We start from the raw sequence: 56,186 nt of genomic DNA, 5'->3' as shown, positions 1-56,186 counted from the left end.
CATTGGTCTACGACCACCAACCTTGAGCGAGCGAAAGCACAGCGTCGCGCCGAATGGGAGGCGGCTGAGGCGGAGAAAGCACGACGCAAGGCGATGAAGGCCGCGAGTACGTAGAGGCAACCGACCATCGGCCGCGGTGTTGCGGCTCGACACCATTCCGGGGGCCGATCGTGCACCTCATCGCGTCGCGGATCGTCGATCAGTCGGACCTGTTGTGCCAGCTGGGGGGCAATTTGGCGGTAAGGAGGACAGCGCCTGGGCGAAGTGGATGCTGGGGCGGGCGGGTGAAGGGAAACGCCCAGAGCCCGGCTCCCGGCGCGCGAAGATGCCCAGACCGAGGACTTCCCCTGACCGAAAGCAGTCGCGATGAAATGCGAGGCGCGGTCAGCGCAAGTCCGGATCATCGAGAATGGCGATGACCGCATGAAGGATCCGAATCGCGCGCTCATGCCCGGCCTCGTGGGCGCTCGCAAGCGCCAGATCCAACGCCGGCGTCACAGCGGCGAAGTACCCCCCGCCAGCGTCAACGGCCGAGTGGGCCTCAGTCATCTGCGGCGCGCCACGGCTCACCTCGGACGAAGCAATATTGGTCGGTTGGATGCTGGTCATTTGCTGTATCCCGGCAACGATCATGTAGCGTTAGATTCCCCGACATGCGTGCTTCAACATCGTCAAATACCCGCACCAGTTGTATGTCGCGCTAACCGCTTGTTTCAGCGTGAATTGAGAAGCTGAGCCGGCAATCGCTTGACGCACAATTAACGCCTCCTCCGATCCTCTCACGATCGGAAACGCGCTTTTCGCATCGAATTGCGTCCCCCACCCCGCCGATTGGGTGTACTTGCCGCCGCCTAACACGCCCGTGATTCGGATTCTGCCGGGCCGACGACGTCCGCTCGGAGGAACTCGTGGGAAAAAGCGTTCTTGAAGCCGCGATCGAGGCGGCTATCAGGCAGCAACTATCGTTTGCCGACCAGCCGTTGGAAGCACTCCGGGCCATCGCGGCGGAGTTGCGCGTTGCGTTGGACGGCGCCGCCTTACTCGGCGACGCGTCTGCGCTGGCTTTGGCCAGACGCCAGTTCGAAGCTGCATTGCGGAAAATCTGGCAGGAGTCGGGAGGCGAGTCAGCCTTCTGCCCGTTGGGCGCGCCGCCCAAGCACTTTGGTCCGGACGCGATGGTGGGCTGACGGAACGCACCAACACAATGGAACAACCAATTATAGACGGTGCTCTTAATCGATTAGATGGATCATTTGCTGTAACTCCACTATTGCCTGGCAGGTCATAACCCCCGCCGGGACTGCCAGCGGTGGAGCTTCCCCCTCACCTCATGCCGCGTCTCCTCGCGCCGCCCGGAGCGCCTGAGATGACAATTGCATCCCGCTACATCGGCGGCATTCCCTAGATCCCGGCATGCAGACGGGGGCGCTCCCCGAACTGCGCATCGGTCGGCACGACGCCGGGTATTGTCGAGGTTGCCAAACCCTCGTCTAGGCTTACGCCAATGGACCGCGGCGGTCAGGCGGGGCGCCCGATCACCGTTGCCGGTACATCGGGAGGCGTGAGTGGCGCGGACAGGGGCTGCAACAACCTGCTCGCATCGCTGCTGCTGGAGCGGGCTCCCTGCCGCCGTCCGTCATTGGCGGCATGGCCGGCAACAGCTTCGGTCGGCGCGGCAATCCCGGCGATGCGATGTTCCCGACCGCCGCGGCGCCGCAGGTCGGCGGCGAGATGCCGTTCGGCGGGTAGCAGGGGACGGCTGATGCAGGACGCCGACCAGCAGCCGAAGCCAGCTGCGCCCCCTCGCGGCGGTCCTGCGGCCGCGGGCTGCCGGACCATCTGGCGCGCTCGGCGGCGCGGCGTAAGGCGGTCCTGTTCATTCCTGTGTGGGCACCCTGAACCGTTTGCCGCGATCAAGGCCGCCATCGCATCAGGGGGGCAGGTGATGACTGGGTCGGGCACGCTGCAATGACTGCTGATTCCGCCCACGCGCTTATCCGGTGTGAACGGTGGGCCGGCGAGACGGTTGTGTTCAGGCTGTAGGCACGGATCGTCTCGATATGTTCATGAACACCCATCGAGGTGCCGCTCTCTGGCAGGCCGCCGAACTGCCCCTGGCCGGCCTCACGCTGGTTGAGGCGGCCGTGGCAATGGGCGTCACTCCTCTTGTCTTCGGCCGGGTGCTGCGGTCGCGAGCGCGCCTAGATCGCGCCGCTGAGCACGCGGCGCTGGCCGTGCCGACGATGAGGAAAAGAGGCGGCTGGTAAGGTCGACGGCGCAGGCGCTGGGAGCCTTGCCCGTCCCACCTCTCCGGACCATCTCCAGTCTATGCGGTGGATGGTGCGCTACGTCGCTTACTGCTGGGCCGGTACGCTTGGGCTACTCGCCGTCGTGTGGGCTGTCGCCGGCTTTCAGTCACTCGGGGTCGAGGGCCATGCCCGTATTGCCCTTATCCTTGGCATCCTGTTCACCACAGGCGTGGCTTCGGTGCTGATGGCGCTGGTGTTCCACAGCTCTCGCAGCGGCAAGGACAAGGGATTCTAGAAACGGGTTCCGACGGCCCCGTGACTAGCAGGCGCGTCACGGTGGCCGATCCGCCTAACAGAAAGCCCGCCGAGCGCAAGTCGGCGGCCAAGGTGGACTGCCCGCGTCGGCCTTACCGGGCTGGGTAACCATGCGGCGTCGGGAGCATGCCAGAGCAGTGGAGGGCTGCCTGGGTGTTGGTCCCAGGCTTTGATGGTGCAGTCTTCTCCCTGGGACGGAGGGGACGCGCTATGGGCCAGGTCCTCCACGGCTGCGCACGCCCGACTGAGGCGGTCCGTCGCGCGATCCAGCATAGCGAAGAGAGCCTGAGGGCTCTGGCCCGGCGGCAGGGGGTCAACCCGAAGACGATCGCCAAATGGCGGGCGCGAGCCGATGTCGCCGATCGGCGGGCCGGGCCCGCCGAGGCCCGCTCCACCACCCTCTCGGCCGAGGAGGAGGAGGCGATCGTTGTCGCCTTCCGCGTCACACCCTGCTGCCGCTCAACGACTGCCTCTGCGCCCTGCAGCCCACCATCCCGCACCTGACGCGCTCGCCTCTGCATCGATGCCTCAAGCGCCATGGCATCTCGCGCCTGCCCGAAACCGACGGCGACAAGCCTGCTCGCAAGCGCTTCAAGGCCTATCCGATCGGCTACTTCCACATCGACATCGCCGAGGTCAGGACCGAGCAAGGCAAGCTCTATCTTTTCGTGGCCATCGACCGCACCTTGAAGTTCGCCTTTGCCCAATTGCACGAGCGTGCATCCACGCGGATCGCCGCCTACTTCCTGCGTGCCCTGCTGCTGGACGTGCCCTACCGCGCGCACACCATGCTCACCGACAACAGCCAGCACTTCACCACGTCCGGCAACATCGCCTCGGCCGCTCCGCTCATCCGTAAGGCGATGGACCGCGGCGAGATCTTCCGCGCCAATGCCTTCGAACTCGCCTGCGCCTAAAACCGCATCGAGCACCATTTCACCAAGCCCTATCACCCATGGACGAGACGGCTAAGTCGAGAGGATGAACAGGACGCTCAAGGAAGCCACCGTTCAGCGCTATCACTACGTCAGCGCCGACGCGCTCCGAAGCCACTCGCTCTGTTTCAAAGCCGTATCACGTGACCGCCTAGCCCATGTTACGCTGCAGCCTCGGCATGCCCGAGCAGGCCGCTTTTTCGTGCGAGCGTCAGCGCAGTTTGCAGTCGATCCCGGGTTGGAACAGGGCGAGCATCGGCTTGATCCAGCGTGGCCGCGACCCCCTCCTTACCGCAGACTTGCTCTGCACTTCCAAAGCCTGTGTCACGTTGCGGCGTTGGGCGTCGGTGCCCGACGACGAGCTTCCCATGTCAGCGCGACGCAAGCGGCAGGCCAGGTCTCATGGACACGGTTTGAATTCGCCTTATTCTCATAATGGCAGGAGGAAGAGGCGGCATTCGTGAACCATACGGCGGACAGGCCGGGAGCTATGGAAGCAGATCGCGCGATCAGTGCGCCGCAAGCTGCCACGGATTTCGGGACCGCCCTGCTTCTTGCCCGCCAGTCGATGACGCATTGGATCCACAAGGTGCATGCCGGCGCCGACGCCACGCTGGGCCTCGATGACACATCCTCCCAGCCTCGCCCCGAGGACGTGCTTCACCCGAACGATCGCATCCAGCTTCTCATCGATCGCAACGGACGGGTCATCCACGCCAACGATGCAGCCAAGCGGTGCCTGGATGACGAAGGACCGTGGTTGGATGCGGCGAGCGTCCGCGCCGTCTGGCCGCAGGCCGAGATCCTGCCCACGCCCCTCCGACTTCGCCTCGGCGATCGCCAGATCCTGCTCATCGCGAAGCCAAGTCCGATCCATGGCACGATCATGGTGGAGGAACCCGCCGCGGCCTGGTCCGCGACCGTCGTCCGCCAGGTTGCCGCCACCTTCTGCCTGACGCCGCGCGAAGCCGACATCCTGCGTGCTCTCGGCGATGGCGAGGACATCGCAGCCATCGCCATGCAGGCCGGGCGTTCCGAAGGCACGGTCCGCCAGCAGGTGAAGGCCATCCTCGGCAAGCTGCGCGTCGGCAGCCAGGCGCAGGCAGTTGCGCTGCTGCTGGCTTTCGCCGCCAGCCCCGACCTTTCCTCGGACATCCATCCTGGCGGCGGAATCACCGCGGAAACGACAACGGACAGCACCGGGCGCCGGATCGCTTTCCGCCGCTTCGGTACTGCAGGCGGTGCGCCGGTGCTGTTGCTGCATGGCGCGCTGTTCGGCGTGGGCGCCCTGCTGCAGGAACGCCAGGTGGCCGCGGCGCTCGGGCTCGACATCATCGCGCCGGAGCGCCCGGGCTATGGCGGCACGAAACCGCCCAGTCAGGGTGCCGACATCGCCGCAGCCATCGTCGCGGATGTCCGTTCCGTGCTGGCCGCGCTCGGCATCGGGCGCGTCGTGGTGCTGGCGCATGATGTGGGAACGGCCGCAGCCTTCCGCCTGGCCGCGGAGAGCCCGGATCTGGTGGCCGGCATTGTCGCCGCCCCCGCGACACCGCCCATGCGCGGCTGGTCGCAGACGGCGGACATGCCGCCGAGCCATCGCGTCCATGCCTGGGCCAGCCAGCATATGCCGAGGCTGATGGACCACTTCATCTCGCTCGGCATCCGCCATGTGCAGCGACACGGGCTTTCCAGCCTGCCGGGACTGGTCTTCGGGGGCTGCGCGCATGATCGGGACGCCTGGCTGCAGCCTTCCTGCCGCGCCTCGCTGCGGGACGGGCATGACCTGATCATGGCCGGGTCGGCGGCGGGATTCCGCGACGACATGCAGCTCACCAACCAGGATTGGTCGGCGCTTGCATGCCGTGTCGACTGCCCTGCCCATCTGCTACATGGCCTGCTCAGCCGGACCGTCTCGAAGCAGGCAGTGGGGGCGTTGGGTGCATCGCTGGCGCAAGGAAGGGTCGAAGTCGTGGCGGAGGCCGGCCACACCCTGCCGTTGACGCATGCGGTCCTGGTCCTGCGACGCGTCGCTGACATGGCCGAGCGCGCCGCGGGCTGAATGCGTCACAACTGCCGGTATCCCATATGGGATATTGAAGGGCGCGGCATCTTCCGACATCCGGATCGGCAACGACCGGGAAGAATGCTCATGAAGCACCTTGTTCTGTGCGGCCTGCTGGCGATGGCAGTCGCGACGGCCCTTCCGACTCATGCCGATGAGGTCGAGGACTCCATCCGCGAGGGGCTGGAAGCCTACGGAAGGCGAGACCTGGGCACGGCGCGCCAGGCGCTCGAACAGGCGGTGCAGCTTCTGGCGCAGAAGAACGCGGACCGGCTCGGCGCCATCCTGCCCGCGCCGCTCGCCGGCTGGACGGCGGAGGATGGCGAGGCCCAGACGAGCGCGGCCGGCATGGCCTTGCTCGGCGGCGGCATCCAGGCCAGCCGCACCTATCGGCGCGGCGATGCGTCCGTCGAGATCCAGGTGATCGGCGATTCGCCCCTCGTCGCCCAACTCATCCCGGTAATCAGCAGTCCGGCACTCGCCGCCAGCATGGGGCGGCTCGTGCGCGTGGGCTCGGCGCGGGCGATCCAGACCCAGGATGGCAAGCTGATGATGGTGGTGGCCAACCGCTTCCTGATCAGCGTCGAGGGTAGCGCCAGCGCCGAGGACAAGCAGCGCTACGCCGGCGCGATCGACCTGGCCGCGCTGGAGCGCTTGTAGTGCGCACGGCCGGGTTGCTGGCCTTCGTCCTGATTTTGGCAGCGGGCGCGGCTTGGGCGAACCCCGCCGAGGACGCGGCACGGCACTTCATTGGCGCGCGCGGCTTCGCGGTGAGGGAAGTGGCGCCGCTCCAAGCGCGGCGCGACGCTGCGCTCGCGCCATCCGCCGAGGTCTCGCCGGGTGGCGGGATCGGTCCGCTGGAGACGGCGCTGCTGCTGACGGACGCGCTGGAGCCCGCCCTGCCGCGCACGCGAACCTTGGTGAGCCTGGGTCAGGTGCAGGTGCCGGACGGGGCCTCCGAGCTCACGCTGAGCCTTGTGGAGGTGCGGCGCTTCAATCTCGGCCCGGCGCTGCATGCCTCGGCGGTGGCCGGCCACGGCGCTGCCAATGTCGCGCCGGCAGCCGAATTCGGCGTCGGGCCGCATCTGGCGTGGCGCTTCGTCTTTATGCCGATGATGGGCCAGGCAAGCGTGCTCGCCGATGCGGCGAGGCGCACGATTCCTCCCGACGAGGCGCGGACGGCGCGCTGCCTCGGCCTGCCCTGCCTCGATCCCGCCCAAGGCCCTGAGGGGTTGCAGGCCTGGCAGGAAACCGGCGAAAGCCCGCCGCCCTGGACCGCGGCGTATCCGCCCCGCCGCGCGGGGCGGACGGTCGGCGCGCAGCTGGCCGCGGAGCTTGGCCTGGCCATGGGCATCGCGACCGTCGAGGGCGGCCGCGCGGCCTGGCAAGGACCGGAGACTCCCGAGGGCGGCCGGCCCGGCGAGCCCTTCCTGTTCCTGTTGATCGACCGCGACCTGGGTCAGGAACAGGCAATCGACGCGGTGATCGGACAGACCCGCGTAATGGACCACGACATCCGAGAGACCTGGCAGCGCCGGCTGGAAACGCCGGAAGCCGTGTACCGCTTCGGCGCCACCATCCGCCGCTGACGGACAGGGAGGGCAGCATGATCCGGCGTTTGTTCGGTGCGGCCATTCTCCTGGCCGGCATGGTGGACGGCCTCGGCGCCGTGGCGCAGCCGGCCGAACGGCCGGCGATGATCCGGCTGGTCGCAGCGGCGGAGAACGATGCCGACGGCCGCTGCGCGGGCGCGGTCTTCGTCATCAATGACAGCCGCGCGGCCATCACGCCCGTGATCAGCGGCCTGTCCTGGCTGGATGAGCGGGACGGCAGCCGCAAGGGCGAGAGCCAGGATCTGGCGCCGGGCGAGGCCCCTGCCGGCGAGACCGTTCGCGTCGCGGGCTTTGACCTGCCGGTGCCCTGTGCCCGGCTGCGAGCTGTCGCAGGCGACCTGCGTTGCGGCGAGGCCGCCTGCGCGGCACCGGTGCTGGGCGAAAGCCGCGGCCTGGCAGGCTTCCGCATGCCGGCCGGCCTGGCGCGCGGCCTGGGCAACGCCGTCGCCCAGGCGCCCCGGCCACGGATCGAGGCGCTGGCGACACCGGCCAGCAGCCCGGCGCCCGACGCAGCCGCCTCCACGCCGGCTGCCCCGGCCGCGACGCCGTCGCCGATGCCCGCGCTGGAACCCGATACCGATCGGCAGGGCAACGACTACCGCACGGACGAACTCGCAGGTGGCGGTGCGGCGGCCTGCCAGGCGCTCTGCCTCGGCGAGGCGATGTGCCGCGCCTTCACCTTCGTCCCGGCCGCCGAGGGCAACGGGGCCGGCGCCTGCTGGCTCAAGGATGGCGTGCCCGACGCCTTCCCGTCGGGTGGCATGGTCTCCGGCGTCGTGCGTCCGGACGGCGCCTCGCACCTCGTCGCGCAGGCGTCCAGCGACGCGTCTGCCGTGGCCGCGTCCCCCGCCGCCGATGCGCCGCCCGCCGAACCGGCGCCCAACATGCGGCCGGGCTGGGCGGAGATGCGCGAGCGGGTCGAGAACGGGCCGGAAGGTGATCTGGTCGTCCGCTACGGCGACATCGACAATCTCGGCTTCGGCTGGGCCGAAGGCTTTGATCCCTTCACCGGCGCGGTGACCGATGCTCACCACTTCCCCTTCACGCCATCGCCGGCCGATCCGCCGGGCACGGATCGCATCCTGCTCGGCACCGGCGTCGTCATCCCGCTCGATGATCGCTATGGCGATGGCTATCACGAACATGCCGAACGGCCGGCCGCGACGCCGCCCGAAATGCGCATTCCTCTCGCGCCGCTGCCGGCCGAGATGCGCCAGGTGCTGGTGCAGTTCTTCGTGGACGACTTCCAGTCGCCGGTCTTCGAAAGCCGCTTCCAGGTGACCTTGAACGGCCGTCGCCTGCCGAATTTCGAGACGGTGTTCAATGCGCTGAACCAGAGCGGGCCGGTCGGCAAGCTGGTGTCGCTGCGCCTGCTGCCGGAGTTCTTTCCCCTCCTGGCCGGCGGCGAGGCGGTGTTCCGCATCGACGATCCCGACAGCGGCGGCAAGGACGGCTTCGCCATCGACTTCATCCGCGTGCTGGTCAATCCGCGCATCATCCACCCCGCCACCATCACGGCCCGCGTGCTGGAACTGGGCAGCGACAGCCCGATCGCAGGCGCGTTGGTGGAGGCCGGGCTGTCCGCCGGCCGTACCGATGCGCAGGGCCACGTGCAGCTGGAAGGCGTGCCGGCGGGGCTCGTCGCCGTCACCGCGAACCGGGAGGGCTATGACGGCGCGACCGAGATGCAGGATGCGGTGGCCGGCGAGACGGTCGAGGTAACACTCTACCTTCCCCGGCGGCAGGAGACGGCCTCCGCCCTGCGCCAGGAGGTCGAGCGGCGCGGCCGGGCCACCATCCGCGGTATCCATTTCGACTTCGACCGCGACACTCCGCGCGCCGACAGCCTGCCGGCGCTCGAGGCGCTGCAGGCACTGATCGAGGAGATGAAGGAGACCGCCTGGGTCATCGAAGGCCATACGGATGGCGTGGGCGGTGCGGCCCATAACCGCCGCCTGTCGCAGGCGCGGGCCGAGGCGGTGATCGCCTGGCTCGTGGCGCGCGGCATTGAGTCCTCGCGGCTTACGCCCCGCGGCCTCGGCCCGGACCAGCCCCTGGCCGACAATGCCACGGACGAAGGCCGCGCACTGAATCGTCGCGTGGAAGCGGTGCCGCTGCGATGATCCGGCATCGCCGCGCGCGCCTGCTGCCGCGCCTGCTGCTGTCCGCCGTGATGCTGCTGCCCGGCGGCCCGGCCTGGTCGCAGGCGCTGCCGGCACCCGGCGTCGACGCGCCGCGCATGGGCGACCTCAATCCCTTCGATCTCCTGGCCGGGCTGGAGGAGGCGGCTGGCCGCGAGCGCGGAATGGAGCGCGACATCGCAGCCCTGGCCGCGCGGCTCGCCACGCCTCAGGCGGCCTTTGTCTTCCTGCGCGACCGCATCGCTATCGAGGCCTATCCCGGCGCAATGCGCGGTGCCCTGGGCGCGCTGCTGGCCGGCGCGGGCAATGCGGCGGATCGTGCGCTGCTGCTTGCCGCGCTGCTGGAAGCGCAAGGTGTCACAACACGCTTTGCCATGGCGGAACTGGACAACGCTGTGGCCGCACCGTTGCTGGACCGCGCCACCGCCGCATCGCGCCGGCTGCCGGAGCCGCGATCCATGCTCTGGGAGGCGGTGCGGCGCCGTGCCGCGGCCGATGAGGCGGCGCTGCGCGAGGCCGCCCTGGATCAGCTTGGCGCCAGCATCCAACCGCAGGCGTTGCGCGCAGCGGCGCTCGCCGATCTGCGCCGGCATGTCTGGGTGGAGGCCGAGATCGGCGGTTCCTGGCAGGCATTCGATTCGTCGCTGCCCGATGCGATGCCCGGCGAGGCGCTGGCCGAGCCGACCGGCCGCCACGCGACCTTGCCTGACGCGTGGCATCAGCGCCTGACGTTGCGCGTGGTCGCCGAATATGCGGAAGCTGGGCGGCTGCGCCGGGAGACTGTGCTGGAGCACGGCATGCCGGCCGAGCAGGCAACGCGCGCGCGGCTAGCCCTGTTCTTCCAGCCGATGGAAAGCGGTGCCGGCGGCGTGCTGGGCCGTGCAATGGGGCTGGCGCGATTCCGACCGCTGCTCGCGGTGAATGATGCCTTCCGCGGTGGCGAAGCGATCACCGTCTCCGGCACAGCGCCCAGCGGTGGCGGCGGCTTCGGCGCCCTGCTCGGGGCGCTGGACAGCGCGCCGGCCGAAGGCGCCGAGCTGTCGGGCCTGTTCCTCGAAGCAGTGCAGGAGGCGCCCGGCGAGGCGCCGCTGGTCAGCACGCGCATCCTGCTCGACCGGCTTGATGCCGCCGCGCGCCAGGCAGCGGATGCGGGCTCGGACCAGGCACCATCGCAGCTGGCGCCGCTCGCCGCGCCGCGCGGCCGGCCGGCCGGCTTCGACGCGGTCCACATCATTCATGCCTTCGACGGCGCGCATGATTTGGTGGGCTGGGCCCGCGCCATGCAGGCCGTGGCGGGCGAGGCGGTGGTGCGCTTCCTGGAGGTGCCGGCGGAGGAAGGCGCCGTGCTGGCCCTGCCGCCGCAGGAAGCACTGCTCCTGCATAGCGTCGCCTGGCGCGCTCTGCCGATCCTGTCCGACCTGCTGGCGGTGCCGGCGGTGAATGACCGCGCCGATCTGCGCGCCTATGCGGCGCGACCGCGGCTGCTGGTCGTATCCACCGGCGATACGACCGATGGCGAGGGGATCGCCCTCACCACCGACCTGCTGCAGGACCGCTTGCGCGTCCTGCCCGGCCCAGGGGTCACGGCAGGGATGATCGCCGAACGCCAACTCCGCTTCGGCGCCTTGCAGGCGGCGTTGGAGATCGAGATGGCGGCTACGGCCTGGGCAACGCTGGCTGAGCACGTGCCGCCCGAGATCCTGACGCCCACCGGTCAGGGGCGCCTGCGACCGGCCCGGCCGGAGGATGCGAACGGCATCGCGCTCGCGCGGCTGCTGGCCTCGGGTGGCATGGGCCTCATCGCCGCGGGGGACACGAGACCCACTCTGTTCTGGGAGATCGACCCCGCGACCGGCGCGACGCGCGCGGTGGCCGAGCCGGGCCTCGGGGCGGGCCGTGTTTCCGTACCGGTCTACCGCGCAAGCTACGAGGGCGCGGTGCAATCCATGCGCGCCGACATGGCCGCGCGCGCCAATGCCTGGCCGACGCGGGCCTACACCGTCGACATGCGCGGCAATGTGCTGGAGGAGGCGCTGGAGAACGGCCAGCGCATCGCCCGCCGGCTGGACCGTTCCGATCAGCTCCGCCGTGCCGCGACGACGCGCATCGCCACGAATTCGGGCCGGGCGACCTCGCCAGTGGCGGGCGAGTACGTCTCGGTGGTGGAGGTGGTGATCGAGAACAGCGCGGTGGTCGCCGGCGGCTACGCGCTGTTCGTCTCGCTGTCGATCTGCTGGGGCCTGTTCACGCTGTTCGAAGCCCTGGCGGGCCGCATCTGACACAAGAAGGCCGGGAAAGGAGTTCGCGTTGAAGTCGGGATCGAAAGCCATCATGGGTGCGCTCGCGCTCTGCATTGCCGCGCCTGCGGCGCAGGCACAAGGCCGAGTCGAGGTGGCGGTCACTGGCCGCACGGATACGGGTGGTGCGACGCCGACCTGCTTGCTGACCTTCCGATTGACGAATGGCGGCCCAAATCGCATCGGCACCTTCGCCGGCGAGTTCGCCGCCGTGGATGCCGGTGGCGCAGCTCTGCCGACGGACTCGCCAACTGTGCCTTTCCTGGGCGTGCCGCCGGGCGCCAGCAGCGAGTGGAGTTCCGGCGCCGTGCGCAATGCGCGCTGCGATCAGGTGCGGCTGCGTATCGTGCAGGTTGTCTGCACGGGCCGCTGCGCGCCGGTCGCCTGGACGCAGGAAGGCCTTGCCGGGCTTGAGCCGCCACGCACCCGGCGGTAGTTGGCGGCGGCTGCGTACCCATGATGTGCCACGCGACCATGGCAGGTTGAACCGTGCTCTTCCTTGCGGAGCGTAATGCTGTCTCGATCCCCGAGGCCCTCCTCGCCGACGCGCGATATGGCTGGCACGACTTTAAGACCTTTCTGAAGGCCTACGATCTCGTCACCTCTGTAGTGAAGTCCGCCGCTGACCTGGAGTTAATCACGACCTCCTACCTTAAACGGTGCGCGGAGTTGGGCGGCGGCTATGTGGAATTTATGCTGTCGCCACCGGACCTCGCTCGCACGGGCGTCCCGTTTCTTGATCAGTTGAAGGCTCTCGGCGCCGCGGCTGACCGGGCTGCCTAGGAGTGGGGCGTGCGTTCGCGTCTCATCACTACCGCCGTTCGGCATCTTGGGCCGGCCGCGGCCGTCAAGGCAGCACGTATGGCTACCTCAATTCAGTCCGGCATGCTGGTTGGCTTCGGGCTTACCGGCGACGAGCATCAGCATGAAGTGAGCGAGTTCGCCGAGGCGTTCCAAATCGCGCGGAGCGAGGGGCTGCGCGCCACGGCGCACGCCGGCGAACATCGACCAGCCGACACGATAATCGAGGCCATCGAGCTGCTTGGCCTCGACCGCGTTGGTCATGGCATCAGAGCGGTGGAGTCGCCGCACGTCTTGCGGCAACTGGCTGAAGCCCGGATGCCACTCGAGGTCTGCCTCGGCAGCAACTTAGCCCTCGGCCTATACCGCTCGGTGGCGGACCATCCGGTTGGGAGACTGGCGGATGCCGGCTGCACCATTGTGCTCGGCACCGACGATCCGGGTTTCTTCGGCACCGATCTCGCCAGGGAACACGCCCTCGCCGTCGAGGCAGACCCCGGTCTAGGGATCGAGACGGTATCGTCGAACGCCATCGCGGCAGCCTTCTGCGTCGATCGTACTAAGGACGTGCTTGTCCAAATGCTGGAAAGCCGCCTGCGGAGACGCTACCCTCGCAGGCGATCGAGATCGGCTACCCGGATGTGCCGAGCTACGACGTCTGCACGGGCATCCGCGCGGATGCGCTGGAGACCGAGTTCGCGCCGACCGGGCCGGCAACAGCGACGATCAAGCTGATCGCGCAGCGCTCGTCGCGGTCCGGTTCGTCATCGAGCGGCACGCCGGTCGCTGCCGCCTATACGGCCTTCAACAAGGCGCAGGGCTCGATCACCCGTGCCGGCTCCGCCCTGGCCCAGGTCACCGGCGCGCGGTTGAACTACAGCAACAGCGTGGAGGCGGTGCGCACCATTCGCGCCGACCGGAAGATCTAAGGCGCTGATCCCGGCATTGCGCGCGCCACCGGCCAGATCACCGCGCGCTTCGCGGACACCACGCTGCTGACCCAGGCGCAGAACGGCACGGCGGCGGAGTTCGCCTTTGCCTTTACCATCGACGCCAACCGCAGCCTCACCTTCACGCTGCACGAGGTCTATCTCGCGCTGGCCAAGACGCCGATCGAGGGGCCGGCCGGCGTCGAGGCGAGCTTCGAGTTCAGGGCTGCGTTCAACGCCACAGCGACCCGCATGATCACCGCCGTGCTGAAGAATCAGCAGGCGGCGGCGGAGTACGCGTGAGTCCAACAACCAGCAGAAAAACTCGCCTTTGTAGCGAGCGGCTGCAGAGAGGGTTGTATCGACATCTGCTCTGCGCCCGTCTCGGACGTGGCGCGGCGCTGCCATTAATGTTAGAAGCGGACATTCGCATTTTATCAATCTTTTGCACGTTTCGAGCGATCCACGGATTGATCCATACCATCCTCTTCGCTTTGAGTCTGACTTGCCCGTAGCAGACCGTGCACGCCGTCCTTCGAGAGTTCACTGGATATCTCCTACTCGAGATGGGCCGCATAGACGAAGCGGATTGGGCCGGTGGTGGTCAGGCCATCGTCTCGGCCGGAGAAATATCGTTCTCCCATGTCGGTGCTGCTGAGGTCCTGGACCTTGTCGAAGCCCGCAGCTTTCAGTTTTTCAGCCATGTCGGCCGGGTAGAATTCGCTCTTCCAGGGCTCCCCGATGGCCGCCACCTCGGACCGCAGTGTCGAAAATCCGGGCATCTCCGGCTCGCTGTAGCGATCGGTCGGCACGAAATAGTCGAACGCAATCCCCGTGCCGCGTCCCAGCGATCCCACGAACTGAAGCGTGTTGCATACGGCTTCGGCTGGCAGGAGTAGGTCACGCCGAGCCACGAGAAAAAGGCTGGCCGGGCAAAGTCGAACTGGCCGGACCGCAGTCCCTCTTCCAATGTGGACTGGCCGAGATCGATCGGCAGGAAGCGGACGGCGGGAGGCACGGGAATGCCAGCCGCGACCAGGGCCTGCCGCTTCCACGTCTGTGTCGCGGGATGATCCATCTCGTTAACCGTGACTTCGGCCGGAACGGCCCCGCGATAAGCCAGGGTGTCGAGGCCCGCACCCAGCACGACGACCTGCCGGATACCGCGCGCGACGGCCGCCTGGATCAAGTCGTCGCAAAATCGGCTTCGGGCCACGGCGGCAGCGCGAAAACTAAGCGCGAAGGGAAGGCGATTGCCTGCCTCAGCCGCGCGCAGCTTCGCCTCGTCCGCAGCGCCGAGGATCGGAACGGCGAGCGGATCCCTGAAAACGAGCGGTGCGTCGAAAAGCTGGTGAGCCAGCCGCGCGCTGGACGGCCACGCGCAGAGCCGTACCGCTGGGCTGTCCTTCCTGCATGGATCGCCTCACTTCATCTGGAAGCCGTTTTCGACGAAGCCCGAGAGGCCCAGCATCCGGTCGCCAACCTGCACATCGAGCCCGTCCGGGTCGCGCACGTGGAAGCTGTCGGAATCCTCTTGTGGATCTAGATGTTCGGCCTTCAGGCGCGCCGCCAGCTCCGGCGCGACGTAGCCGTCGATGCCCAGCATGAAGTGCGAGATGGTGCCGGGATTCGGCCCTGGGCGCAGCACGAGCATGCTCTCACCGAAGCCCAACAGGACGCTTTCGTCGCTTTCCTGGATGACCGTCAGGCCGAAGGTCCGGCAGTACCATTCCTTGGAGCGCCGCAGGTCCGAGACGGAGATGGCGACGTGGTTCACCGTCCGCGCGCGGCAGACGGCTTCATGATCCGATGACATGGGGAAATCCTGTGTTCAGGCGCCGTAGAGCGACGCCATGCTCTCGTGCAACTTCACCGCGAGAGGAGAGGCGGCGTAGCTGTCGGTGACGACCTCGATATAGGCGCCGGCGTCCATCCGCCCAGCAGCCTCGAGCGCCGCGTCGAACTCGGCGCAGGTGGTGACGCGCGCCGTGAGCCAACCGTCGCAGCCCAGGGCATGAGGCAGCTCCGTGTAGCGCCAGGGCGGGAGGTCGTTGTAGGCGATCGCCGGGTCGCGGCAGAGCAGCCGCTCGATCAGGTAGCCGTTGTTGTTCAGCACGAAGACGACGGGCTTCAGCCCGAGCCGGGCGAACTGCCCGAGCTCCTGCGCCGTGAGCTGGTGCGAGCCCTCGCCGGTCACCAGCACCACGCGGCGATCCGGGGCGGCCGCCGCGGCTCCGACGGCGGCGGGCGTCGCCCATCCGATCGAGCCCCAGAGCGTCTGGTTGTGGAAGCTGGCGCCCTGGGGCATCAGCGCGAAGCCCAGCCCCATCGAGGCGGTGCCGGTCTCGGCGATGAGAATGTCGCCGGGCTGCAGGAATTCCGCCCAGCGCGGGTAGAGCGCCTCCACGGTGATGGGATCGTCGCCCTGGCCGGATTTATCCCCGAGCGAATGGGGGGCGATGCGCGGCCAGTCACGTCGGTCGAGCCGTTCCGCCAGCGCGGCCAGCACGTCGCCGAGCTCGACGTTCGCATAGACCTTTCTGCCCACACGGACATGGTGATGCCCGATTGCGATGGTCTTCGCCGGATCGAGGCGCGCGGTGAAGGCGCCGGTGTTGAAGTCGGAAGCGAGGGTGCCGATGGCCAGCACCTGGTCGCAGCCCTCGACGAAGGCACGGACCTCCTCGGTCATGATCGCGCCGTCGTACATGCCGGCATAGGCTGGCTGCCGTTCGTCCAGCAACGACTTGTCCATGAACATGGTCGCGAAGGGCAGGCCGGAGCGGTCGATGACTTCCTGCATCTGCGGCTGCAGTCCGCAGCGCGCGACGAGGATGCCCGGCAGCGCGCAGGCCGTGCGGACCTGGCCCAGCGCCGCGCGGACCGCCGCGACGGCGGCCTCCAGCGCGGCGGCCTCGCTCGAAGGCGGCCGGATCGGTGCGGCGGAGCCCAGCACCGGCTGGACCGCGTAATCCGCGGGAAAGCCCATGTAGACCGGTCGCCGGTGGAACAGCGCCTCGGCGATCAGGCGCTCGGTCTCGTAGGCGACGTTCTGCGGCGTCAGGATCGCATGCGCGCAGACCACTGACTCGGTCATGCGGCGGAACAGGTCGTATTCGCCGTTGCCGAGCGTGTGATGCATCACTGCGCGCGACTTCTGCACGGACATCGCGGGCATGCCGACGAGATGGAAGACCGGCAGGTGCTCGGCATAGGCACCGGCCACGCCGTTGATCGCGCTGAGCTCGCCGACGCCGTAGGTCGTGCAGAGCGCGGCCATGCCTCGGACGCGGGCGTAGCCGTCCGCGGCATAGGCCGCGTTGAGCTCGTTGGTGCACCCGATCCAGCGCAGGGCCGGATCCTCGCAGATGGCGTCGTTGACGGGGAAGGCGTAGTCGCCAGGCACGCCGAAGACGTCGGCGATGCCGATCGCCTTGAGCCGATCCAGGACATACTGGATCACTGTGAGGGTCATGCTGGGTTCCCGCGTGGATATGTGCGGCGCGCTTAGCCTCCAGCCTGGGGCCGGGATAATACTGTTTTACGATGGGCCCCCATCGTTCGGCGATGACTCGGCCAGGCTGAAGACCGCGCCCTCCCAGGTCGGCGACCGGACGAGGTCCAACACAACCTCCGCCACGATCGACTGGACCGCGTCCGCGCATTCGCTGCGCGGCAGGAGGCCTGCGCTGCACAGCGAGACGTCGTGGTGGATCTCCGGATCGGTGATACGGGACCATCGGATCGTCTCACTCCGCTGCCCGCTCCAGGCGATGATCGCGCTGCCGATCCCGGCTTCCACAAGGGAGAGCAGCGAGGCCAGCGAGTTCGCCTCGGCGACCACCTTCGGTTGCGCGCCCATGGCGAGGAAGGCGCGCTCGACGACGGTCCGCGTGGGGTTCGGAGCCGTGGGCAGGACGAGGTCCCGGCCGACCAGCTCATGCAGAGGCACGGTCCTGTTGGCCGGGCTGCCGCGCTCCACCAGGAACAGCAGCTGCCGGTAGAGGGGGCGGCGCTGGACCCCTGCCGATTCCGTGTCTTCTGGCAGCAGGGCGATGTCGATGTTGCCGCGCAGGAGGTTCTGCTGGTGGAGGTGGCCGGGGCTGTCGAAGATCTTCATTCGGATCTTTGGATGGCGCAGGAGCGTCGCTGCGACGATTGGGCCCGCCAGGAAGGCTGAGAAGCTCGTTGTCAGCCCCAGCGAGACCTCGCCGGCCAGGCCTTGCCCGGCGTTCAGCACCTGCCGGACCTGATCGATCTCGTTGAGGACGGCGCGCGCGCTGCGATAGAAAAGATCGCCCGCGAGCGTGGTCTGAACGCCGCGCTGGCTCCGGACGAGCAGCACCGATCCGAGCTCCGTCTCGAGGTTTGCAATTTGGAGGCTAAGGGCCGGCTGGGCGATCCGAAGTGTGAGGGCGGCGCGCGAGAAGCTGCCGGCATCCACGACGCCAACAAAGTACTGGAATTGGCGAAAGTTCATCGGTCTTGGGGCATTCCCAGCAATGTCGTCGACAGCGAACGCCTCGCACTGACTGCCTGTCAATGGAGCGCGTGCAGAAGGGGTAATGCCTGATACCCCCTGTTCGTGTTCGCCGTGTCAGCATCGGAAGGGCCGCTTCCGGCCAAGTCCTGACCCAGGACAGCTAGTAGCACGGCGGCATTGCCTTGCAGTGAGCCCGAGCGCCGGCATGCTCGCCTTTGTCGTTCCGCTTTTACGCGGCTTCCCTCCGAAGGTCGCGCATATGGAGACCCCATGCTCACCCTCGACCTCCGGGCCGAGCCATACTGGCTCGACCTGCCGCGCGGCGTGCGCGTCGAGATCCGACCGGCAACCACGGCGGTCACCCTCACCACCACCGCCACGACGCGCACCCAGTCCTTCCGCCAGGCGATCACCGAGCACCAGATCGTCCTCGGCCGGGTCAAGGTCGGCGGGCCCATCGTCTTCCTGCATTCGGCGACCGATGATGCCGGGCGGGAGGATGGCTATTTCTATGCGGTCGTCGTGGTCGCGGCGCATCGCGTGCGCGGCATTGGCGAGATCTGGCTTGGCGACAACGCCGAGACGGATGCCAGCTTCGCCGGGCTCGTCCGGGTCGATCGGCATCTGGGCGACCCCGACCAGGCCGCCGATGCCAATCTGGTCGCTGAGACCGACGGCAAATGGACAGTGGCGCATCGTGGCCAGGGCCGTGCCTATATCGCCGTGCGCCTCAAGATCACCGCCGAGGCGTTTCCCTCCGACCCGCCCAACATGGCGGCGATCGAGGAAGGCGCTGACACCATCCTTGATCCACGCACCGGCGTCGTCGGCTGGTCCGACAATCCGGCGCTCTGCCTCGCCTGGTACATCACCGCCTCCTTCGGCTGGCGGGCCAGCTGGGACGACATCGACATCCCCTGCCTGATCGCCGCCGCCAATATCTGCGATGAGATCATGGGCACGGCCGCCGGCACCTCGGAGCGCCGCTACACCTGCAACGGCACGCTCTCCCTCGCCGAGGGCAAGATCGCCATCACCGAAAAGCTGGTCGCCGCCATGGCCGGGGCGCTGGTGGTCTCGGGCGGGCGGTTCTTCATCCATGCGGGTGGGCCGGCCTTGCCTGTGGCCACGCTCACCTCCGATGACCTCCGCGGCGACGTCACCATCCAGGGCAGCCGAGCGCGGCGGGACCTCTTCAACGGGGTGCGCGCCGTCTATGTCGAGCCCGCCGCCAATTGGCAGCCGACAGACGCGCCACCGCTGCTCGCCAGCAACTACGTCGCCGAGGATGGCGGCGAGGCGATCTACACCGACCTCGAATTCCCGCTGACCACCTCCGTTTCGACCGTGCAGCGGCTGATGAAGGTCGCGCTGGAGCGCAACCGCCGGCAGCGCACGGTGGCCTTTCCCGCAAACCTCTCGGCGCTGCGGCTGCGACCCTGGGAGGGGGCGGCCGTGGCGCTCGACCGGCTGGTGCCGGTCCCAGCGCGGATCACCGGCTGGAGCTTGGCCCAGGATGGTGGGGTGGATCTGGTGCTGGCCGAGGAGGATGCCGCGGTCTGGAACTGGGATCCGGCGATCGATGAGCGCGCCACTGGCGACAGCCCCTCGGTGGTCCTGCCGAACCCAGGGCGCATCGCCACGCCGGCCTGGATCAGCGTCGAGACGCCGCAGGGCAGTGCCTTCGCGGCGCTCTCCATCGCCTGGGCGCCGGTCGCCAGTGCCCACCTCACCGGCTACGAGGTGCAGTTCATGCCGGCCTCTGTCGCAACCTGGCAGGGTTACGGGGCGGGGCTCGGCGCCACCGCGGCAGGCATTCCAACCGCCGAGCCCACCGCCTTCCGGGCGCGCGCGGTGGCGCGCAGTGGCGCCGTGTCGGGCTGGCGGGAGGCGCTGGCGCCGGCCGCCGTCTCGGCGCCCACGGCGACCGGCATTGCGAGCGGGGTGCGGCTGTCCGGCGGCTTTCCGGCCGACGCCGTCCGGCTGCAGGTCTTCGAGGCCAGCAGCAACAGCCTGGCCGCCGCCGTAAAGCTCGCGACCGAGCCGACGAGCCTCTTCTGGGACCGCACCGGCCTGACCACCGGCCAGACCCGCTGGTACTGGCTGCGCAGCGTCTCGGCCGAGGGCAATGTCTCGGCGCTGGCCGGCCCGGTCTCCGCCACAGCTCTGTAGGAGGCGACATGGCCGCCCGCATCGATGACCTGATGGTCCTCGGCCAGAACATCTCCAAGACCGATCTCGCAAAATACCTGCGCGACCGCGAGGCGGTGATGCCACGCGACTTCGGCGGCCTCGGCGATGGCGCGGCGAACGATCGCGTCGCCATCCAGGCCTGCTTCGATCGTGCCGCGGCAGATGGCAAGCTGGCCGTGATCCCGACCGGTACCTGGAACGTCGATGCCGGCGTCACCCTCGGCGGCGGCGCCCGCGGGCTGATCATGCAGGGGGTGATCCAATACACCGGCGCCGCCAATGCGCCCGCCACCGTGCTGACGCTGGGCGATGGCGGCACCGTCCGTAATGGCGAGAAGCCCTACCTCAACCTCCAGGTCATCCGGCAGATCCAGTCCGACTGGGCCAGCGAGGCCGATATCGGCATCGTCGCGCGGAACCTCGATTCCTCGCTGCTCGACCTCCGCCTGGTCTCGGGTTTCTGCATCGGGCTGCGCACCCTCGGCGACGGCCGCGGCTTTGAGGACACCACGCTGATCCTCGGCCGCATCCTGAACAACCGCTATGGGCTCGACGTGCACTGCGCCACGGCGACGGCCTGGAACACCTCAATCCGCTAAATGGCGGCCACTTCGCCTGCGCGACCGGGATCTACGGTCTGCCGGAGGCGGCGCCGGCGCTGCTCTGCGGCACGCCGGCCCTGCCGGTGGGCCAGCGGGAGTTCACGGCGGAGGCGGCTTGGGACCTGCCATCGCTGGCGCGGGGGCAACCAGCCTGCTCGACGTCACCGTCGCTGGCGCGCGGCAGGGGGACCTTGCCAATGCGGCGCTGGCTTCCTCGACGCGCTTCATCGAGCTCGACGCGACGGCCTGGTCCAACAACACCGTGCGCGTCATGGCCAGGAACATCTCGCCTGCCACCTTCGACCTCGGCTCGGCAACCCTCGCGGTGCAGGTGACGAAGCACCGGTAATGCTTAGCGCCTGAGCAGACGATCCCGGCATGGCGAAGCAAATGCGATTGCCGCCGCAGCAAACTGGATTCCTGCAGCAGTCAGAAACAATGCAGGAGCACGCCCGTCCACACCACTTCCGATACTGGCGTCTCGCAAGAGACCGAACGCCGCAGGAGCAAGGGCGTTGGCCACGCTGGCGAACGCCATTACCAGGGCGACGACGCGTGCCGTGTCAGTCGGAGCAAAGTCCTGCTGCACGATCAGTGGCGGCAATGAGGCCGCATTACCAATGCCCAGCCCGAACAGCACGATCCCCAGGATCAAGAGCATGACATCCGCTCCGCCTGCAAACACGAAGCAGAGCGAGCCGACCCCTTGTAGAGCGTAGGTGGCTGCTGCGGCTCGGCGACGATTGGCGCCTACCGGCAGCAGCCAGCCCAACGCCGTCCGACCGATGACCGCACAGATCGTCGCGAGCCCGAGCCCGAAGCTCGCGATCTGCACGCCAAAGGCGGGAATTAGCAGAGAGTAGAGATGCGCGACCAGCCCAATCTGGGCGGCGAGCGACAGCGACACAAACGTGACAAGGCTGCGAAACCGCGCGTCCCGCCAGGGGGAGCCCTCGATCAGCAGCGCGCTTCGCTTCGCGGCGGGCGCCGCAGCAGGATTCGTTGGCTCGCCATCCGCTGCCAATCCCATCTCTGCTGGCATTCTCGACAGATAGCGCCCGGCAATCCACCAAACCGAAACGGCCATGGCCCCACCGATGAGAAGGGCGGCATTGGCGAAGCCGAGGAAGCCGATCAGGCCGACCCAGATCGGAGGAAACAGAACACCCCCGAAGCTTGCCCCATTGAAGGCGAGCGACAGCGCTGCGACCCGGCGCTGCACGAACCATGGCGCAACCATCGCATTGATCGCCGCGCTGCCCATCGCGGCCCATCCGAACCCCGTCAGTACAGTCGCCGCGAACAACTGCCATGGCTCTGCCGCCACTGCCCAACCCAGAAGACCCAGCGCCATCGCCACGCCCGCCGCTCGGGTGACACGGGCAACACCGAACCGTTCGTGCAGGGAAGCGAGGTTCGCGACAATCAGGGCGCTGGCGAGGAAATGCGCCGACACAGCCGTGGCGACGAGCGTCACCGACCAGCCGCGTGACTCCCGGACCGCCTGCAGCAGCACGGATGGGCCGTAGTAGCCCGTACCCCAAGCGAGCGTCGCAATGACGAAGGTGGCCCACACGACGCGCCAGCCGAAGAACGGCGCTGGCCGCCTCACGCGCAACACGTGCATGCGATCAAGTCATCTCCATAGGCGATCGGCGGTGCGATGCTGATATGTGGCCAACTGACCGGGCGGGATTGCTCCGGCCGGCGATCACGCCTCGACCACCAGGCGGGCGGATCCGCATTGCGCGACGCAGGCCATCAGGTGCGTGCGGCGCCGGTCCGGCGAAAGGACGCGATCGCGATGGATTGGTTCGCCTTCAAGCCAACGCACCTCGCACGCACCGCAGATGCCCCCCTCACAGGAGGCATCGACCTTTGCGCCGAGCGCCCGCAATGCCTGGAGCATGCTGCCGCCAGCTTCTACCTCCATTTTCGCGCCGGTCACTGATCGGCAGAGCGTGTAGGGTTGCGCGCCCTCGGCCGCCGGCAAGGGTGGCGGGATGAAGTGCTCAATGGACGTCGTCCCGGCAGGCCAACCGGCAGTCGCCTCCGCGAAGCCGTCGATCATCGCCTGCGGCCCGCAGCAGTAGGCGTGCAGCCCGGGCATCGGCTCGCCGCCAAGCAGCGCGTCCCAGCTAGGCCGGGCCTGTCGCGCCGTGTCGTACAACTGGATCCTGCCGGTACGCAGCAAGCCCTCCATCGCCGCAATGCAGGGCGCCTCGCCTCGAAAAAGCAGATGCAGCTCCCACAAGGCGCCACGACGCTCAAGTTCGTGCGCCATCGCGAGGAGGGGCGTGACGCCGATCCCGCCGGCAACCATGACATGCCGCGAAGAATCGAGAACGATCGGGAAGGTGCACCGCGGCATGCTGACGGTGACGACGTCGCCCTCGTTCAGGACATCATGCACCCAAGCACTTCCACCGCGCGATCCGGCTTCGCGCCGCACGGCAATCTCCCAGCAATCCTGGGTGGCCGTGTCACCGCAGAGGCTATAGGCGCGCGCACCGACCTCAGGCACATGTAGGTCGAGATGCGCGCCGGCCCGCCACTTCGGAAGCGGCCATCCGTCGGGGTCCTGCAGCAGGAGCCGACGGGTATCGGGCCCATCGGCAATGATCCTGCGCACCACCAGCCTGATGTGCCGCGCCATGCCTCCGCTACTCCGGCCGGATCTCGTCGCCTAGCCGGACGATGCCACCGACAAGGATTCTGCAGTTGAGGCCGGAGCGGTGGACCATCGAGTCAAAGACCTGCTTCTCCAGGATCTCCTCGATGTGACGGCACGGCACCGAAAGCCGGGTAGCTTCGACGAGGCAGGATCCAATGCGAAAGCGCTGTCCGACGAGCCAATTCAGCGGAACGCCTCGCGTGGTGATGTTGCGGCGATGCTCTTCCGGCGATAGCTCGATCTTATAGTCACGCAGGATCGCGTCCAGGACCTCGGCCTCGAATAGCGTGACCTGGCGACCTTCCTCGGGCTTCTCGGAATAGAAGCCCTGCTCGATGCCAAGCATGTACCGATCGCCGACGATCCCGCGCCCTGCCACAAGTTCAATGCTCTCCTGCGGACGCATCGGGAGGAAGGCGCGAGCCGTGATGTGCATATGCGCGACCGTGCCCGCCCAGGTGCAGGCCGGCGAAGCGGTGGACTTGGCGTCGGTCGGGATGGTCAGCGCTTCATTCATGGCAGCAACACCTCGATCGGGATGGGTCCGGGCCGCGCGCAGGCTCGGTCGGTGCCGGGGCCATGCTTGCCGTAGTCTAGGGCGCGGCTCTCGCTGGGTGGTGGGCCAGTTCGCGGCTATGTGCCCGGACCAGTCCGGCCAGATTCGTCGAACTGGCCCGGCGAAATCCGCGAGAACCGGCCGTGTTTGAACCCTCGACGTGGCCATAGGTTGGTTGGCGGACTCCAGGAAGCCGCTCCCTGGACCTGCCGCGTGGAGATGCCGAGTGATGACCAAGCAGCACGCCTCACCGCCGGCATCCGGCGCCAACAGCCGGCGTGCGAATGCGCCGCTCGGCTTCACGACGCGCGCGATCCACCACGCCTACGATCCCTCCGACCACCACGGCGCGGTTGCGCCACCGGTCTATTTCACCTCGACCTATGCTTTCGACAGCGTCGCGGAGAATGAGGCGGCTGCGGCGCAGGGCGGCATGCTCTACGCGCGCGAATACAACCCGACCACCGCCATTCTTGAGGCCCGCCTCGCGAATCTCGAAGGCGCCGAAGCCGGCCTCGCCCTCGCAACCGGCATGGCAGCCATCGGCACACTGATGCTGGGGCTGCTGTCGCAGGGCGACGAGGTCGTCGTGCACCGCACGCTTTACACGAACACGATGGCACTGACCGAGACGGGACTCCCGCGCTTCGGCATCAAGGTCGTTCCCGTCGATCTGGCGGATCCGTCCAACCTCGATGCTGCCGCGACCGACCGAACGAGGCTCGTCTACTTCGAGACGCCGGTGAACCCGCTCAGTGATGTGCTCGACATTGCAGCCATCGCCGCCCGCGCGAATGCCCGGGGCATCCAGGTCGCGGTGGACAGCACATTCGCTTCACCCGCGTTGCAGCGGCCGATCGAACATGGGGCGGACATCGTTGTGCATTCGCTGACGAAATACATCAGCGGTCACGGCGACGTGTTGGGCGGCGCAGTCATGGGCCGAAAGGCGACAATCGCCCGCTTGCACAGCCATGGCATCCGCTACCTGACTGGCGCCACGATGTCGCCGATGGCGGCCGCGCTGATCTTGCGCGGATTGAAGACCCTTCCCCTGCGCATGGAGCGGCATGGGCACAACGCGCTAGCCATCGCCACGATGCTACAGGGGCATCCGGCGGTGCGCTGGGTCAGCTATCCGCAATTGCCGTCGCACCCCGGCCACGCGATCGCGCGACGGCAGATGTCCGCCGGATCGGGCATGCTGGCGTTCGGCCTGCATACCGGATTTGACGGAGCCCGCCGCCTGATGGACCGGCTGTCACTGTTTGGGCGCGCCGTGAGCCTTGGCGATGCCGAATCGCTCATCATGCATCCGGCGAGCCTCAATCGTGCTCGCCGGTCGATCCACCCGGAGGCGCACCTCGCCGATGGGGTTGGCGAGGATCTGATCCGCCTCTCTGCCGGGCTGGAGGATGCGGCCGACCTGCTTGACGATCTTTTCCAGGGCCTCGATGGCCTTTGACGCCCCGCCCGCCAGCTCGCCCCAGCCATCACATGTCTGACCAGGAGCCGCCGATGTACGACGCCATCCTCATCGAGAAGACCGCGGACGGATCGCAGGCCCGCCTCACGCAGATCGACGATGCGCAGCTCCCGCCGGGTGACGTCACCATCCGGGTCGCCTTCTCGACGCTGAACTACAAGGACGCGCTTGCCATCACCGGCAAGGGCCCTGTGGTCCGCAGCTTCCCGATGGTGCCCGGGATCGACTTCGCAGGAATCGTCGAGCACTCCGACGATCCGGCCTGGAAGGCGGGCGATCGCGTCGTGCTGAATGGCTGGGGCGTCGGGGAAACGCATTGGGGCGGGCTCGCCGGCAAGGCGCGCGTGAAGGGGGATTGGCTGGTCCCGCTCCAGGCACCGTTCACGATGCGACAGGCGGCGACGATCGGCACCGCGGGCTACACCGCGATGCTTTGCGTCCTCGCCATGGAACGGCACGGCGTGCAGCCAAGCGCGGGCGAAGTCCTGGTCACCGGCGCCGCGGGTGGCGTGGGAAGCGTCGCCGTCGCTCTCCTCGCGAAGCTTGGCTACCGCGTGGTGGCAGTCACCGGCCGGCCGGCTGAGGCGGAGTACCTGACTCGGCTTGGCGCAGCGGAGGTGATGGATCGCGCAGCCTTTACCTCGCCGGGTAAGCCGCTGGCGAAGGAACGCTGGGCGGGCGCGGTTGATGTCGCTGGCGGGCAGGTGCTGGCGAATGTCTGCGCGGCCATGCGGTATCGCGGCGTGGTCGCCGCCTGCGGCTTGGCCGGGGGCATGGCGGTGCCGACGACAGTTGCACCATTCATCCTGCGCGGCGTGACGCTGGCCGGCATCGACAGCGTGATGTGCCCGGAGCCGGATCGGTTGGAGGCTTGGTCGCGCCTGGCCCGCGACCTCGATGTGCGGCACTTCGCCGGGCTGACGCAGGAAGTCGCGCTGGCCGATGCCATCGCGGCGGCGGATAGCCTGCTGGCGGGGCAGGTGCGTGGTCGGATCGTGGTGCCGGTGGCGCCCGAACTCGACGCCGCGTGACAGCGGCCTGATCGGCGCGCGTCAGTGTGCGCCGGTCAGCGTGCCATCCGCCATGATAGTGGCGACCTGTCCTGCGAGGCGCACCGGTGCGCCCGTGGCGGCCTGCACCGCCTCCAGGCTCGCGCCGTCCCGCAGCGCCGAGGCCTCCAGCCCCTGTGGCGTCACCTCGATGATAGCGAGGCCGGTGAAGACGCGCGACACCACGCCGGCGGCGGTCAGCGGCAGCGTGCATTCCGCGACGATGCGCGGCGATCCATCCCGCGCGACATGGTCCATCATCACCCAGATGGTCTTGGCGCCGACCGCCAGGTCGATGGCACCGCCAATGCCGGGCGGCTCTCCGTCGTTCCGGCCGGTACTCCAATTGGCGATATCGCCGCCGGAAGAGACTTGGAAGGCGCCCAGGACGGCCACGTCGATATGCCCGCCGCGCATCATCGCGAAGGCCAGCGAGGAATCGAAGAAGGCACCACCAGCGGCGACCGTGACCGGCGATTTCCCAGCGTTGATCAGGTCCCAATCCTCCTGGCCCGGCGCCGGCGCCGGGCCCATGTTGAGGATGCCGTTCTCACTGTGCAGGATCACACCCGCTTCGTTCGGCACGAAGTTGGCGATGCGCGTCGGTGCCCCGATGCCGAGGTTCACGAAGGCATTGTGCGGCAGCTGCGACGCCACCAGGCGCGCCAGCGCGTCGCGATCGAGCGGGCTCATGCGGGCGACCTCGCAAACACACGGTCAACGAAAATGCAGGGCGTGACGATGCTCTCCGGATCGAGCTCGCCCGGCTCGACGATCCGGTCCACCTCGGCCACCACGGTGTCGGCGGCGGTCGTCATGACGATGCAGTGGTTTCGCGCCGCCTTGTTGAAGGTGAGGTTGCCGAGCGTGTCCGCCACCTTGCCCTTCACGAAGGTGAAGTCCGCCCGCAGCGGCAATTCGAGCAGATAGTCGCGGCCACCGATCGCGATCTTCTGCTTGCCCTGCTCGAACACCGTGCCGACACCCACGGGGCTGAGGAAGCCACCGAGACCGGCGCCGCCTGCCCGGATGCGCTCGACCAAGGTTCCCTGGGGGACGAGCTCGAGCTCGACCGTTCCGGCGCGATACTGCGCGCCGAAGTCCTTCGCGCTGCGCGGATAGGAGCAGATGATACGGCGCACCATGCCTTGGCGGAACCAGAGCGACAGGTCATCGCCACTCGCGCCCGCGTTGTTCGAGATCAGCGTGAGATCGCGCAGGCCGAGCTCAGCGACGGCCGTGATGATGCCGCGCGGCATGCCCGCGCCGCCGAAGCCACCGACCATGACCGTGTGGCCGTCCCGCAGCCCGGCGAGCGCCGCTGCCGCTGATTCGACGACGACGTTCCTCACGGCTGCTGACCCCGTTCATCGTACCCGACCGCGTCGGCGTAGTCCTTCGCAAGGCCGCGGCCGATCCGATCAAGCATCATTTCATTGGTCCCATCGCCAAAGGCTGCGAGCCGTACTTCGGCGAGTTGCTGCCCAAGCCGGTGGGTGCCGCTGGCACCGGTCGCACCCATCGCCCGGATGCACTGATCGATGCCCCAGATGGCGGTGTCGACCGCGAACTTCTTGCACTGCGCAGCGGCAATCACGGCGGACAGACGTTCATTGACGAGCTGCGCGGCTTTGAGCACCAGCGCATTCGCCGCTTCCAGCCGGACCGACACCTCAGCGAGTTCCCATTGCAGGCCCTGATGCGCGAGAAGCGGCTTGCCGAAGGCTTGGCGGTTGGCGCAGTAGCGTGTCGCTTCACACAGCGCGGCGTGGAGACTTGCAACCGCCATGGCCGCCACGTGGACCCGCGCCGCATTTACACCCTCCATGGCAGCGCGCAGCGCCTCGCCGGGCTGGCTCATGAGGGCACTGTCCGGTACGCGATGGTCGCGCAACTCGATCTCCGCGAGCCGGAAGGATCGCGCGCCCGGCATGACGATCTCGCGGCGCCGGGCGGTAGCCCCGTCGCCAAGCGGCACGAAGAACGTCGCCAGCGCGCCGTCTTCCTCCACGCGAGCCAGCAGGGTGATGGCATCGACGATGCAGCCGTTCGTGATCCAGGCCTTGGTCCCGCTGATCGACCACCCGCTGTCGACACGGCGTGCCGTCGTGGCCAACGGTCCGAGATCACTGCCACCGCCTGGCTCCGTCATCGCCGGTGCCGACAGCATGGCGCCCGTCATCAGCGGCTGCAGGTACGCCCGCCGCTGTTCCTCAGAGCCTTGCTTCGAGATGCGCGTCGCCTGACCTTGGAGGTTGTTGAGGCAGAAGGCGGCCGCAAAGCCGTGCCGCGCCATCTCCTGCGCGACACGGACTTTGCACAGGAAGGACGCGCCGTGGCCGCCATCCTCGACCCTGGACTGCAGGCCAAACATGCCCAGAGCGGCCCACTTGCCGATCCATTCGCGCGCGAAGGGTTCGCCGCGAAGATGGGCGTCGTGGACTTCGCTGGAGAATGCGCCCGCGCAGAAGTCACGGGCACGCTGCACCAGTTCCTGTTCGTGCGTCGTCAATTGGGCGTCGTACTGGCTGAAGAACGTCATCCGTACCTATCCGGTCCTTGCTTGCCGCCGGGAATCCGGTGCGGCGGCCTATTGCAGCTGCGCGCGATGTTCTTCGGCCCAGGCGGTCCAGATCGTGCTCTCCTGCTCGACATCCCGGCGAAAGGTTTCAGGGGTAGAGTCAGCAATGGGAGAAGCACCAATCGTCTCAAGCTGCGCCCTGAATTCATCGCTCGCGGCCATCCTATCGGCCGCCTCGACGAGGCGACGTGTTACCGCCGGCGGCAGGCCCGCCGGACCGACCAAACCGAACCATGGCGAGGCGTCCACTCGACCGCCACCGGCTTCCTCGATGGTCGGCAGGTCGGGAAAGGCGGGCGAGCGGCGGAGGCTAGCGACGGCCAGAGCGCGGACGCGCCCGGCGCGGACCATTTCCGCTACGGTCGACTCGCTGAAGAAGCCGACCTGCACCGTGCCGGTCATCAGGTCGGTCATCAGGCGACTGCCGCCCGAGTAGCTGACGAATGTCATCTCGGTGCTGTTCAGGCGGTTGAAGATCGTGCCACCGATGTGCCCGGAAGCGCCGACCGTGCCGGGAAAGTTCAGCTCGCCGGGATGCGCGCGGGCATAAGCAATAAGCTCCGCGACAGAGGTGATCCGCAGGCCGGGATGCACGACCAGCAGGTTGCGTTGGACGGCGAGCTTGCGAATGAAGGTGAAGCTCGTGACCTGGTCATAGCGGGTGGCCGGGTACAGTGCCCTCGCGCGCGTCTGCGACGCCTCGACGCTCATAAGGAGCGAATAGCCGTCGGGCGCGCTGCGCACGACATTGGTCGCGCCGATGGTCCCGCCGGCGCCGCCCAGATTCTCGATGACGACGGGAACGCCGAGTTCCTTCGACAGGCTGCCGGCAATCATGCGGCCTATGACGTCGGTCGGCCCACCGGGCGGAAAGCCGACGACGAGCCTTACGGGGCGCGTTGGATAAGCATCGTCATTGGCCCTGGCCGGCGTGGCCAGCGCGAGGCCGAGGCCGAAGCCGCCAAGGAGGGCACGTCGGGCATATGACTGCGGCATGATCGATTCCCTGCAACGTGATCGGACCAGGTCAGTGCAGCGTTCCGCTGTCTTGCCGTGCAGATTGGCGCGTACTCCGGCGCGGGCTGGCACGTTCGGGGAACGACGTGACGATCTTCCGCAACCCGGTCTTATGACAGTGCCACTTCACGGCAATACGGCTGGACCAGTCGCAGGCAGGCGAACTGATGTGTGTATGTGTGTCGGAAATTGATGTCGGCTGTAGCGTCTCAGCCGTGCTGACGCCCGCTTCCATGATCGGAGGCGAATTCGGCGAGAAGCTCGCCGAGCAGGCGCACGCCGCGCCTGATGGCCGGCTCGTCCAGGCTCGCGTAGCCCATCACCAGGCCGGCGCTGTCAGACGGCGCGCGGTCCTGGTCCAATGCGTAGAGCGGGGAGATGGGATACAGGCCGAGCCCGACCGCCTGCGCGCGCGAGATGAACTGGGCCTCATCGGCCCTCGGCACCGTATTCAGCCAGGCGACGACGTGCAGGCCGGCATCGGCGCCCACCACCGTCACCGCGTCGCCGACCGTCCCGGCAAGCGCCGCGAGCAAGGCGGCGCGGCGTTCGCCGTTCCTGCGGCGAACGCGGCGGACATGCCGTTCATAGGCGCCGCTCTCGATTAGTTCTGCGAGCGCTTCCTGTTCCAGGCTGGGCGATTGACGGTCGGTCAGCCGCTTCGCCCTGGCGAAGGCGACGGACAGCGACGGTGGCACGACAAGGTATCCCAGTCGTAGAGTCGGCGAGAGCGTCTTCGAGACTGTGCCGACATAGATGACGCGCCCAGTCTCATCCAACGCCTGCAGCGGCGGGATGGGAGCGATATCGAAGCGGTACTCGCTGTCGTAGTCATCCTCGATCACATGGCCGCCCGCCTGCTGCGCCCATGCAAGGAGTTCCCGGCGACGCCCAGCGGAGAGCACCCCGCCGAGCGGAAACTGGTGCGACGGCGTGGTGTAGGCCAGCCGCGCCGCGGGTAGAGCGTCCGTGCGTAGACCGTCTCGGTCCACAGCGACCGGCACGACATCGGCGCCGACGGCGTGGAAGATCTGCCGGGCGAGGGCGTAGCCCGGGTCCTCCATGAGGACGCGGTCGCCCGGATCCACCAGCAGGCGTGCGCAGAGATCCAGCCCCTGCTGCGAGCCATTCACGATGACGATCTGGTCTGGCGTGCATCGAAGTCCGCGAGCCCGCCACAGATAGCCCTGCAACGCTTCGCGTAGCCGGCCCGAACCCCTGGGATCCCCGTAACGCAGGCGCCCGTGCCGGCGCAGCAGGGCGACGCTGACCGCCTTCTTCCAGGCCAGTTTGGGGAAGTCAGCGGCAGCGAGGTCGCCGTATCGGAACTCGGCGACCTTCGCGCCACGATCGGACACAGCGGGCAAGTCGTAGGCGTCGAGCCGCTCCCCATACGCCGACAAACGGCTGCCCACCTGGGGGGGGCTGGCCGGGCCCGGTGGAGCCGCGATGCGACCGAGCCCCGGCGCGACCTGGGTGCGCGCGCCTTGCCGCGCTTCCAGATAGCCTTCTGCGATCAGTTGCTCGTAGGCGGCGGTCACCGTTGTTCGTGAGACACCCCATTCCGCCGCGAGGGCGCGGGTGGAGGGAACCCGAGCGCCAGGGCTGAGATGGCCAGAGGCAATCTGCGCCTTGATGGCCTCGCAGATGCGAAGGGTGATGCGGGCGGGCGCGGACGCGTCCGGTGCCATGGTTAACTGGCCCTATATTTTCGTCGGAAACCGGTCGTTCCTTTTGATCCAGTTTTTGCGCAGGGTCTAGGCGTTTCGAGGAGTGGAACCGAGGGACGTCGTACCCGATCTTTCGCGCGGGTAGGGTTGGCCTCGGCGACGCAGACTCGATCCGGCAAATCCCCTGGAGCTTTGTCGATGTCCGACGCCCTATCGATGTTTCGCGGCCTGTCTGCCTTCCCCATCACGCCGGCTGACCCGCATGGCTGTGTCGATACGCACGGCGTCGGACACCTCGTTCGCCGGCTCGCCGAAGCGGAGGTCGATTCGATCTGCGTGCTCGGCAGCACCGGCACCTACGCCTATCTGAACCGCGCCGAGCGGCGCCGCACCGTTGAAGCGGCGGCTGGCTGCCTTGGCGGGCGCGTGCCTCTCCTGGTCGGAGTAGGCGCTCTGCGGACCGACGACGCGCAGGATCTGGCGCGAGATGCGGAGGCGGCGGGCGCGGATGGCCTTCTGCTCGCGCCAGTGTCCTACACCCCGCTGACTGAGGAGGAGGTGTTCCAGCATTTCGTCGCGGTCGCCGGGGCGACGAAGCTGCCGTTGTGCATCTACAACAATCCCTCGACGACGCATTTCACCTTCAGCGATGCGCTCGTCCAGCGCCTCTCGGCGGTACCTGGTATCGCTGCCGTCAAGAACCCGGCGCCGCAACCCTCGGAAGCACGGGCTCGGCACCAGGCTCTGCGCGACAAGGTCCCCGACGACTTCGCCATCGGCTACAGCGGCGACTGGCACTCGGCGGAGGCCGTCCTGGCGGGCGGCGACGCCTGGTACAGTGTCGTCGGCGGGCTGCTGCCGGTGCCGGCCCTTCGGATGCTGCGCGCTGCCCAGGCGGGAGATGCTGCCGAAGTGGCACGCTGGAACACAAGGTTCCAAGGCTTGTGGGAGGTGTTCAAGGAGCTCGGCAGCCTGCGGGTGATGTATGCCGCCGCTGACATCCTTGGCATCTGTGGCGCGACGCCGCCCCGCCCGATCCTGCCGCTGGCGACCGACACCCACGCGCGCATTGCCGCCGCGTTGCGGATGCTCGACACCGTCGCGGCGTGACGTCTTCCATCATCGATCAGCCCTGCGACAGAGGCTTCGCACAATGCCGGACTTGACGCAGTTTACTCTCTTCTTCGCCGCAGCCCTCGTCCTCGCTGTCACGCCGGGTCCGGGGATCTTCTATGTCGCCGCCCGCACCCTCGCCGGCGGCCGAGGGGAAGGTATGGCGTCGAGCTTCGGCACCGGCCTTGGCGGAATGGCGCATGTCCTGGCGGGGAGCCTTGGTGTCTCCGCGATCGTGCTTACAAGTGCGGAGCTGTTCGTCGCGCTGAAGCTGATCGGGGCTGCCTATCTCGTTTGGCTCGGCGTCCGCACCTTCCAGGCCGCCCGACGCGATGCCGCGAGCGTTCTGAGCGGCGGGCCGGCAGCGCCACCTGTCGGCGTGCGGCGCGCATTCCGCGAAGGCGTCATGGTCGAGGCGCTGAACCCAAAGACGGCGGCCTTCTTCCTGGCATTCATCCCGCAATTCGTAGACACGTCCCAGGGCAGCGTAGCAGTGCAGTTCGTCGTGCTGGGCTTCGTCTCGGTGCTGCTCAACACGCTGGCCGACATTGTTGTCGCCTTCCTGGCAAGCGGGATCCGCGACGGCGCCAAGGCCAGCCCGGTGCTGATCCGGCGCCTCCGGCAAGGATCTGGCGCTGGCATGGTGGCGCTTGGCGTGGGCCTCGCTCTGGCACGGCGGCCGGCCGGTTGAAGGATAGTCACGACGAAGCACACCATCGGGCGGTCCGGGAGATACGTTTGAACGACCGAGAGCCGTGGCTGAACCCTGTGACAGGCGCCGAGGTTGCTTTGTCGGGCGCTGGCATCGATCGGATTGGTCCTGACCCGCGGCGCGCGTTCCGTGCCAATCTCGCGGCAGTGGAGGGGCGGATCGCGACCGCATGTGCCCGCGCGGGCCGCGATCGCGCGGACGTCCGCCTGCTGCCGATCACGAAGACTGTCCCCGCCCACATCCTGCGGCTGGCCTATGACGCGGGCATCCGCGCCTTCGGTGAGAACAAGATCCAGGAGGCGACGTCCAAGCGGGAGAGCCTCATGGACCTTCCGATCGACTGGATCATCGTCGGCGATCTGCAGACCAACAAGGTGAAGTACCTGACCCGCTTCGCCGGCACCTTCCACGCGCTCGATAGCTTGCGCTTGGCGAGGTCTTAAATGCGCGCCTCGAACGCGAAGCGCTCGACGGGGATGTCTATGTTCAGGTGAACACGTCGAACGAGGCAACCAAGTACGGCCTGGATCCGGCCTCACTGATGCCGTTCCTTGAGGAGCTTCGACGGTTCCCCAGGCTGAAGCCGCGGGGCCTCATGACTCTGGCGGTCTTTTGCAGCGACATGGCGAAGGTCCGCCCGTGCTTTGCGCTGTTGCGGCGCTTGCGGGATCAAGCAAACGCGGTCGAGCCGGGGGTGATCGAACTCTCGATGGGGATGTCGGGCGATTTCGAGGAGGCGATTGCCGAGGGTTCCAACGTCGTTCGCGTGGGCCAGGCGGTATTTGGAAAGCGACCGACGCCGGATGGTCACTATTGGCCTGGGCTTAGGGGGGCGGAGCAGGCTTGAGCGCCTCTTCGCCCGTATCTTCGGCCCTCTTTGCGCTCTCTCATCGTTTTGCTGACTGCTGCGCGGCGAGGCGCTTACGAGGCTTGGCCATGCCCGACTTGGCCGGGAAATGCCGCCTTGCGCCGACGGCCGGACAATGGCCGATCCCCCGAGAATTTCGTCCCTGGGTTCCCATCGCTGCGGGCAAAAGGATTCGAACCCCCGGCCTCGACCTTGGAGGGGGGGGACCTCCGACGTCCGCAACCTTCCCCAAACCGCACGCCCGAAGGCGATAATTCGTGCCCGCAAAACTTACGAAACAGGGGCCCGCCCGAAGTCGGCCGCGGGATGAGGACCCGCCAGCGCGCCAATGACCGCCGAGATACTACTGTCGCTAGAGCCGAAGGAGCTGGCGGTACATTTGCTGCTAGACGCGCCCAACTGGGCGGCGCCTCGACACCCCTATTGAGCACTCCTTTGGCACCACGATTGGTTCCGACAGCTTCGGTGCCTCCGCCCCCGAAGCGGCGCGCGCGAAACGCCCAGATAGCCATGGTATTCCCAGGCACCACAGCGCCTTCGTGACCTCGGTGGCGCGATGCTGATCTGTTGCATTGGAAGGTCCCCCGGAGCCCGACCGCGCCATCATCAAGCACGACGGGCGTGCGAGCCCGCCGCCTCCGCTCGCGGCACAACCTCCTAGCGAAGGATTCAACGCCCCGACTCGGGCAGTGCAATCTGCGCAGAGATGCTGGGGCCGTTCATGGCGCCGCCCTCCATGCGAGGGGCGACTCGGAACCGGGTTCGATTGTGCGCGTCGCGCAATTGCCGGTCGGTATCGGAGCACCGAAAAGGCTTTGACCGGGCCGCGCAACCGGCGCGCGTGAGTGTGTCTCTCCTTCCTGAAAGGGACGAAGGTGCTCCCTAATGCTGGGCGGTTCCTCTTTGTGGTTCCCGTCCCTGTGAGGGAGGGACTGAAGTCCTTCTGAGGGAGGGACAGGCCATTGATCGCTGCCGGAAGGATCGACCGCCGTTGTGCGGCGCGCGCGATGTCTGCGCTTCGCCATCCTGGCCTGTTCCGCCGCAGCCGCCCCCGCAAGGCGCCGGTCCTGCTCAGCTTTGCCCTCGACCGCGAACCGGGCCGCAACCTCCCAATGGACCGTGTATAGCGTAGAAGTTCCGCGCCAACCCTTCGAGTCCCACGAAACCAGACCCCATTTGTGAGCAGCGTCTCGCGCATCGCGGACGAAATTCTTGCTGGCGCCGCTGGCGAGCACCAAACGCGGGATGCTGGGGAAGCAGGTCCAGGCAGCGATGGCCGGCCTGCCCTTCTCGGGCGGGCGGTCCACCGACGACGTGAAACAGCACAATGTCGAGAAGAAGAACCTCGCGCGCCAGGGCACGTCTACCCACCGCGACGGCGTATCGCGGATGACATGCACCGCTGGGTCGCGACGCGCCTTCTGCTCCTGCTCGTGGAACAGTCGGGCATCATCCTTGGACCAATCGAACCGCGCAACGGCCGCCTTCACGACACGCCGCCGCGCCAGAAAGCAGACCGGATTGTGCGTTGTGCCTCGCCGACCTCGACCCCGATCGACCGCGCCGCATCTAGCAGCAGGCGCTCGGCATCGGCGCGCCCGATCTGCCCCGCCTTAACGAACTCTGCAAACCGGCAGGCCGCCCAATAAACGGTGTTGTTGCGCGCGCCCCCGGGCGCCTTTGACACCACCGAAAGCACCCCCGCGATTCGGGCGCTCAGAATATTATCAGCATCGGCGCCGGGCGATGGGCTCCTGTTGAGAGGCGGCCGGAGCGGCAGCGGTTCCCTCGGACGCGCCTGCGACAGCAACCAAGACGGCCATGGCAGGAGCCGGCCGTGCTGGTGGAGCGGGCACCCATGCAGCCACCACGCTACAGCGAAGCCCGCATCTGCACGCACGTCGATGCCAGTGAAGATCCTCGACTGCGAACATCGAAGGCCAAGCGCGTGCCGCAACCAGATGTGCAGCCCACCCGAGGGCGTCACATAGGCGCGGTAACATGCAAAGTGCTCATAATAGCGATGCCACCACCACCGCGCCGCCCGGTGCTTGCCGAGGTCCACATCGAGCACGTCGACGCCCGATGCCGCTCCCGTCGCGTAGCCTACGAGCGTACCGGGGAAGCGGCGCCAGAGGCCGCGGATCGCCGCCGCATTAGTGCTCGCATCGAGGTGACCGCGGCTACCCGCTCCCGGGCGCTTGCCCGCGAATAGGGGAAAGACGGCGAAGTTCCAACGCGCCAGCGCGAGGGCTAGATCCAGCGCGCGCTCCGGCGTGCCGTGATGAACCTCGGCACTGTTGGTGGTCGTGACGAGCTTGTCCTGCATGAAGCGGCTCCGTACGGGCCGCTGGCGCTCCGGAGGCGAGATGCAGTACGATGAGGCGTTCCCCCAGGAATCGCATCAGTCCTCCCCTGCTCTCTCGCTTTGCCGGCTTCCGCCAGCGACGAAGGATTAGGGTGAGGCAGCGCGTGAGCGTCGCTCGTCGCAGCTTAGGTTATCGAGCGGACCGGTGCTCATGGAGAATCCCTTTCGTGCAATCGCCCTTATCGCCGGACGCAGCAGGTTCTCCGTGCACGAGCGTGCACTCTGCCGCGGGCTCGCGATAACTCATCCTTCGGCGCCCTCACGGCCGGCGCGCCCGGTGGCGCAACGCCGCTGCACAGTCGTGATGCCGAGCGTCGCCTCCACGCGACCCTCCATCACCGCGATGATTGGTCGTCTCCGATCGTTGTCATCGACCAGCACGGTGCCGGCCTCCGGATCGCGCGCGACGACTACGGCCAGCGCGTGCCGCGCGACGGCGTTCTCGACCTGCCTTCGCAGATCGGAGACGCTCTCCGCGGCGCTCACGACGCCCTCTCCCACGGCTCGCCGAAGATGCTGGGTCGCGGCTTCCGCGGACGACCGCGCGGCAGCTTTACGGGCGGCTCTCCCGCGGGCGGAAACTTCCGCGGACGCCCGCGAGGGCGCTTCATAGGTGGGCCGCCATCGTCGCCCGGTTGCCCCGCGCCAGGCTGCGAGGTGGTGCCTTCCGGGCACGGCGCAACCGCCAGCGACGCGAGAAACGCCAGCCCGGACTCGACATCGATCAGCCGGCGTCGGCCAACTAGGATGGAGCCGATCTTCCCACTCGTGATGTGTTCGTACGCGACAGTCCGACCGGTGCCGCTGAACGCGACCCAATCATCTATGCACATGTACGCCGGGCGAAGGGCAGCGCCAGCGGTTCTGCGGCCGTCCTTCTGCTTCGTCTTCACTCGACACCTCCTCGTTCAGGAGGTCCCCATTTTTACCATACTGACTGCGCCGTCCACTGCGCCGATACGCTCTTGCGGCGCACCGTTCGGCGCATGGAAAACCTAAGAAACCCGGCGTTTCAGGGGTCCGCGCCACAAGTATCACGGCGCGGCGCATTCCGGCGCACCTCAGCGGCGCGCCCTCGCTCAAGGACCGAAACCCCTGCCCGTTCGGAGGTGAGCCAGCATCTTCCGCATCAAACGCCTTGGCATGCTGCCGTTCAACACGCGCCAACAGGCGCGGTCGGACGGAATCTTGTGGCTGGGGTGAAGGGAGGCCAGATAAGCGCGGAGAGGTTCCCCCGGACCAGCATTCTTTCTCGAGTGCTCAGTAGGCCCTCGCGGCACGTCCGCTGGTTCCGATGGCCCCGCCGTGATCACATCGTCCAGGATGCGAAGCGCGGTAACTTCGCGGCCTCCGCCCTTGGCCCGGTCTTCCGAGATCAACGCCATTTTCTCCCACCAGCGAGGCGGTACCGGCTCCGCCTCTAATGCGTCTTCATGCAGCAGGCCGGAGCACCGGACCTCGCCCGCGCGCAGCGCCGACATCAGGCTCTGAAGGATCATGTGTTTCGTGCCGAGGACCGAAAAATCGGGGTCACCGCGGATGGCGCGCTCGTAACAGTCGCAATCGGACTGTTTCGCGCGCTTCCACGCCGCGTGCCATAGAGACCGGTTCATCATGCCGATCCCGCCGGGAGGCTGACTACAGTGCAGTCAGCGTCGGGAAGCAGGAACGCCGACCAGTCCGCCATAAGGACGGCACGCTTCTGCAGCAGCGTGCGTCGGGCGTACGCGGCTTCAGTCTTGTCACGTAACCGATGCGCCAAAGCATGCTCAATGACCTCCCGCGGATGATGAGTTGCCTCGGCCGCCCAATCGCGGAACGAGCTGCGAAACCCGTGAGCCGTGATGGTCTGCCCCGACTCGTCAGTCCAAGTGACCTTGGTGCCGGGCTTCTCCATTTTCCGCAGTAAGACGGTGAGCGCCATGTCACTTAGCGCACCGCGGGATCGGGGGGCGGGGAACAGCAGAGCGTCGCCGGCAGGCGCGTCAGCGAATTCCGCGCGCAGTCCGTGGAGAATGGTCGTCGCCCCGGCAGCAAGGGGAACACGGTGCTCCCTGCCGCCCTTCATCCGCTTGCCTGGAATGGTCCAGATTTTGGCAGCCATGTCGATCTCGCCCCAGGTCGCGCCGCGCACCTCCCCGCTCCGGGCGGCAGTCAGAATAGCGAATTGTAGGGCCTGGGCGGCCATTCCGGACTTCTTGGCCAGTGCAGCCATGAACGAGGGCGCCTGCTCCCAAGGCAGGGCTGGATGGTGCTCGACCGCTCTGACGTTCGAGCGCTTTGGCATCAGCAGCGCAAGATTGCCCTTCCATGCGGCGGCATTCTCACCGCTGCGCATACCTTGAACCTTAGCGGCATCCAGAACCGCCTCGATGCGACCGCGCACCCTGGCCGCCGTTTCGGGCTTTTTCGTCCAAATTGGGTTGAGGATGGTTACGACGTCTTGCACCGTCACTTCGGCGGGATGCGTTGCCCCGATCAAGGGGTAAGCGTAGGCCGACAGGGTCGCCGCCCACTGCGCCCCATGCTTGGCACTTTTCCAACCTGGCTCGTGGCGCTTAATGTACGCCTCGGCAACCGATTGGAACGTTATCGCGGAATCGGCGCCCCTGGCCTGCCCCGAACACGCTTCCGCGGCGAGATCGGCCCTTGCCGCGCGGCGTTCGACGATAGGGTTGCGACCGCCGCGGACTGAGGCCTTAGCGTCATCGACCGCCCGGCGCGCCTGAGCCAGCGTCACGCCATCCTTGCCCTTTGCATCGTAGCGCCCCAGGCCCATGTCGCACCGACGCCCATGCCAGCGGAAACGGAACAGCCACGACGCGCCGCCGGCAGCCGTCTTTTGCAGGTATAGTGAGTCGCCGGCGCCGTAGAGGCCGGGAGCGGCGCCCTTCGCCAATGCCGCAATCGAGATGGCGGTGACCGCCCCCTTGCGCGCCTCGTTGGGCGCGAGCTTCGTGCCTTCAGCCATGCCCCGGGGTCTCCAAAGCCCCCTGGCGGACGGTGAGGATGAGTGGGGCTTCCAGCGCCCGCTCGGTCCGCTTTCGGCGGCAGCATTGCCCCAGCGGCAACCCATCCACCGTCAACCCATCCGCCAACCCATCCATACCGACCCGGTCGCGGCCGTTCAACCACGTTCGACGGCGGACGAAGACTGGCAGATGTCCGGGGCTTTTTGCGCCCAGCGAGGACAAAGAATGGCGGATTTCCAGGGGTTCTGGCGGAGAGGGTGGGATTCGAACCCACGGTACAGTTGCCCGTACTTCGGTTTTCGAGACCGACCCGTTCGACCACTCCGGCACCTCTCCGCACGCGCCGGCCATTGCCGGCGAAAGGTTCCCTGGTCGAGGGGTCCCGCCGTATAATCATCTCCCTCGCGCGACGCAACGCCCCCTGGCCGTTGACGTCCGCCCAACGTCGGCGCTATACGCCCCGCTCCCACGGAGGCGCCTCGGCGCCGCCGACGGTCGTTTTTGGGCGGAGGCCCGGAAACCCACAGTTTAGAAAGAGTCCGGGGCGACCCATGACCTATGCAGTGATCCGCACCGGCGGCAAGCAGTACCGCGTCACCCCCGACGCCGTGCTTTCCGTCGAGAAGCTGGAGGCCGAGCCCGGCTCCACCGTGACCTTCCATGACGTGCTGCTGCTGGGCGGTGAGGCCGGTCTGACCGTCGGCGCGCCGACCGTGCCGGGCGCGACCGTCACCGCGACCGTTGTCGAGCAGTCCCGCGGCGACAAGGTCATCATCTTCAAGAAGCGCCGCCGCCAAAACAGCCGGCGCAAGAACGGCCATCGCCAGCACCAGACGGTGCTGAAGATCGCCGCCATCTCCGCGGCGTAAGGAGCACAAACCCATGGCTCACAAGAAGGCAGGCGGCTCGTCCCGCAACGGTCGCGATTCCGCAGGCAAGCGCCTCGGGGTGAAGCTGTTCGGCGGCCAGGCCGTGAATGCCGGTTCCGTCATCGTAACCCAGCGCGGTACGAAGATGATCCCGGGCGAGAATGTCTATGCCGGCCGTCAGCACTCGCTGCACGCCGCCGTCACGGGCCGCGTGCAGTTCGTCCGCCGCGCCGAAGGCCGCGTGCACGTCACGGTCGTGCCGGAAGCCCAGGCCGCCGAGTAACGACGCGCCGCGCGCCGTCGTCTCAACGGGGGCCACAGGCCCCCGTTCGCATTTCAGGCACCTCGATCCATGAAATTCCTCGATGAAGCCAAGGTCTGGGTGAAGGCCGGTGACGGCGGCGATGGCGTCGTCGCATTTCGGCGTGAGAAGTTCATCGAGTTCGGCGGTCCCGACGGCGGCAACGGCGGAAAAGGCGGCGACGTCGTCGCTGAGGCGGTCGACGGCCTCAACACCCTGATCGACTACCGCTACACGCAGCATTTCAAGTCGCGCAAAGGCGGCAACGGCGCCGGTTCCGACCGCACCGGGGCCGGCTCGGATGACGTGATCCTGAAGGTGCCGGTCGGCACCCAGATCCTCGCCGAGGACAAGGAAACGCTGCTCGCCGACCTCGATGAGCCGGGCAAGCGCATCGTGATCGCGCGCGGCGGCGATGGCGGCTTCGGCAATGCGAACTACAAGACCAGCACCAACCGCGCTCCGCGTCGCGCCGATAAGGGCTGGCCGGGCGAGGAGCGCTGGATCTGGCTGCGCCTGAAGCTGATCGCCGATGCGGGCCTGGTCGGCCTGCCCAACGCCGGCAAGTCCACCTTTCTCGCCGCCGTCTCGGCCGCGAAGCCGAAGATCGCCGACTATCCCTTCACCACGCTGCACCCGCAGCTTGGCGTGGTGCGGCTGAATGCGACCGAGGAATTTGTCATCGCCGACATCCCCGGCCTGATCGAAGGGGCGCATGAAGGTGCGGGACTCGGCGATCGCTTCCTGGGCCATGTCGAGCGCTGCGCGGTGCTGCTGCACCTGATCGACGGCACCCAGGCCGACCCCGCCGGCGCCTATCGCACCATCCGCGCCGAACTCGCCGGCTACGGTCACGGCCTGGCGGAGAAGCCGGAGATCGTCGCGCTGAACAAGGCGGATGCGATGACGCCGCAGGCTCGCGCCTCGCGGGTGAAGGCGCTGGAACGCGCCAGTGGCGGCAGGGTCCTGGTAATCAGCGGCGCAACCGGAGACAGCGTGCCGGAAGCCTTGCGTGCGCTGGCCGACACGATCCACGCACGGCGGCTCGCGGAAGCCGAGGCGCTGCCGTAGCCTGCTCGGTGGACCGAGAGGGGCGCCGCCCCTCTCCGACTCTCCCCTCCAAAGGCCGAAGGGCCTTTGGATTCTGCCCTCACCCGGCCCGCAGCGCTTCGCGCAGCTTCGTCTCCTGCTCGCTCGTGAGGTTCGTGCGCAGCACGGTCCCCCCGAAATGCGCCATCTCCGGCACCACCTTGTCGGCCGTCACCTTCCGCACCAGCACGCACAGCGCCGCCTGGCCCGGCGTCAGCGCCTCGCCGGCTTCCTTGAGGAACTTGTCGTCGATGCCGACATCGGTCAGGTAGCCGCTCAACGCGCCGCCGGCCGCACCGGCCGCCGCGCCAAGCAGCGGATTCAGGAACAGCATCCCGATCAGCGTGCCCCACAGCGCGCCCCCCGCCGCGCCGGCCGCGGTGGTGTTGATCAGCTGATGCAGCTTCACCGACCCATCGGCCTGGCGTTCCGCGACGACGGCGTCGCCGAGCTCGACCAGGTACTCCTTCTGAAGCTGCATCAGCTTCGCGCGTGCCGCCTCGGCCGTCGCAAGGTCGGGGTAGGCGATGATGATCAGGTCGGCCATGCCGTGGTGCTCCCAATGTGCCTGCTGGCGAAGGGACCATAGACCCAGCGGCCGCCCTGACAAGCAACAGGACCATGTCGTCCGTCCCGGCCTTCAGGCGCGCCGTCCCGCATGCTACAGGCCGCGCGCCATGTCAGACTCGGCCGCTCCCTCCCTCGCCAGCGCTAAGCGCATCGTCGTCAAGATCGGCTCCGCCCTGGTGGTGGACAGCGAGACGGCGGCGCCGCGCAGCGCCTGGCTCGCCTCGGTCGCCGCCGACGTCGCCGCACTGCGCGCACGCGGGGCGGAGGTCGTGCTCGTCTCCTCCGGCGCCATCTCCCTGGCACGCCGCGCCCTCGGGCTGACGCGCCGCGCACTGCGGCTCGAGGAGAAGCAGGCCGCCGCCGCCGTCGGCCAGATCCGCCTCGCCGGCGCCTGGCAGGAAGCGCTGTCCGCGCATCGCATGAATGCCGCTCAGCTCCTGCTAACGCTCGAGGATTCGGAAGACCGCCGGCGCTATTTGAACGCGCGCGCGACGATCAGCACCCTGCTTCAGCTTGGCTGCGTGCCGGTGATCAACGAGAACGACACGGTCGCGACCGCCGAGATCCGGTTCGGCGACAATGACCGCCTCGCCGCCCGCGTCGCGGAGATGATCAGCGCCGATGCGCTGGTGCTGCTGTCGGACATCGATGGCCTCTACACCGCCGACCCGCGCAAGGACGCTGCGGCCGCGCATATCCCGGCTGTCGAACGGATCACCGACGAGATCATGGCGATGGGCGGGGACCCGCCCCCCGGCTACTCCTCCGGGGGCATGCGCACCAAGCTCATCGCCGCGCGCATCGCGACAGGCGCGGGTTGCGCGATGGCAATCGCACTTGGCCAGCGCGACAACCCGCTGGCAGCACTGGTCGATGGCGCGCGTTGCACCTGGTTCCTGCCGGCACCGGAAGGCCGAACCGCGCGTAAGCGCTGGATCGCCGGCAGCCTGGCCCCGCTTGGCGCACTCGTCGTGGATGCGGGTGCCGCACGCGCGCTGCAGCGCGGCTCCTCGCTGCTGCCGGCCGGCGTGCGCAGCGTGGAAGGCGATTTCTCGCGCGGTGACCCGATCAGCGTGCGCGATGAGGGCGGGCGCGAAGTGGCGCGCGGCCTCTCGGCCTATGATGCCGAGGCCGCGCGCCTGATCGCCGGCCATCGCAGCGAGGAACTCGAATCACTGCTCGGCTGGCGCGGCCGGGACGAGATCATCCACCGGGACGATCTCGTCCTGGCCTGAGGGCCTCAGCCCCGCGGTACGTAACGCACCGACTGGTTCTCGCCGCTCCCGTCAATCACCGCGACCCAGGCGCTCGGCGCCGAGAAGGTGGGCGCCGGCAGTTCAACCGAGATGTTCTCGCCGCTGCCGGTGATGCGCGCAGGCGCGGCGGTCACGCCCTGCGGACGCGTGCCGGCATAGGCGACGGATTCATTCTCGCCGCTGCCACCGACATAGGCGTTGCCGCCACGCAGCGTGCCATTGGTGTATGAATTCGCCGCATCCTGCGACGGCGCCGCGATCGCGCCCTGCACGACGCCCAGGCCCAGCACGGCGGCAGCAGCGATGCGGATGATGTTGCGGTTCATGATGTGCTCCTTGAGCAAATGTCGTGATGCGTCCGAGATCCGTCCGGTCATCACTTCACCGACTGAAGTGGGCAGTCGGCCGCCCTCTTCCCAACCCGCCTCGGTTATCACCGCCATGCATCCGGCGAATGGTGACTTGTCGGAAAGCGTCACCATGCGAAAATGCGTCAGAAGAACTTGATCGGCCGGGACGGACATCCATGATCGAACGCATCTCTCGTCGCACGCTTCTCGTTGCTGCAACGGCACCGCTTGCGGTCCCGGCGCTCGCACAGGGGAGCTTTCCGGACCGCCCCGTCCGCTTCGTCGTCGGCTATACGCCCGGCGGCGCGACGGATATCGCCGCGCGCGCCTTCGCACCGAAGATGGGGGATGTGCTTGGCCAGCCCGTCGTCGTCGAGAACCGTGCGGGTGCCGGCGGCAACATCGCGCTGGAGACCGTCGCGCGCTCGGCGGCGGATGGCCATACGGTGGTCTTGGGCACGATCGGCACGCTGATCATCAACCCGATGGTCATGCGGATGCCGGTTGATCCGCAGCGCGATCTCGTGCCCGTGTCGATTGCCGTGGATGCCTTCAACATCCTCGTCGTGCCGGCCGAGCGGCCATGGCGCAGCGTCGGCGATCTCGTCGCGGCGGCGAAGCGCGCGCCGGGCTCGCTGTCCTGGGGGCACAGCGGCATCGGCGGATCGCCGCAGCTCGCCGGCCTGCTGCTCGACCGGCTCGCCGGCATCGAGACGGTGCCGGTCTCCTATCGCGGCGGCGCGCTGGTCGCGACCGATCTCATCTCCGGTCGCATCGACTACTCCTTCGCCACCGCGCCATCGGTTCTTGCGCATGTCGAGAGCGGCAAGCTGCGGGCGCTCGCGGTGCCGACCTCGCGCCGGTCGCGGCTGCTGCCGGACATTCCGACCGTGCAGGAAGGCGGCGTCCCGGATTTCGATGTTGCCTCCTGGTACGCGGTGCTCGCGCCGCGCGGCACGCCCGATGGTGCCGTGACGCGGCTGTCGCAGGCGATGAACACGGCGCTGCGTGATGAGGAGGTGGTCGCGACGCTGAACCGGAACGGGCTGGAGCCCATGCCCACCACGCCGCAGGAATTCGCCACCGCCTGGACGCGCGAGCGCGAGCGCTGGGCGCCGATCATCCGCGACAGCGGCATCCGCATCGAGTGATGGGGTGCCAACGCAGCGCATGAATCTCGTCGCGGTGCTGGCCGCGTAGGAGGCATCGGTGTCGTTCTTTTCCGATCCTGACACCGTCGCCCGCTACGCGGAGAATCCTCCGAAGCTCGTGCCGGGCTTCGCTGACCTTCAGCGGATGACGCTGCAGCTCATCAACGAACGGGTCGGGGAGGACGCTAACCTCCTCGTGCTCGGCGCGGGCGGCGGGCTGGAGATGAAGGTCTTCGCGGAGGCCCGTCCCGGCTGGCGGCTCCTCGGGGTGGATCCGTTGGCCGAGATGCTGGCCCTGGCGACGCGCACGCTCGGTCCGCTCGCGTCGCGGGCCGATCTCCGCGAAGGAACGATCGACGCCGCGCCGCCTGGCCCCTTCGATGCCGCGACGTGCCTGCTGACACTGCACTTCATCCCGGCGGAGGACCGCGCACGCACCCTGGGAGAACTGTGGAAGCGCCTGAAACCCGGCGCGCCGCTGGTCGTCGCTCATCACAGCTTCCCGCAGGAACCGGGCGAGAAGGATATCTGGCTGTCGCGCTACGCAGCCTTCGCCACGGCCTCAGGCATTCCGCGTGACAAAGCGGAAGCGGCAGCCGAGGCGATCGGCACCCGGCTGCCGGTGCTCCCGCCTGAGCAGGATGAGGCGCTGCTCCGGGCGGCCGGCTTTGTCGGCGTCAGCCTGTTCTATGCCGCGCTGACCTTTCGGGGCTGGGTCGCGTATCGCGCGTGAGAGCACCCTTCCCCCGGAACCCCGTCCCGCGATAAGCCTCCGCCTTCGGAGGACCACACCGTGAACGCCATCACCCAGGACGCTGCCCGCCTTCTCGACACCGCCGCCCGCGCCGCGCGCGAGGCCGCTGCCGTCGTCGCGCGTGCCCCGGCGCCGGTGAAGGATCTCGCCCTGCGTGAAGCCGCCGCCGCCCTCCGCCGGAACGCGGCCGCGATCCTTGCCGCCAATGCGGCGGATCTCGACAACGCGCCCGATCTCACCGCCGCCTTCCGCGACCGGCTGACGCTGACCCCTTCGCGCATCGAGGCGATAGCCGCCGGCATCGAGGACGTCGTCGCCCTCCCCGACCCCGTCGGCCGCATTCTCGCGGAGTGGACGCGGCCGAACGGCCTTGTCATCCGCCGCGTTGCGCAGCCTCTCGGGGTCATCGGCATGATCTTCGAGAGCCGGCCCAACGTGACGGCGGATGCCGCGGTGCTCTGCCTGAAATCTGGCAATGCCGTGATTCTGCGTGGCGGGTCGGAAAGCACGCGCTCGGCCGCGGCGATCCACGCCTGCCTCATCGAGGGCCTCCGCGCCGCCGGCCTGCCGGAGGCCGCGATCCAGATCGCCCCGACCGCCGACCGTGCGTTCGTCGGCGCGATGCTGCGCGCATCGGGCCTGATCGACCTGATCGTGCCGCGCGGCGGCAAGGGCTTGGTCACGCGGGTGATGGAGGAGGCGCGCGTGCCGGTCCTCGCCCATGCGGAGGGGCTCTGCCACACCTACGTCCACGCGGCTGCGGATCCCGACATGGCACGCAGCCTGCTGGTGAATGCGAAGATGCGCCGCACGGGTGTCTGCGGGTCGACCGAGACGCTGCTGATCGATGCCGCCGTCGCATCAGTGCTGCTGCCACTGCTGGTCGACGATCTTCGTGCGCTTGGCTGCGAGTTCCGCGCCGACGACCGCGCGCGGGCGATCGTCGGCGACCTACCCGCCGCGACGGAACAGGACTTCGCCACCGAGTGGCTCGACGCCATCCTGTCGGTGAAGGTCGTCGACGGCGTTGCGGAGGCCCTCGCCCACATCCGCCGCTACGGCTCCGAACACACGGAGGCGATCGTCACGCAGGACGACGCCGCGGCGCGCGAGTTCCTCGACGGGCTCGATTCCGCTGTCGGCATGTGGAACGCGTCGACACAGTTCTGCGACGGCTTCGAATTCGGCTTCGGCGCTGAGATCGGCATCGCCACGGGCCGGATGCATGCGCGCGGGCCGGTCGGGCTCGAACAGCTCTGCACCTACCGCTATCACGTCATCGGCACGGGGCAGACGCGGCCATGACCCGGGGCGCGGCGACGCTGCTGCTGGCCTTGGCCGCGGCGGCGCCCGCCCGCGCCGCCTGCCCTGACGTCGCGACCGTCGCCCGCTTCGCTGCGGCACTGATCGAGCGCGGCACGCCCGCCCCGTTCGGGGTGACCGATGAGGCCGAGGCGCTCTGCGCACAGGACCGGTTGGTTGCCCTGCTGGCGCAACCCTGGGGCGACGTCTCCGGCTATGCGATCGCGGCCGGGGCGACGCCGCCATTGCGCGGCCTGCTGTACTTCGCGACGCTCCGTGAGCGGTCCGGTGCCACAATCGAGGCGCGCTACGCCGCGCGGCCGGCCATCGCCCCGGGCCTGCTGCTCCATATCGGCGCCGGCGGGCAGGTGGAGGCGGTGAGCCCGTATCTCGCCCTGCTCGATCTTGCGGCGACCCCGGGTGACGGGCCGGTCGCCCGCGTTGCTGGCAATCTCGGCCTGCGGCTCGGCGTGGTGGGCCCCGCCACGCGCCTGGCCGCCCCGGCCCAGGTCCCTTCGGCGACCCTCCAGGCCGATGGCAGCGTGCTGGCCGGGGTGCTCGGCCTTGCCTCGCCGCCGGCCGAGCTGCTGCAGGCGCTGGCGCGCAGCCTCGCCGCCGAGGGTCGCCCGTTGCGCGCGGACGAGACCGTGGCGCTGCTCGGCCCGGCCGCCCCGGTGGCGCCGCGACCGGGCGAGACCTGGCGCCTCTCGGTCGAGGGCCTCGGCGCCGTCGTGGTGAACTTCCGCTGAGGCGGCCTTCCCCGGTGGGCCACGCCGCCGCTAGCATCGCCGCCCCTCGGAGGAACGACACGATGCGCCGCCTGTTGCTGCTCACCGGCCTGCTCGCCCTGCCCGTCGCCGCCCAGGCCGATTGCCCCGATGCGGCGGCGGTCGGCCGCGTTGCCGAGGCGCTGCTCGACAACCGGCCGAGCCCGGCCTTCACCGGCATGACCTCGCTGGCCGACGGCTTCTGCGCGCAGAACCTCATGGTGTCGGTGCTGCGCGAATCCTGGGGGCGCCCGGTCGGCTACAAGGTGGGGCTTACCAGCGCGCCCGTGCAGCAGCGCTTCGGCGTGAGCCATCCGGTGCGCGGCGTGCTGATGGAAAGCAGCGTCAGCCTCCGTGACGGCGCGACCGTCCCGGCCCGCTTCGGCGCCGTACCCGTGATCGAAAGCGATTTCCTGGTGCGCGTGCGCGATGCCGGCATCAACCAGGCAGGGCGCGACCGGCTGGAGATTCTGCGCCATCTCGACGCGGTGATCCCGTACATCGAGCTGCCGGACCTGGTGCTGTCCGGCGGCTTCGACGGGCCGAACCTGCTCGCGATCAATGTCGGCGCGCGGCTCGGCGTGGTGGGGGAGCCGATTCCCGTGGAAGCGACGCAGGATTTCGTCGACCGGCTGGGTTCGATGACCGTGACGATGGTGGATGACCGCGGGCAGGAACGCGCCCGCGCCCAGGGCAGCGCGGCGCTCGGCCATCCGCTCGATGTGGTGGCCTTTCTCATCGAGGATCTGGCGCGTGCCGGGCGGCAGCTCGAACCGGGACAGGTCATCTCGGTCGCCGGCTACTCGCCGACCCTGCCGCTGGAACCGGGGCGCACCTACACCGTGCGCTATGACGGGCTGGTGGCGCAGCCGGTCAGCGTGAGTGTCCGAACGCGGTGACACCGGGCCGATTCGGTGATGAGCGCCGGCGACGGATCGGGCTGCTCGGCGGATCGTTCAACCCGGCGCATGCGGGGCACCGGCATGTCGCGGAGGTCGCGCGCCGCGCGCTGAAGCTCGACGAGGTCTGGCTGCTTGTCTCGCCGGGCAATCCGCTGAAGCCGGTGGCGGGCATGGCGCCGCTGGCGGAACGGCTGGCCTCCGCGCGGCGGATCGCCGATGGACGTCGGATCATCGCGACAGACCTGGAACGCACGCTCGGCACGCGATTCACGGCGGATACGCTGGCGGCGCTGCGCCGCCGTTTTCGCTGCTCTCGTTTCGTCTTCGTGATCGGCGCCGACAATCTGGTGCAGCTGCCGCGCTGGAAGCGGTGGCGCGACATCGCGCAACATGTGGGGCTCGCGGTGCTGCCGCGGCCGGCCTGGACGCGACGGGCCGTGACCAGCCGCGCGGCGCAGGTCCTGCGCCGCCATCGGCGGTCGCCGGGGGCGTTGCTGGCGGAATCCTTTGCGCCGCACGCCGCTTGGTGCTTGGTTCCGGCGCGAGAGCACGCCGCATCCGCCACCGCGATCCGACAAGCACGATCGGAAGCGGGGCACGGGCGAGAGGAGGGGGCCATAGCCCGCACGCCGAAGACCACCGAGACGAAGCCCGCCGGCAAGGCGAAGGCAGAAGTCGAGCCGAAGAAGAAGGCCAGCGCGAAGGTGAAGGCCGAGGCCGAACCCAAGGTGAAGGCCAAAGCCAAGGCGGAGGCCCCATCGAAGAAGGCCGCCAAGACCGAGGTCAAGACGACGCCGAAGGCGGAGCCGAAGGCCAAGGCCGCGACGACGAAAGCCAAGGCCGAGCCGAAGGCCAAGGCACCACCGAAGGCGAAGGCCGATGCCAAGCCCAAGGCGAAGGCAACGACGTCGAAGGCAAAGACCGAGGCCGAGTCGAAGACCAGGGCAGCATCGAAGACGACGGCCAAGACCAAGGCTTCGAAGGCCGCCGACGATGGCGCGGCCCCCGCTGCTCCGCGCCCGAAGCGCAGTGGCAAGCGGGAGAAGCTTTCCCCCGATCGCCTGACGCTGATCGTCGAGGCGGCGATGAAGTCGCTCGAGGACGACAAGGCCGAGAACATCGTGCTGCTCGATGTCACCGGACGTGCCGATTACGCCGATCGCCTGATCGTCGCGACCGGCCAGGTCGAGCGCCAGCTCCAGGCCATGGCCCAGCATCTCGACGAAGCATTCGCCAAGGTCGGCCTGCATCTGCGCCGCGATTCCGTCCAGGCATCGCCGGACTGGGTGCTGATCGACGCCGGGGATCTGGTGATCCACTTGTTCCGACCGGATGCGCGCGAACTTTACCGGATCGAGCGCATGTGGGGCCCCGAGAGCCCGGGGGCTTCCAACGCCACGCCCGGTTAGGATCCTCGCGGTCGGGCGCATGAAGGCAGGGCCGGAGGCGGCGCTCTACGCGCATTACGCCGCCCGGCTGCGCCCGCCGCCCGAGGTAACGGAAATCCCCGAGGCCCGCGGCTCCGCGGCTGAGGTGCGGAGGCGCGAGGGGGCGGCACTGCTCGCCGCCCTCCCCGCGGATGCCATGGCGGTGGCGCTCGACCTCGGCGGCGAACAGCCCGACAGCGAGGCCTTCGCCGCCCTGCTGGCGCGTGGGGAGGAGGCAGGGCGCACCGCCTGCTTCCTGATCGGCGGGGCGGAGGGGCTCGATCCCGCCGTCACCGCCCGCGCGCAGCACCGCATCGCGCTGGGACCGATGACCTGGCCGCATTTCCTCGTGCGCGGGATGCTGGCGGAGCAGCTCTATCGCGCGCAGGCGATCCGGCAGAACCACCCGTATCATCGCGCGTGGCGACCGTAGGCCCCTCGCGGCGATGTCCCGGCTCCGCCCCTTCGTCAGGTCGCTCACGGCAATCGCATTCTAGTTGACTAGGAAACTTCTTCACGTTAGTTTCCCAGTCAACAATGAGCCCTGAACGATGACTGTTCCCGACCTCACCGACCATCTCGGCTACTGGCTGCGCCAGGTGTCGAACCACGTTTCGCACGCCTTCGCCCGCCGCCTCGCAGCCGAGGACGTCACCGTCGCCGAATGGGCGATGATGCGCGTGTTGTTCGGCCAGGCGCCCATGGCGCCAAGCCGCCTCGCCGACCGCATGGGCCTGACCCGCGGTGCGGTGACCAAGCTCGCCGACCGGCTGATCGCCAAGGGGCTGATCGCCCGCGCAGCGAACCCCGAGGACGCCCGCGCCCAGACCCTCGCCTTGACCCACCAGGCTGCCGCCTTCGTGCCCCGCCTCGCCGCGCTGGCCGATGCCAACGACGCCGCCTGCTTCGCCCGTCTCCCGGATGCCGATCGCGAAGCCCTCGCCCGCATCCTGAAGGACCTGGTGCGCCATGCCGGCGTCACCGGCATCGCCATTGACTGACGAAGGAACGACCATGGACGACCAGCTAAAGGCCATCGCCGCCGCCTGCCTCGACGGCGCCGAGAACAACACGACAAGCTTCCCCGAGATCCTCGCCACGCTGATACAGGCGGGCTTCGAAGGCTACGCGGTCGACTACCGCCGTGCGACGACGATCTACTACCGGCCCGACGGCGACAGCGTCGAACTGCCCACGAACCGCCACGCCGACACGATCGGCCAGGCCTTCGACATCCCCGCGCTGCAGGCGGCGATCCGCGAGGCGCAACAACAGGTGCCCGGCTACACCTATGCCGGCTTCTGCGCCAAGGCGATGGCGGCGGGCTGCGTCGGCTACGTCGTCTCCTTCCCTGGCCGCCGAGCCGTCTATTCCGGCAGGACGGCCGAGACGCATGTGGAGCTTTTTCCCAACTAACGCCCCGCGGATCCCAATCTGGAATCAGTCGCAGACCCTTCGCGGGCGATCAACGATCCGAGCGGACAGGGCATCGGCTTGCTCCTTTGGCGTGGCAGGGGCTAATCCCACCAAGGACTTAAGGTTAAGGACCACGCCATGCCCGCCTCACCGCCGCGCCCCGTCATGCTCGTCATCCTCGACGGCTGGGGCTGGCGTGAGGACCGGGCGGACAACGCGGTGCGCCAGGCGCGCACACCGGCCTTCGACCGCCTGTGGTCGGAATGCCCGCACGCCTTCCTCCGCACCTCCGGCGCGGATGTCGGCCTGCCGGACGGGCAGATGGGCAATTCCGAGGTCGGGCACCTCAACATCGGCGCCGGCCGCGTGGTCATGCAGGACCTGCCGCGCATCGGCGCCGCTATCGCCGATGGCTCGATCGCCACACTGCCGGCCCTGACGGGCCTGGTCGGCAAGCTGAAGGAAACCGGCGGCACCTGCCACCTGATGGGCCTGCTCTCGCCGGGCGGCGTGCATGCGCATCAGGACCACGCCGTGGCACTCGCCCGCATCCTGTCGAAGGCCGGCATCAAGGTCGCCGTCCATGCGCTGACCGATGGCCGGGACACCGCGCCGAATGCCGCGCCGGATTTCATGGCGAGGTTCGAGGCCGACATCGCGCGCCTGCCCGGCGTCTCCATCGCCACCGTCACCGGCCGCTACTTCGCGATGGATCGCGACAATCGGTGGGAGCGCGTCTCCCAGGCCTATGACGCGATGGTCGTGGCCGAGGGCGCCCGCGCCGCCACCGCACAGGGTGCGATCGCGGCAGGCCACACCGCCGGCAAGACCGACGAGTTCATCCCCGCGACCGTCATCGGCGACTACGCCGGCATGAAGGATGGCGACGGGCTGCTCTGCTTCAACTTCCGCGCCGACCGCGTGCGGCAGATCCTCGCCGCCCTGCTCGACCCGGCCTTCCAAGGCTTCGAGCGCAAGCGCGTCGTCCACTTCGCAGCCGCCGCGGGCATGACGGAATACAGCGACGCGCTGAACTCCTTCCTCGCCACGCTCTTCGCCTCGCAATCCATGCAGGACATCCTTGGTGCCGTGGTGTCCGCCGCCGGCAAGACGCAACTCCGCATGGCGGAGACGGAGAAGTACCCGCATGTCACCTACTTCCTGAATGGCGGCGAGGAGACGCCCTTCCCCGGCGAGGAACGCATCCTCGTCGCCTCGCCGAAGGTCGCGACCTACGACCTGCAACCGGAGATGTCGGCGCCTGAGCTGACCGACAAGGCGGTGGCCGCGATCGGGTCGGGGCGCTTCGACCTCATCGTGCTGAACTTCGCCAATGCCGACATGGTAGGCCACACCGGCAGCCTCGCCGCGGCGACGAAGGCGGTGGAGGCGGCGGATACCGGCCTCGGCCGCATCGCGGACGCCATCCGCAGCGCCGGCGGCGCGCTGTTCGTCACCGCCGACCACGGCAATGCGGAGCTGATGAAGGACCCGAAGACCGGCGGGCCGCACACCGCGCACACCACCAACCCGGTTCCCGCCATCGTGCTCGGCGCGCCGGATGGCGTGGCGTTGGACGATGGGCGCCTCGCCGATATCGCGCCGACGCTGCTGGCGCTGATGGGCATGGCGCAGCCGGCCGCGATGACCGGGCGATCCCTGCTGCGCCGGCGCCAGCAGGCCGCCGCCGAGTGATGGCCGCCGCCACCACACCCACGCCGCGACAGCGCGGCCTGCAAGCCGGGTCGGCGCAGCCATGAGGCCCAGCCAGATCGGGCAGCTCGACCACACCATCATCCTGTGCCGCCGGATGCCGGAGACCCGCACCTTCTACGGCGACGTCCTGGGGCTCGCGATCGCGGAGGAACGCGCGAACTGGGTGAGCTTCCAGGTCGGCGCCACGCTTCTGACGCTTCGCCCGCGTGGTGTCTGGTCCGTCTGCGACGACGGGCCGCTGCCGGCCGGGTCGGCCGCGCTTCAACTGGCGTTCCGGGTGCCCCGTGAGGCCGTCGATGGCTGGCATGCCGACCTTCTGGCCAAGGGCGTTCCCATCCTGCGGGGACCGACGGACCTGCCCCAATGGCGCCACCGCACGCTGTTCTTCCGCGATCCCGAGGAGAACATCATCGAGCTCTACGCCGAATACTGACGCCGCTCGACAGTTCCACCCGCGCAGCGACTCGGTCTAGAACGCTCGGCAACGGCCCGAATGGGCTGTCCCTTGGGAGGCATGACGCCATGATCACCCGTCGCTCCACGATCGGCCTCGCGGCCGCTATGGGCGTTGCGCGCGGCGCCGCGGCACAGGAGGCCTGGCCGAGCCGGCCGGTCACCCTCGTCGTTCCCTGGGCCGCCGGCGGTTCCACCGACGCCGTCGCGCGCATCCTGGCGCAGCGGCTGTCGCAGGACACCGGCAAGTCCTTCGTGGTGGACAACCGGTCCGGCGCCAATGGGACGATCGGGTTCGGTTCCGTCGCGCGGGCCAGGCCGGACGGCTACACGCTGCTGGTCAGCACCGTCAGCACCTATGCGATGGCGCCCTGGCTGTACCAGCTTCCCTACGACAATGAGCGCGACCTGGTCGGGCTCGGGCTGCTCGCGGCCATGCCCATCATCATGGTGGTGAACAAGGATTTCCCGGCGCGCACGCTCGCCGAGTTCGTCGAGATGGCGCGGCGGCCGGACCACCGCATCACCTATGCCAATTCGGGCATCGGCTCCTCGACGCATCTCGCCACCGAGTTGTTCCTGCAGGAAGCGCGGCTGACGATCCCCGATGTCGGGTATCGCGGTGGCGGGCCGGCCGTGCAGGGCGTGATCGCCAACGAGACGCCGATGGTGTTCCAGGCCGCGTCGGGCATCCTGCCGCAGATCCAGGCCGGCACGTTGCGGGCGCTGGGCATTGCCTCGGCCCAGCGGAGCCCGCTGGCGCCGGAGATCCCGACTTTTGCGGAGCAGGGGTTCCCCGGGGTGGTCGTCGAGGAACAGATCGCTTTGCAGGCGCCGGCCGGGCTGCCGCCGGAAATCGCGCGGCGCGCAAACGATCTTGCCCGCGCCGCGATGATGGCTGCGGATACGCGCCTGCGGCTTGCCGCGCTCGCGGTGTTGCCGATGGTCACCTCGCCGGATGACTGGCCGAGGTACTTCGCGGCGGAGAACGCGAAGTGGCGGGACATGATCAGGGCGCGAGACATCCGCGTGCAGTGAGCTTCGTTTCGGAGAGGGCCTTTGCTCCTCTCCGGCGTTCCGCCCGGGCTCCCCGCATACCGTTTCAGGATGCCCGCCCCCGTTCGGCACTGTCGGCTTTGCCAGCCTAAAGCACTTTAAGCTTTTAGGCCTTTATCCCTTTACCGCGGTCCGCCGAATCATGGCGACGGCGCACCTCCAATCTTGGCGTTGGGAACATAGCACGAACAACTACCAACGTCGCGCACATCCTGCCTGCGAGTGCGGATCGAGGTTTCCAAAGGCCCTTCGGCCTTTGGCGGGGTGGCTTGGAGGGGCGGCGCCCCTCCAACCTTCGGGGGCCTAACCATCCACGGTTGCCGCCGCCCGCCTCGCTCGCCTACCACCGTCGTTGCCCGTCTGAGGAGCCTGCCCTGCCCGTCCTCGCCCGCCTGACCCTGCTGCTTGTGCTGCTGGCGACGACTGCGCTCGCCCAGCCGTCGCGCCAGGCTGTCCAGGATGCCCGGCGCACGGCCGAGGCCGAGCGGGCCGTTGCCGCTGAGGCGGCGCGACTCGCGCGGGAGGCTGGGGAGGTCGAGCGTGGCCTGGCGCGGCAGCGCGTCGCGATGGCCGAGCGGGTGCAGCAGGCCGAGGCGGTGCTGGACGAGGCGCAGGAGCGCGAGCGCGAGGCTGCGGTCGCGGCGGTGGCGGCGCGGGCGGAGGTGGAGCGTCGCGCGGCGGCGCTGGTGCCGATGATGCCCGCGATGCGGCGGCTGTCGTTGTGGCCGGCGGAGACGCTGCTGGCGGTGCCGCTGCCGCCGGACGAGGCGCTGCGGGGCGTGCTGGTGTTGCAGGGCATCGCGCGGCAGATCCGGCATGAGTTGGATGCGCTGCGGGCAGCGGATCAGGAGGCATCGCGCCGGGCGCGGATCGCGGCGGCCGAATCGTTGCTGGTTGCGGCGGCGCAGGCAGCCGCGGTGTCCGCGGCGCGGGCGCTGGATGCGGAGCTCGCGGCGGCGCGCATGCGAGAGGCGGAGGCGCGCCGTGCGGAGCACGAGGCCGGACGGCGTGCGCAGGAGGCATTGGCGCGGGCGGCGGACGTTGCGGAGATGCTGGCGCGCATCGAGCGGGAGCAGGCGCGCGAGGCGGCGGCCGGGCGGGCGCGGGAACGGGCGGAGGCG

At 68.4% G+C, this 56,186-nt stretch carries 50 protein-coding genes, 1 tRNA gene and 7 pseudogenes; 38 read left to right on the top strand and 20 right to left on the bottom strand.

What is annotated here, in order from left to right:
* Positions 1 to 384: 384 nt before the first annotated feature.
* The gene (locus tag GXW78_RS20770) at positions 385 to 609 is read right to left on the bottom strand and encodes a hypothetical protein (RefSeq protein WP_211870805.1); all 225 of its coding nucleotides are present in this window, start codon (positions 607 to 609) and stop codon (positions 385 to 387) included.
* 299 nt (positions 610 to 908) lie between these two features.
* Between GXW78_RS20770 and GXW78_RS20765 the strand changes: the two genes are divergently transcribed.
* The 12 genes and pseudogenes from GXW78_RS20765 (at position 909) to GXW78_RS20705 (ending at position 13,645) form a co-directional block, all read left to right on the top strand.
* Positions 909 to 1,187, top strand: coding sequence for a hypothetical protein (locus GXW78_RS20765; protein ID WP_211870804.1), 279 nt, complete (start codon positions 909 to 911; stop codon positions 1,185 to 1,187).
* Positions 1,188 to 2,060: 873 nt separating this feature from the next.
* Positions 2,061 to 2,267, top strand: coding sequence for a hypothetical protein (locus tag GXW78_RS20760; protein ID WP_211870803.1), 207 nt, complete (start codon positions 2,061 to 2,063; stop codon positions 2,265 to 2,267).
* A 70-nt stretch (positions 2,268 to 2,337) separates the two neighbouring features.
* Complete coding sequence (locus tag GXW78_RS20755; RefSeq protein WP_211870802.1) at positions 2,338 to 2,544, top strand: hypothetical protein; 207 nt, start codon at positions 2,338 to 2,340, stop codon at positions 2,542 to 2,544.
* 230 nt (positions 2,545 to 2,774) lie between these two features.
* A pseudogene (locus tag GXW78_RS20750) lies at positions 2,775 to 3,617 on the top strand (DDE-type integrase/transposase/recombinase); the annotation flags it as partial.
* Positions 3,618 to 3,989: 372 nt separating this feature from the next.
* Positions 3,990 to 5,558, top strand: a complete 1,569-nt coding sequence (locus tag GXW78_RS20745) for an alpha/beta fold hydrolase (RefSeq protein WP_211870800.1) — start codon at positions 3,990 to 3,992, stop codon at positions 5,556 to 5,558.
* 90 nt (positions 5,559 to 5,648) lie between these two features.
* Complete coding sequence (locus GXW78_RS20740) at positions 5,649 to 6,221, top strand: hypothetical protein (protein ID WP_211870799.1); 573 nt, start codon at positions 5,649 to 5,651, stop codon at positions 6,219 to 6,221.
* Positions 6,221 to 7,150, top strand: coding sequence for a hypothetical protein (locus GXW78_RS20735; RefSeq protein WP_211870798.1), 930 nt, complete (start codon positions 6,221 to 6,223; stop codon positions 7,148 to 7,150). The genes GXW78_RS20740 and GXW78_RS20735 overlap by 1 nt, the downstream gene beginning before the upstream one ends.
* A 17-nt stretch (positions 7,151 to 7,167) precedes the next feature.
* Entirely contained in the window at positions 7,168 to 9,297 is a 2,130-nt protein-coding gene (locus GXW78_RS20730; protein ID WP_211870797.1) for an OmpA family protein, read from the top strand.
* Positions 9,294 to 11,594 carry a transglutaminase domain-containing protein gene (locus tag GXW78_RS20725; RefSeq protein ID WP_211870796.1) on the top strand — a complete coding sequence of 767 codons (2,301 nt, stop codon included), beginning with the start codon at positions 9,294 to 9,296 and terminating at the stop codon, positions 11,592 to 11,594. The genes GXW78_RS20730 and GXW78_RS20725 overlap by 4 nt, the downstream gene beginning before the upstream one ends.
* Before the next feature lie 52 nt (positions 11,595 to 11,646).
* The gene (locus GXW78_RS20720; RefSeq protein WP_211870795.1) at positions 11,647 to 12,048 is read left to right on the top strand and encodes a hypothetical protein; all 402 of its coding nucleotides are present in this window, start codon (positions 11,647 to 11,649) and stop codon (positions 12,046 to 12,048) included.
* Between the two features lie 53 nt (positions 12,049 to 12,101).
* Positions 12,102 to 13,148 (top strand): annotated as a pseudogene (add, locus tag GXW78_RS28100) (adenosine deaminase).
* Positions 13,034 to 13,645 (top strand): annotated as a pseudogene (locus tag GXW78_RS20705) (phage tail tube protein). Before add ends, GXW78_RS20705 begins: the two co-directional pseudogenes overlap by 115 nt.
* A 254-nt stretch (positions 13,646 to 13,899) precedes the next feature.
* Here the strand turns inward: GXW78_RS20705 and GXW78_RS28095 are convergent.
* The 5 genes and pseudogenes from GXW78_RS28095 to GXW78_RS20685 all read right to left on the bottom strand — a co-directional run bounded on the left by GXW78_RS28095 (position 13,900) and on the right by GXW78_RS20685 (position 17,822).
* Positions 13,900 to 14,199 carry a hypothetical protein gene (locus GXW78_RS28095; protein WP_246522475.1) on the bottom strand — a complete coding sequence of 100 codons (300 nt, stop codon included), beginning with the start codon at positions 14,197 to 14,199 and terminating at the stop codon, positions 13,900 to 13,902.
* A 50-nt stretch (positions 14,200 to 14,249) separates the two neighbouring features.
* A pseudogene (locus tag GXW78_RS28665) lies at positions 14,250 to 14,702 on the bottom strand (class I SAM-dependent methyltransferase); the annotation flags it as partial.
* 63 nt (positions 14,703 to 14,765) lie between these two features.
* On the bottom strand, positions 14,766 to 15,158 hold the full coding sequence (locus tag GXW78_RS20695; protein WP_211870793.1) for a VOC family protein: 393 nt from the start codon (positions 15,156 to 15,158) through the stop codon (positions 14,766 to 14,768).
* A 15-nt stretch (positions 15,159 to 15,173) separates the two neighbouring features.
* Positions 15,174 to 16,817: an alpha-keto acid decarboxylase family protein gene (locus tag GXW78_RS20690; protein WP_211870792.1), complete on the bottom strand. Its 1,644-nt coding sequence runs from the start codon at positions 16,815 to 16,817 to the stop codon at positions 15,174 to 15,176.
* 66 nt (positions 16,818 to 16,883) lie between these two features.
* Entirely contained in the window at positions 16,884 to 17,822 is a 939-nt protein-coding gene (locus GXW78_RS20685) for a LysR substrate-binding domain-containing protein (RefSeq protein ID WP_246522488.1), read from the bottom strand.
* A 273-nt stretch (positions 17,823 to 18,095) separates the two neighbouring features.
* On the opposite strand from GXW78_RS20685, the gene GXW78_RS20680 reads away from it, so the two are divergent.
* The 3 genes from GXW78_RS20680 (at position 18,096) to GXW78_RS20670 (ending at position 20,969) form a co-directional block, all read left to right on the top strand.
* The gene (locus GXW78_RS20680) at positions 18,096 to 19,997 is read left to right on the top strand and encodes a phage tail protein (RefSeq protein ID WP_246522474.1); all 1,902 of its coding nucleotides are present in this window, start codon (positions 18,096 to 18,098) and stop codon (positions 19,995 to 19,997) included.
* A gap of 8 nt (positions 19,998 to 20,005) precedes the next feature.
* Positions 20,006 to 20,617, top strand: coding sequence for a hypothetical protein (locus tag GXW78_RS20675; protein ID WP_246522472.1), 612 nt, complete (start codon positions 20,006 to 20,008; stop codon positions 20,615 to 20,617).
* Between the two features lie 118 nt (positions 20,618 to 20,735).
* Positions 20,736 to 20,969, top strand: a complete 234-nt coding sequence (locus tag GXW78_RS20670; protein ID WP_211870847.1) for a hypothetical protein — start codon at positions 20,736 to 20,738, stop codon at positions 20,967 to 20,969.
* A gap of 3 nt (positions 20,970 to 20,972) precedes the next feature.
* Here the strand turns inward: GXW78_RS20670 and GXW78_RS20665 are convergent, their stop codons facing one another.
* The 3 genes from GXW78_RS20665 to GXW78_RS20655 form a co-directional block, all read right to left on the bottom strand.
* Positions 20,973 to 22,247, bottom strand: coding sequence for an MFS transporter (locus GXW78_RS20665; protein ID WP_211870790.1), 1,275 nt, complete (start codon positions 22,245 to 22,247; stop codon positions 20,973 to 20,975).
* Between the two features lie 84 nt (positions 22,248 to 22,331).
* On the bottom strand, positions 22,332 to 23,276 hold the full coding sequence (locus GXW78_RS20660; protein WP_211870789.1) for a PDR/VanB family oxidoreductase: 945 nt from the start codon (positions 23,274 to 23,276) through the stop codon (positions 22,332 to 22,334).
* A gap of 7 nt (positions 23,277 to 23,283) precedes the next feature.
* Positions 23,284 to 23,811 carry an MOSC domain-containing protein gene (locus tag GXW78_RS20655; protein WP_211870788.1) on the bottom strand — a complete coding sequence of 176 codons (528 nt, stop codon included), beginning with the start codon at positions 23,809 to 23,811 and terminating at the stop codon, positions 23,284 to 23,286.
* A gap of 268 nt (positions 23,812 to 24,079) precedes the next feature.
* Between GXW78_RS20655 and GXW78_RS20650 the strand changes: the two genes are divergently transcribed.
* Positions 24,080 to 25,315, top strand: coding sequence for a trans-sulfuration enzyme family protein (locus tag GXW78_RS20650; RefSeq protein WP_211870787.1), 1,236 nt, complete (start codon positions 24,080 to 24,082; stop codon positions 25,313 to 25,315).
* 53 nt (positions 25,316 to 25,368) lie between these two features.
* On the top strand, positions 25,369 to 26,367 hold the full coding sequence (gene acuI / locus GXW78_RS20645; RefSeq protein WP_211870786.1) for an acrylyl-CoA reductase (NADPH): 999 nt from the start codon (positions 25,369 to 25,371) through the stop codon (positions 26,365 to 26,367).
* 21 nt (positions 26,368 to 26,388) lie between these two features.
* Here the strand turns inward: acuI and GXW78_RS20640 are convergent, their stop codons facing one another.
* The 5 genes from GXW78_RS20640 to pdxR form a co-directional block, all read right to left on the bottom strand.
* The gene (locus GXW78_RS20640; RefSeq protein ID WP_211870785.1) at positions 26,389 to 27,078 is read right to left on the bottom strand and encodes a 3-oxoacid CoA-transferase subunit B; all 690 of its coding nucleotides are present in this window, start codon (positions 27,076 to 27,078) and stop codon (positions 26,389 to 26,391) included.
* Positions 27,075 to 27,737, bottom strand: coding sequence for a CoA transferase subunit A (locus tag GXW78_RS20635; RefSeq protein ID WP_211870784.1), 663 nt, complete (start codon positions 27,735 to 27,737; stop codon positions 27,075 to 27,077). Before GXW78_RS20635 ends, GXW78_RS20640 begins: the two co-directional genes overlap by 4 nt.
* A complete protein-coding gene (locus GXW78_RS20630; RefSeq protein WP_211870783.1) occupies positions 27,734 to 28,927 on the bottom strand; it encodes an acyl-CoA dehydrogenase family protein in 1,194 nt (397 codons plus the stop codon). The genes GXW78_RS20635 and GXW78_RS20630 overlap by 4 nt, the downstream gene beginning before the upstream one ends.
* 48 nt (positions 28,928 to 28,975) lie before the next feature.
* Positions 28,976 to 30,055 carry a Bug family tripartite tricarboxylate transporter substrate binding protein gene (locus GXW78_RS20625; protein ID WP_211870782.1) on the bottom strand — a complete coding sequence of 360 codons (1,080 nt, stop codon included), beginning with the start codon at positions 30,053 to 30,055 and terminating at the stop codon, positions 28,976 to 28,978.
* Positions 30,056 to 30,192: 137 nt separating this feature from the next.
* On the bottom strand, positions 30,193 to 31,674 hold the full coding sequence (gene pdxR, locus GXW78_RS20620) for a MocR-like pyridoxine biosynthesis transcription factor PdxR (RefSeq protein ID WP_211870781.1): 1,482 nt from the start codon (positions 31,672 to 31,674) through the stop codon (positions 30,193 to 30,195).
* Positions 31,675 to 31,851: 177 nt separating this feature from the next.
* Between pdxR and GXW78_RS20615 the strand changes: the two genes are divergently transcribed.
* The 4 genes and pseudogenes from GXW78_RS20615 to GXW78_RS28085 all read left to right on the top strand — a co-directional run.
* Positions 31,852 to 32,763 carry a dihydrodipicolinate synthase family protein gene (locus tag GXW78_RS20615; RefSeq protein ID WP_211870780.1) on the top strand — a complete coding sequence of 304 codons (912 nt, stop codon included), beginning with the start codon at positions 31,852 to 31,854 and terminating at the stop codon, positions 32,761 to 32,763.
* A 43-nt stretch (positions 32,764 to 32,806) separates the two neighbouring features.
* Positions 32,807 to 33,457, top strand: a complete 651-nt coding sequence (locus tag GXW78_RS20610; protein ID WP_211870779.1) for a LysE family translocator — start codon at positions 32,807 to 32,809, stop codon at positions 33,455 to 33,457.
* Entirely contained in the window at positions 33,454 to 33,921 is a 468-nt protein-coding gene (locus tag GXW78_RS28090; protein ID WP_246522470.1) for a type III PLP-dependent enzyme domain-containing protein, read from the top strand. The genes GXW78_RS20610 and GXW78_RS28090 overlap by 4 nt, the downstream gene beginning before the upstream one ends.
* A 17-nt stretch (positions 33,922 to 33,938) precedes the next feature.
* A pseudogene (locus GXW78_RS28085) lies at positions 33,939 to 34,325 on the top strand (alanine racemase); the annotation flags it as partial.
* A 1,507-nt stretch (positions 34,326 to 35,832) separates the two neighbouring features.
* Here GXW78_RS28085 and GXW78_RS20600 read toward each other — a convergent pair.
* From GXW78_RS20600 to GXW78_RS20585, 4 genes are all read right to left on the bottom strand, one after another.
* Entirely contained in the window at positions 35,833 to 36,675 is an 843-nt protein-coding gene (locus tag GXW78_RS20600; RefSeq protein WP_211870778.1) for a bifunctional DNA primase/polymerase, read from the bottom strand.
* A gap of 282 nt (positions 36,676 to 36,957) precedes the next feature.
* Entirely contained in the window at positions 36,958 to 37,200 is a 243-nt protein-coding gene (locus GXW78_RS20595; protein WP_211870777.1) for a hypothetical protein, read from the bottom strand.
* A gap of 1,126 nt (positions 37,201 to 38,326) precedes the next feature.
* Entirely contained in the window at positions 38,327 to 39,685 is a 1,359-nt protein-coding gene (locus GXW78_RS20590; RefSeq protein WP_211870776.1) for a tyrosine-type recombinase/integrase, read from the bottom strand.
* Between the two features lie 247 nt (positions 39,686 to 39,932).
* Positions 39,933 to 40,022, bottom strand: a tRNA-Ser gene (locus GXW78_RS20585).
* A gap of 215 nt (positions 40,023 to 40,237) precedes the next feature.
* Here GXW78_RS20585 and rplU point away from each other — a divergent pair.
* From rplU to obgE, 3 genes are all read left to right on the top strand, one after another.
* On the top strand, positions 40,238 to 40,555 hold the full coding sequence (rplU, locus tag GXW78_RS20580; protein ID WP_211870775.1) for a 50S ribosomal protein L21: 318 nt from the start codon (positions 40,238 to 40,240) through the stop codon (positions 40,553 to 40,555).
* 13 nt (positions 40,556 to 40,568) lie between these two features.
* A complete protein-coding gene (gene rpmA, locus GXW78_RS20575) occupies positions 40,569 to 40,838 on the top strand; it encodes a 50S ribosomal protein L27 (RefSeq protein WP_211870774.1) in 270 nt (89 codons plus the stop codon).
* 69 nt (positions 40,839 to 40,907) lie between these two features.
* Entirely contained in the window at positions 40,908 to 41,927 is a 1,020-nt protein-coding gene (gene obgE, locus GXW78_RS20570) for a GTPase ObgE (RefSeq protein WP_211870773.1), read from the top strand.
* 79 nt (positions 41,928 to 42,006) lie between these two features.
* Here obgE and GXW78_RS20565 read toward each other — a convergent pair whose 3' ends face one another.
* Positions 42,007 to 42,492, bottom strand: a complete 486-nt coding sequence (locus GXW78_RS20565; protein ID WP_211870772.1) for a DUF1269 domain-containing protein — start codon at positions 42,490 to 42,492, stop codon at positions 42,007 to 42,009.
* Between the two features lie 130 nt (positions 42,493 to 42,622).
* Between GXW78_RS20565 and proB the strand changes: the two genes are divergently transcribed.
* Positions 42,623 to 43,750: a glutamate 5-kinase gene (proB, locus tag GXW78_RS20560; RefSeq protein ID WP_211870771.1), complete on the top strand. Its 1,128-nt coding sequence runs from the start codon at positions 42,623 to 42,625 to the stop codon at positions 43,748 to 43,750.
* Between the two features lie 5 nt (positions 43,751 to 43,755).
* On the opposite strand, the gene GXW78_RS20555 is transcribed toward proB, so the two are convergent.
* Positions 43,756 to 44,295, bottom strand: a complete 540-nt coding sequence (locus GXW78_RS20555) for a hypothetical protein (RefSeq protein ID WP_211870770.1) — start codon at positions 44,293 to 44,295, stop codon at positions 43,756 to 43,758.
* Positions 44,296 to 44,297: 2 nt separating this feature from the next.
* Here GXW78_RS20555 and GXW78_RS20550 point away from each other — a divergent pair, with 2 nt between their 5' ends.
* The 13 genes and pseudogenes from GXW78_RS20550 to GXW78_RS20485 all read left to right on the top strand — a co-directional run.
* Positions 44,298 to 45,272 carry a Bug family tripartite tricarboxylate transporter substrate binding protein gene (locus tag GXW78_RS20550; RefSeq protein WP_211870769.1) on the top strand — a complete coding sequence of 325 codons (975 nt, stop codon included), beginning with the start codon at positions 44,298 to 44,300 and terminating at the stop codon, positions 45,270 to 45,272.
* A 58-nt stretch (positions 45,273 to 45,330) separates the two neighbouring features.
* Complete coding sequence (locus GXW78_RS20545; protein WP_338147801.1) at positions 45,331 to 46,005, top strand: class I SAM-dependent methyltransferase; 675 nt, start codon at positions 45,331 to 45,333, stop codon at positions 46,003 to 46,005.
* A 33-nt stretch (positions 46,006 to 46,038) separates the two neighbouring features.
* Positions 46,039 to 47,331, top strand: a pseudogene (locus GXW78_RS20540) (glutamate-5-semialdehyde dehydrogenase); the annotation flags it as partial.
* Complete coding sequence (locus GXW78_RS20535) at positions 47,328 to 48,077, top strand: hypothetical protein (protein ID WP_211870767.1); 750 nt, start codon at positions 47,328 to 47,330, stop codon at positions 48,075 to 48,077. The pseudogene GXW78_RS20540 and the gene GXW78_RS20535, both read left to right, overlap by 4 nt.
* A gap of 62 nt (positions 48,078 to 48,139) precedes the next feature.
* Entirely contained in the window at positions 48,140 to 48,994 is an 855-nt protein-coding gene (locus tag GXW78_RS20530; RefSeq protein ID WP_211870766.1) for a 2-keto-4-pentenoate hydratase, read from the top strand.
* Positions 48,991 to 50,406 carry a nicotinate-nucleotide adenylyltransferase gene (locus tag GXW78_RS28515; RefSeq protein WP_338147800.1) on the top strand — a complete coding sequence of 472 codons (1,416 nt, stop codon included), beginning with the start codon at positions 48,991 to 48,993 and terminating at the stop codon, positions 50,404 to 50,406. The genes GXW78_RS20530 and GXW78_RS28515 overlap by 4 nt, the downstream gene beginning before the upstream one ends.
* Before the next feature lie 19 nt (positions 50,407 to 50,425).
* Positions 50,426 to 50,857 (top strand): 23S rRNA (pseudouridine(1915)-N(3))-methyltransferase RlmH, encoded by a 432-nt coding sequence (locus GXW78_RS20515; protein WP_246522468.1) that lies wholly within the window; start codon positions 50,426 to 50,428, stop codon positions 50,855 to 50,857.
* A 118-nt stretch (positions 50,858 to 50,975) separates the two neighbouring features.
* The gene (locus GXW78_RS20510; RefSeq protein ID WP_211870764.1) at positions 50,976 to 51,425 is read left to right on the top strand and encodes a MarR family winged helix-turn-helix transcriptional regulator; all 450 of its coding nucleotides are present in this window, start codon (positions 50,976 to 50,978) and stop codon (positions 51,423 to 51,425) included.
* A 13-nt stretch (positions 51,426 to 51,438) separates the two neighbouring features.
* Positions 51,439 to 51,840, top strand: coding sequence for a DUF1398 domain-containing protein (locus GXW78_RS20505; protein ID WP_211870763.1), 402 nt, complete (start codon positions 51,439 to 51,441; stop codon positions 51,838 to 51,840).
* Positions 51,841 to 51,978: 138 nt separating this feature from the next.
* The gene (gene gpmI / locus GXW78_RS20500) at positions 51,979 to 53,535 is read left to right on the top strand and encodes a 2,3-bisphosphoglycerate-independent phosphoglycerate mutase (protein WP_246522466.1); all 1,557 of its coding nucleotides are present in this window, start codon (positions 51,979 to 51,981) and stop codon (positions 53,533 to 53,535) included.
* A 61-nt stretch (positions 53,536 to 53,596) separates the two neighbouring features.
* Positions 53,597 to 53,989: a VOC family protein gene (locus GXW78_RS20495; RefSeq protein ID WP_211870762.1), complete on the top strand. Its 393-nt coding sequence runs from the start codon at positions 53,597 to 53,599 to the stop codon at positions 53,987 to 53,989.
* Positions 53,990 to 54,078: 89 nt separating this feature from the next.
* Positions 54,079 to 55,047: a Bug family tripartite tricarboxylate transporter substrate binding protein gene (locus tag GXW78_RS20490; RefSeq protein ID WP_211870761.1), complete on the top strand. Its 969-nt coding sequence runs from the start codon at positions 54,079 to 54,081 to the stop codon at positions 55,045 to 55,047.
* Between the two features lie 335 nt (positions 55,048 to 55,382).
* Positions 55,383 to 56,186 (top strand): annotated as a pseudogene (locus GXW78_RS20485) (hypothetical protein); the annotation flags it as partial.

It is taken from the genome of Neoroseomonas terrae, from assembly GCF_018129025.1.
GTDB lineage: Bacteria > Pseudomonadota > Alphaproteobacteria > Acetobacterales > Acetobacteraceae > Neoroseomonas > Neoroseomonas terrae.
This window is presented reverse-complemented; position numbering and strand designations above follow the sequence as displayed.

Coding starts and splice junctions, on each gene's coding strand:
- GXW78_RS20770 (WP_211870805.1), bottom strand. CDS start 609: ATGACCAGCATCCAACCGACCAATATTGCTTCGTCCGAGGTGAGCCGT.
- GXW78_RS20760 (WP_211870803.1), top strand. CDS start 2,061: ATGTTCATGAACACCCATCGAGGTGCCGCTCTCTGGCAGGCCGCCGAA.
- GXW78_RS20755 (WP_211870802.1), top strand. CDS start 2,338: ATGGTGCGCTACGTCGCTTACTGCTGGGCCGGTACGCTTGGGCTACTC.
- GXW78_RS20745 (WP_211870800.1), top strand. CDS start 3,990: ATGGAAGCAGATCGCGCGATCAGTGCGCCGCAAGCTGCCACGGATTTC.
- GXW78_RS20740 (WP_211870799.1), top strand. CDS start 5,649: ATGAAGCACCTTGTTCTGTGCGGCCTGCTGGCGATGGCAGTCGCGACG.
- GXW78_RS20730 (WP_211870797.1), top strand. CDS start 7,168: ATGATCCGGCGTTTGTTCGGTGCGGCCATTCTCCTGGCCGGCATGGTG.
- GXW78_RS20725 (WP_211870796.1), top strand. CDS start 9,294: ATGATCCGGCATCGCCGCGCGCGCCTGCTGCCGCGCCTGCTGCTGTCC.
- GXW78_RS20720 (WP_211870795.1), top strand. CDS start 11,647: ATGGGTGCGCTCGCGCTCTGCATTGCCGCGCCTGCGGCGCAGGCACAA.
- GXW78_RS20695 (WP_211870793.1), bottom strand. CDS start 15,158: ATGTCATCGGATCATGAAGCCGTCTGCCGCGCGCGGACGGTGAACCAC.
- GXW78_RS20690 (WP_211870792.1), bottom strand. CDS start 16,817: ATGACCCTCACAGTGATCCAGTATGTCCTGGATCGGCTCAAGGCGATC.
- GXW78_RS20685 (WP_246522488.1), bottom strand. CDS start 17,822: ATGAACTTTCGCCAATTCCAGTACTTTGTTGGCGTCGTGGATGCCGGC.
- GXW78_RS20680 (WP_246522474.1), top strand. CDS start 18,096: ATGCTCACCCTCGACCTCCGGGCCGAGCCATACTGGCTCGACCTGCCG.
- GXW78_RS20675 (WP_246522472.1), top strand. CDS start 20,006: ATGGCCGCCCGCATCGATGACCTGATGGTCCTCGGCCAGAACATCTCC.
- GXW78_RS20665 (WP_211870790.1), bottom strand. CDS start 22,247: ATGCACGTGTTGCGCGTGAGGCGGCCAGCGCCGTTCTTCGGCTGGCGC.
- GXW78_RS20660 (WP_211870789.1), bottom strand. CDS start 23,276: ATGGCGCGGCACATCAGGCTGGTGGTGCGCAGGATCATTGCCGATGGG.
- GXW78_RS20655 (WP_211870788.1), bottom strand. CDS start 23,811: ATGAATGAAGCGCTGACCATCCCGACCGACGCCAAGTCCACCGCTTCG.
- GXW78_RS20650 (WP_211870787.1), top strand. CDS start 24,080: ATGACCAAGCAGCACGCCTCACCGCCGGCATCCGGCGCCAACAGCCGG.
- acuI (WP_211870786.1), top strand. CDS start 25,369: ATGTACGACGCCATCCTCATCGAGAAGACCGCGGACGGATCGCAGGCC.
- GXW78_RS20640 (WP_211870785.1), bottom strand. CDS start 27,078: ATGAGCCCGCTCGATCGCGACGCGCTGGCGCGCCTGGTGGCGTCGCAG.
- GXW78_RS20630 (WP_211870783.1), bottom strand. CDS start 28,927: ATGACGTTCTTCAGCCAGTACGACGCCCAATTGACGACGCACGAACAG.
- pdxR (WP_211870781.1), bottom strand. CDS start 31,674: ATGGCACCGGACGCGTCCGCGCCCGCCCGCATCACCCTTCGCATCTGC.
- GXW78_RS20615 (WP_211870780.1), top strand. CDS start 31,852: ATGTCCGACGCCCTATCGATGTTTCGCGGCCTGTCTGCCTTCCCCATC.
- GXW78_RS20610 (WP_211870779.1), top strand. CDS start 32,807: ATGCCGGACTTGACGCAGTTTACTCTCTTCTTCGCCGCAGCCCTCGTC.
- GXW78_RS20600 (WP_211870778.1), bottom strand. CDS start 36,675: ATGCAGGACAAGCTCGTCACGACCACCAACAGTGCCGAGGTTCATCAC.
- GXW78_RS20590 (WP_211870776.1), bottom strand. CDS start 39,685: ATGGCTGAAGGCACGAAGCTCGCGCCCAACGAGGCGCGCAAGGGGGCG.
- rplU (WP_211870775.1), top strand. CDS start 40,238: ATGACCTATGCAGTGATCCGCACCGGCGGCAAGCAGTACCGCGTCACC.
- rpmA (WP_211870774.1), top strand. CDS start 40,569: ATGGCTCACAAGAAGGCAGGCGGCTCGTCCCGCAACGGTCGCGATTCC.
- obgE (WP_211870773.1), top strand. CDS start 40,908: ATGAAATTCCTCGATGAAGCCAAGGTCTGGGTGAAGGCCGGTGACGGC.
- GXW78_RS20565 (WP_211870772.1), bottom strand. CDS start 42,492: ATGGCCGACCTGATCATCATCGCCTACCCCGACCTTGCGACGGCCGAG.
- proB (WP_211870771.1), top strand. CDS start 42,623: ATGTCAGACTCGGCCGCTCCCTCCCTCGCCAGCGCTAAGCGCATCGTC.
- GXW78_RS20555 (WP_211870770.1), bottom strand. CDS start 44,295: ATGTCCGTCCCGGCCGATCAAGTTCTTCTGACGCATTTTCGCATGGTG.
- GXW78_RS20550 (WP_211870769.1), top strand. CDS start 44,298: ATGATCGAACGCATCTCTCGTCGCACGCTTCTCGTTGCTGCAACGGCA.
- GXW78_RS20535 (WP_211870767.1), top strand. CDS start 47,328: ATGACCCGGGGCGCGGCGACGCTGCTGCTGGCCTTGGCCGCGGCGGCG.
- GXW78_RS20530 (WP_211870766.1), top strand. CDS start 48,140: ATGCGCCGCCTGTTGCTGCTCACCGGCCTGCTCGCCCTGCCCGTCGCC.
- GXW78_RS20515 (WP_246522468.1), top strand. CDS start 50,426: ATGAAGGCAGGGCCGGAGGCGGCGCTCTACGCGCATTACGCCGCCCGG.
- GXW78_RS20510 (WP_211870764.1), top strand. CDS start 50,976: ATGACTGTTCCCGACCTCACCGACCATCTCGGCTACTGGCTGCGCCAG.
- GXW78_RS20505 (WP_211870763.1), top strand. CDS start 51,439: ATGGACGACCAGCTAAAGGCCATCGCCGCCGCCTGCCTCGACGGCGCC.
- gpmI (WP_246522466.1), top strand. CDS start 51,979: ATGCCCGCCTCACCGCCGCGCCCCGTCATGCTCGTCATCCTCGACGGC.
- GXW78_RS20495 (WP_211870762.1), top strand. CDS start 53,597: ATGAGGCCCAGCCAGATCGGGCAGCTCGACCACACCATCATCCTGTGC.
- GXW78_RS20490 (WP_211870761.1), top strand. CDS start 54,079: ATGATCACCCGTCGCTCCACGATCGGCCTCGCGGCCGCTATGGGCGTT.